The organism is Paenibacillus barcinonensis, assembly GCF_003217495.1.
In the GTDB taxonomy this organism is placed as follows: domain Bacteria; phylum Bacillota; class Bacilli; order Paenibacillales; family Paenibacillaceae; genus Paenibacillus; species Paenibacillus barcinonensis.
Window position 1 is genome coordinate 1 of the sequence record NZ_QJSW01000025.1, and the last position, 57,671, is coordinate 57,671.

Below are 57,671 nucleotides of genomic sequence, written 5' to 3' on the forward strand. Positions count from 1 at the left end.
TATCCTTTGGATACAGCCGATTCAATAGCCGATTTTGCCCAGTGATTCGCCTGCACGTCTTTAAAAGTTGTGGCTGCCGAAGCCTGCGAAGAAAGTAATACTGACATGCCTAACACTGCACTCATTATAGGTAACATGATTTTTTTCATTTGTCATATCCTCCGATAAATTGATTTTTGTTATTTTGAAATCCTTGGATTCACGCTCTCTACATATGTAAAAGCCTATATTAATTATTGGAGCCTTCCTCTGCTTGCAATACTTTCTTTAATTGTTGACTATACATAAAAGACTCTTTTTGATTGATCTCATAATTAATAGAAATACTAAATGTTTGTTCTTTGTGACCTTTTACGTAACCATACACAGTCACCCAACTCATTGCCATCTAGGCATCATCTCTTTTTCCATAATAGTTACATCCAATTTATAGATAATCAATTGCAATGGCTCCTGCTCTATCTAAAAATTTCTTGATCTTTGAAATGCCTCTCAGTTATTCCTGTGTAACCTCCTAAGACTTACAAAATCACAAGTATCACAGTAATATTCCTCAGACGAAGCATAGTCTTACCTCACTATTAATTTTATAATTTATATTTCGGAGAAATATTTTTTTCTCCCTTCTCTAACAGCCACTCTGGTCCACCCACATTTTCCACTTCATAAGTATTGTAGTTAATCCATATATTAATTGCTTCATTCTCATGACCCTTAATATGTCCGTATAAAATAACCTTCGAAGATACGTAACCAGCAAAAACCTGAGAGTCCGTGAACTCCACGTCAACGTTATACTCTTTTTTAAAATATTCTAATCCTATAGGCGTTGCTTTTTTTACGATATTACTATTTTTTACGTGATATGTAATTGCACAACCACCAATTAATAAAATACAAGATGCTAATACTATTAATAGCACTCTTAGTTTACGATTCATTTCTTATTCCCTCTCCTTGTGACAGATTTATTTCTAAGGTAATATAATCTATATTATAGTATATAAAAGGAAGAGAAGTAGATTTTGTTTATTTCTGATAAAACTTATCATCAGATTTCTGATGCCGCTTATGTTAGAGATATTACAGGAGAGAATGAAAAGGCCAAGATTGAGGGATCGGATCGCGCAGATCTACCTAACTCTACACTTAATGACACTAATGGCTCTGGATTTGATGCGGTCGTTTATTACAATAAGAAGGATAATAAAGTGGTGATTGGATTGAGGACTTCAAACAGCAGCAGATTGAACTTGTTAAATATACATATCGCATGGAGCGTGCCGATCGGGGAAATTAGGAATAGAGCTAACCGAACAGTAGGTTATTTGGAAAACAAGAACAGAGGCCCCTTCTCATAAACCATGAGAGGGGGCCTCTTCGCGTTAGAAGCCATTAAATTGATATCCTCTATTCAAACACAATCCGGTCTGACGGATGCTCTGGCAGAATGGAGGATACCAGCTGCTGCACAGCCGGGTGATCCGAATCCAAGACGGAAGCCGTGGCATCCCCGGTATAGACCAGCCTTCCCTGATCCATCACGGTGATGCTGTCGCAAATTGTGAGTGCGGCCCGGATGTCATGGGTGATAAACAGATAAGACAATCCATACGTTGCTCGCAGCTCTGCCAGCAGGGACAGAATTTGTGTCTGATGTACCATGTCCAGACTGCTGATTGACTCATCCAGCACAATTAACTTCGGCTTGAGTGCGATGGCTCTGGCAATGTTGACACGCTGGAGCTGACCGCCGCTGAATTGATGCGGAAGCTTGCCCGCATCCTGCGGTGTGAGGCCAACCTGAACGAGCAGCTGTTCAATGGTGCGCTGCTGCTCCTTCGCTGACAGACGCTCGTAATTATCCAGCGGCTCTCCAATGATCTGCGCTGCTGTCATCATCGGATTCACAGCCGAGTAGCAGTCCTGAAAGACAACCTGCAGATCACGACGCAATCGTAGGAGCACCTTTTTATCCGCTTGGTAGATGTCTTGTCCCTGGAATATAATCTGCCCCTCGCTTGGTCGCTCCAGTCCCAATATGATCTTGCCCAAGGTGCTTTTGCCTGCCCCACTCGTACCGAGCAATCCAAGGCATACGCCCTGCTCAATCGTAAGGGATACATCCGTCAGTACAGGGGGGCGCGCCCCCGAACGATCCAGCCAGCCTCGCTTGCCATAGCGGTGACTTACTTCATGTACTTGTAACATTCAGTTCTGCGCCCCCCTTCTTGTTTAACACTCATGCATTTGCTTTTGCATCTGCAGCAATCTATTACTCTTGTCCGAATATGGCTAAACAGCGTATTCATTGAACACAGGCCCTCAGACCTGCTGTATCAAGCCGTTGTACGCCAGGAAACCTTAGCATGATAACGTACAATACTGCTTAATGCCCCAAAGTCATACGGGGCCGAGCATTCAGCAGCATCCGGGTATACTCATGCCGGGGATGATCGAACAACTGATACACGTCTGCCTGCTCGATGATGCGTCCCTTCTGCATGACGGCTACTTCATCAGCCATCTGTGAGATGACCCCCAGATCATGTGAGATGAGTAGAATGGATGTGCCATGCTCCTTACGGAGCCGATCCAGTTCCCGCAGCACATTCAATTGATTCACGACATCCAGCGCTGTCGTGGGCTCGTCAGCAATCACCAAAGCGGGTCGCAGACACATGGATACAGCAATCATCACCCGCTGCAGCTGACCGCCGCTGAGCTGGAACGGATATCGTTTCATCAGCTTTGCCGGGTCAGGCAGGTTCATATCGGCCAGCGCGGCAATGGCCTGCTCCCTCGCCTCCGCTTTGGACATCTGTGTATGAGTTCGCAGCGTCTCAACAAATTGAGAGCCGATCGTATACACAGGGGTAAAAGCATTCATCGGATTCTGCATAATGAACCCGACATCCTTGCCACGGATGCGCCGCATCTGCTCATCGGGTAACGTGCTGAGCTCCAGTCCGTTCAGACAAACACTTCCTGATACTTCCATCCTGCGCGGATGGAGCAAGCGCAGCAGTGCGTTACATGTCACCGTTTTACCGCAGCCGCTCTCGCCAACCAGGCCGAAGACCTGACCCTTTTTCAAAGTCAACTGAACAGGGTCCAGTAACGGGGCCGATCCATTTGCTGTCTTGAGCTTCACTTGCAGATCACGAACTTCAAGTACATTCGCCGCATCGGCCATCGTCACATTCCCCCTTGTCCAGATTGTTCTCCACCTTTGACCATCATAAAAATTACTTTCTGGAAACGCCGTAACGGTCGGATAAGGCCTCTCCCAAAATGTTAAACGCCATCACAACCAGCAGTATGGCAGCACCCGGATAGATCATCAGTTCTGGATGACTGCGAATATAGCTTGTTCCTTCGTGTATCATGGCTCCCCACTCCGCATTCGGTGGCTGGATACCGAGTCCCAGGAAGGATAATGCAGAGATGTCCATAATCGCCCAGCCCATCTCCAGTGTACCCATGACTACGATGGGACGCTGGACATTCGGAATGATATGTTTGCGAATAATCGTCCAGGTAGAGGACCCGCTAATTCGAGCTGCCGCAATATAATTCCGTTCCTTCAAGCTAACCACCATGTTTCGGCATATGCGGGCATAGTGCACCCACTGCACCATCATGAGTGCCAGCAGAATCTGCATCAGACCCGGGCCGAAGATACCCACGATGCCAAGCACCAGAACCAGCTGCGGAAATGCCAGTATGCCTTCACACAGACGCATCAGCACGTTGTCGATCCAGCCGCCCAAGTAACCGGAGATCGACCCGACCAGAAGCCCGATCACCAAAGACGACAAAAAAATCAGCGTGGCAAATCCAATGGAAACCCGTGATCCATAGAGAAGTCTGGAAAGATTGTCCCTTCCCAGATGATCTGTGCCAAGCCAATGCTCTGCAGATGGAGCCTTCAGCTTCTGCAGCAGATTCACCTTCACAGGATCATGCGGTGCAATCCATGGAGCCAGTAATGCCAGGATGAAGAAAAGAAGGATAATCGCTGCGCAAATCCAGATCATTTGTTGCCCTCGAAACCTTGTACGCCATCGTTTCATCAATGCTCTGCCCGTCCTTTCGCTGAAATCCGCGGGTCCATATACAGCTGTATCAGATCAACGATCAGATTACATACGATGAACAGACATGCCGAAATAAAGACATAACACTGGATCACGGGAATATCGCGGTTAAAGATCGCTTCCACAAAATAACGTCCGAAGCCCGGCCACGAAAAAACCTGTTCGACAATAATCGTTCCGGTTAGCAGTCTGCCCATGGTCATGCCCATTCCTGTAATAAATGGAGTGATCGCAATTTTGAGCACATGCTTGAGCATGATGACCTGTTCACGTATACCGCGTGTTCTCGCATACTGCACGTATGCTTCCTGTAATTGCTCCAGGACACTGGTTCGCAGCATACGGGTGTACAGAGCAATCATGACCATGGAAAGCGTCAGCGTAGGTAGCACCAGATTCTCCCAAGAGCCGCGCCCCTCCACAGGCAGCCAGTCCAGTTTGACTGCAAAAAAGAAAATAAGCAGATATCCGAGCCAGAACTGCGGAATAGATGCTCCAACATAGGAGATGATGCGGCTGACCATGTCAATCCAGCTATTTTTGTATACCGCCGCCAGAATTCCCAATGGGATGCTCACCAGTGTAGAGAATAGAATGCTCCACAAGGCCAGCTCTGCCGTGGCTGGAAATTTATCCTTCACCTCATCCATCACCGGTTTGTTGGTGAGATACGAAGTACCAAAATCCAACTGAGCTATTCTCTGCAAGGTATGAAGGTATTGAGTAAATAAGGGCTGATCCAGACCAAATTCATGCCGCTTCTCTGCCAGCAGCTCTGGCGTCGGATAGATATGAGCTGCTGTAAGATACGCCTCGGCTGGATCAACCGGTGAAATATGAATAAGCCCAAAAGTGACAAGCGTAGCGATAAAAACGATAGGAATGATCGCGATCATTCGTTTACCAATATAGCCGATCACCAAACATTCCTCCCTTTTACCCTGCCACACAAGCCTTCCTGCCTGCATATATTATCTCTTTGTTCCGAGTGTACTTCGAATTTACGGATTGCTTAATTGCATGCCAACAAATGGATTCTCATCCCGATTCGCCGGGAACACAAATTTAGCAATTTTTTTCTGATATACGGCTGTTTTCTTGATATAAGAGATCGGCACAATCGCCGATTGCTCCTGCAATGTCGTCAGAATGGATGTATACAGTTCCTGACGCTTTTTCTCGTCTGTAGAGGACAATGCTGCATGCACCTCTTCGTCCAATTCCTTTTTCATAGGCAAAGCGCTAAGTGTCTCGGAAATTCCGAACCCAGAACTTGCTACGACATTAATAAAGGAATGCGGGTCGTACGGCGCTCCGTAATTGTACCAGAAATACAGGTCAAAATCATTGGCTTTCAAGCGTTTGATCTGTACCGTCAATTCAAGACCAGTGAGGTTTACTTTGACACCCAGCTCGCCCCATTCAGCCTGAATCGTTTCACCCATCGCTTTTTGAATCGGATCGGTTTTATCGAAAATCAGTTCGAACTCCAGCTTCTGGCCATCCTTCTCACGCACAGTTCCACCGGCCGGCAGCTTCCAGCCTGCTTCGTCCAGCAATGCTTTGGATTGCTCCACGTTATATTCAATGGGCTTCAGATCCACATTGGTATACGGATAGTTCTTGGATAATGCCGTATCGGCTGGTTCTTCCAGGCCTAGCGTGATGCCCTCAACCATCGCTTTCTTGTTGAAGCCTTGTTGAAGCGCCATGCGCACTCTTACATCAGACAGCTTCGGATTGGAAGAGTTGAGCAGCAGGTCACGCGTACCTACCGGATCAGACAGCTCACTTACATATTTATCGTTGTCACGAAGCTGCTGGAATGCATCCAGACTGATCACACCTTCACCGTAAATCAGATCCAGATCGCCTTTTTCAAAAGCAAGCACACGTGTCTCTGCATCAGGAATAATTTTCACGGTAATCTGATCAAGCGCTGGTGCAGTGCCCCAGTAATTCGGGTTACGCTTGAAGACAGCATATTCATCCTGCTTATATTCAGCCAGCATCCATGGCCCCGTACCAACGGGCTCCTTGATGCCTTTCGACGTATCACCATCATCCGGGAAGCCTGCCGCGCCCAGGAAACGGAACGGACGAACAACAGACAAGTCCTGAAGCACAGGGTAGTACGGCTCGGTAAGTGTCATGCGGAAGGTGTGGTCATCCACGACCTCTGTTTTGTCCAGCACACCGACGATTCCAAGCCAGCTGTGTGTTTTTTTATTTTTCATGATGGAGTCAAAATTCTTTTTCACAATTTCCGCATTAAACGGCGTGCCATCGGAGAATTTCACCCCTTGGCGCAGCTTGAATGTATACACTTTGCCATCATCAGAGATGGTCCATGACTCAGCCAGTGCGGGTTCCAGCTTACCATCCTTCTGGTAACTGACCAGCGGCTCGTAGATCATGGATTGAGCAAACAATTGGGACGGGTTATACGTATGTGGATTCATCGTACCGATATCTCGCGGCCACGACATCGTAATCGACTTCGCAGAAGCTGCCTGATCTCCAGCTGCGGAAGACGATGGCGAACCGCTCTCTTTATTACTACAGCCCACGATAAATAACAGTAACAACAGTGTTGTCACCATCATCAGGGTAGAACGTTTGCGTTGATCTACTAACATGAAATAAACCCCTTTTCTCTCTTCATCTCTGATCGTGATAATGATTCTCATATTCATTAAGAATATGAAGCTAATTGCCTTTTGTCAACAAAAATCGACATAGTATGTATGCCCACTAAATAGAAAAATAAGCCCTTTCCATATAAGAGAGGGCTCTTTTCAGTTGGATATAAAGATACTTTCACATAAAATTGAAAGCGAGTGATCCCACAACCAGGCTGCGGGGCCACTCGCTTTTCCGTTCATCTTGTCTTTGGTCGTGCTTTATTGCGTAATTTAGTAGCTCGTCTTCAGCCAGTTATCCTTGGACCAGTTCACTTTGCCTGCACCTGCACCGTTAGAGGCTGTCAGACGTGCATTCAGTGTAGACGGATCGTCTGCCTGATAGCTGTAAGGCAGGGATGAGAAGCCGTTCCACGAGAAAGGCTTGATTGCAGCCGGAACTGGAGCCAGCGGACTGCCCGCCGTATCACTGCTGCCACGGAAGGAGCTGCCATCCAGCGAGTAGATCGTATCTGCTACGCTAATTTTACCTGTGTACGTGGCATTGGTCGGGTCCGTCTGATTGTTGCGCACCGGGTATTGCACATCCTTGATCACTGATTTCTCAACCAGCACAGCCCCGTTTTCAGTGGAAATGGCTCCATTGCTGGTAATTCCGAATTTGTAACCTTTGGATGCAATAGCTGCTGCCATAGCATTGCTTATACGCGCCTGTGCTGCACGGGCATCGGTGGCATCCATGATGATGTTGTAGGCATGTGCGTTGCCGCCGCGCAGACGCGGCATACGATCCTGAATGTCTTTATAGACGTTATGGTGCAAGGTTATAGAGAGATTGGCGTTCGTCGATTCCAGACTGGTTGCACCCACGAGATGACCTTTTTTCTGCGAACCAGCGATGGCAATGATATCTTCCTTGCTTAGACCGACCGCGCTGCTACGCAGGTGGTTGTACATGGGATAGGAAGCTTTGTTGGCTTCCAGCTCGTTGATCTGGCGGGTAACCCAACTGTTCGAGCTGCCGTCATCCCCTTTGAAGGTAGACCAGGAGATGGTCACGCCACTGGTTCCTTTTTTCGAATCAACGAGTCCGTCATAGGCTTTATTGAAGGTGCAGTGGTCAATCCATATGCCGCTACTGTCCTCCAGTGTAATGTAATCCCAATCGTTTTTGTCATAGTCGCCTTTGGTGGATTCATCCCATTCCCACAGCTCATCGAACTCCAGGTTGCGGATGATGACGTTGGAGCTGCGTTTCACGGTAATAGAAGCATGTTTGATCTTGGACCCGTTTGCGGAGAAAATGGTCAGGCCATTGAAGCCGTCCACCGTAATTTTGCTGACACCCGTCTGCTTCAAGACTGGATGGGTCAGGGCATCGTTATGCTTGGCAAAAGGCGAAGCCTGCGCCGTGCTTGGGATCTCATTCCATCCTAGATCAAGGTCGTTCATAATTTCGACGACTTTGACACCGGAGTTCTTTTTCAAAGCGAGCGCCAGATCGGTGGCATTATACACTTTTTTGTACACAGCCGTGCTCGACTCGCTGATCATACCTCCACCCGTATTGCCTTGGGAGAAGCCTGTCAGATTATAATCCGCATTGCCCGCTGCCTGCACACTTGCAGGTCCCGATAATAAGGTGAGCCCCAGCGTAAGGGCCAGAGCCGTGCTGCATAAGCTTCGTACTGTTTTTCTCATCGAATCCATTCCTCCTGAAAGGTTAATGTTGAGTTTCCCTGCCTGTCCCTCTGCGGTACATCATGTCGCAAATGACATATTCACAATGTAAATCCTGGGAGCGATTACAACAATAATCCTGAACTCACATCTATGGATGCGTACTGAACAGGAGGGGATTTGTACCCGAAACAACCTGGCATCGTATGAAGTTAACTTGTGAAGCAGGGTTTGTCGGAGAAATATCAAAAAGGGATGGGACTGCCTGGCGCAAGAAAAAATGAAACAAAACAAGCAGGACTGCATCTACTGCAGACCTGCCCCATTTTACTTTTTGATCGAACGTGTCCAGAAGCCACCGTGGAACTGTTTGGGCTCGACAGTAATGACAAAGGCCTTTGCATCAAGCGCGAGAATGGTCTGGTAGAGCAGCTTCTGGTTTTTGCGCTTTGCCAGAATCTCCATGACCAGCCGATCCCCGTCCCGCCCGCTGCCTACCCATGCGGTAACGCCGTACCCTTTATCCCGGAGCGCGTTGGCGACATGACCGTCCAGCTGGTTGCAGATCACTTTCACGGTAACGTAACCGAGTGCAATCTTCTCCTCAATCCATGCACCGAGCAGAACGCCAAGTCCGTACCCTACTGCGTAGACGATCAGCGCAGAAGGCTGGGTCAGATAACTAAGTACGAGATTCAAACCCAGCACATAGATGACGATCTCACCCATGCTGATCAAGGCGGCGATGTATTTCTGTCCTTTGAGCGTCAAAATCATACGAAGGGTGTAGGCTGACACATATACAATTTGAATCAAAAAGATAAATAACAATATTTTAAGCAATGGTGATCCCTCTTTCCTGGCCTTTTACGGAAAACCTGGTCTCTGTTACATGCTGCATGGTGAGCTTTTATTTAGACCTGATATGGCCCGACGTTGTTGAATGGTCGTATCGCACATGCAATTTCCTTTATCACCATCATTGGACGTTATGCTGTCTTTTTAAACGGTCTCATGTCAATTTAGGATGTCCACCCGGACCCACGAGAGCCGGAAATGCCATTATAGAATTGTTTGTACTGATGTTCAACCCGGCGTAGGTCCCAGGGGCGCACAAGAAGCAGCATGAATATGCTGTATTTAACCACACTCGATATGCGGAAGACGATGACAATACAGTGCAGGCTGACCGAGTAAGGAGCCACGATGCTAAGGATGGGCATGCAGTGCGGAGTCTATTCTTAGCTGGGGATGAGAAAGCATTGGTACCCGTTATACGTTTCGGATCAGAGGTTCACATCAAGGAGGGAGTTACGATGCAGGTATGGCGGGAAATGGAGCGGGAAGGCATGGAGGAGCTTGTTTTTTGCTATGATCCCTCGAGCGGACTTAAAGCCATCATTGCCATTCATAACACGGCCCTGGGACCGGCTTTGGGGGGATGCCGCTGCTGGACCTATGTATCCGAAGAGGAAGCAATCCGTGACGCAGTGAAGCTGGCTAAAGGCATGACCTATAAAAATGCGATGGCAGGGCTGCCGTACGGTGGCGGCAAAGCTGTCATCTGGGATGTTGCTGGTGCTTGCGAGCAGATGAAGGCAGCAAGCGGGATGGATGAGCGAGGCGATGGGGTAATGGCGGGGACTGCGATGGATGATCTGGGGGACGCCATGCTCGCGGGGAGCAAGATGCGCGAGCAGACCGAAGAGACGAAAGCGAATACCCGGACGGACTCACAGAGCAGTGACACAGCTCAGGCACGAATTGTGATGAACGTTCAGGGGGACGCCATGCTCGCAGCAAGTACGCTAGATGTGCGGGCGCTGCGCTTCCGCGCACTGGGCCGCTGTCTGGAGCGGCTGAACGGGCGCTTCGTGACAGGTCTGGATCTGGGCACCACGGCGTCAGACATGGACCAGATCCGGGTGGAGACGACATATGTGACGGATACTACAGGCTCGCTTGGCGCAAAAGATGACTTCACTGCCGACATGACCGCCTATGGCGTGTACATCGGCATCGTCACTTCACTGCGCCATCAGGGCGTAGCCGCCCTTCAGGGCAATCCCGTTGCTGTCCAGGGACTGGGCAAGGTCGGGTATGCCCTGTGCCGTTACCTGCACGCAGCCGGGGCACGGCTGATCGTGGCAGACGTTGTACCGGAACGTGTACAACGTGCCCTTGTGCAGTTCAGCGGCGCCATTTCGGCCGATCCGGCCCGTATCCACGCCGCTGACTGCAGGGTGTTCGCCCCCTGTGCCCTGGGGGGCGTGATAACCCCGGCGACAGCGGAGGAGCTTCGCTGCTCCATTGTCGCCGGGGCGGCGAACAACCAGCTGCATGGTGGACAGCTGGTTGCTCGCCGCATGCAGGCGCGCGGCATCCTGTACGCGCCTGACTATGTGCTGAACGCAGGCGGCATCATCAGCACCGCCTGCGAACTGCAAGGCGCAGGGCCTGACCTGATCCGCCAGAAGGTGGCGGGGATTGCAGGCACGCTAAGCCAGGTCTACACAGAAGCTGTGCGTTCTGGTATCTCCACTTTAGAAGCAGCAGACCGTCTCGCTGAAGCCATTCTGAGAACAGGCCGGGCCGAATAATAAAGGCACAACGTTCGCATCCTCCAACCCAATCGCAACGTCGAGCATGCACACATTATATAGATGATGACCAAAGTGAACAGCATATGATTGCACCGTAGAATGAGAGAAGTGCTCGTCCACAACTTGTAACTGCATCGCATCGGATGCTTTAACGATCTCAGGAAACGCTATTTGGACATTTTCGCGCGTATCAGAAACCTAACGATCTCCAGAGACGCTATTATGCCAATTCCAGCCCTTTTCAAGGCTAAAATACGTTCCTTTTCAGAAATAAGGTTGCTGGAGATCGTTAAAGATTTTCCGGCCCATTTTATCGCATAATAAGCTCTCTCAGGATCGTTAGCGCATCGGATGACAGCCTACCAACCCTAGCCCACATTGGGGGTTGGTATTCTCTTCTCCAACAAGGAACCCATCCGGCGATAAAGGGGAAGCCTACGCTTCCGATGTAACTTCATTGCAGCAAATCCTTCAGGCGACCACTCCGCTTTTTCGGATTTATTCTATGCTCCGCGCTAAGTAAATTGAATAGCTCAACTTATATTGTTACTTTGAATTTGTGCTACTCTACTCACTCCACTTTACTTTTCACTACTTTGTGCTCCCCTGCTTCAATATGCTTTACGCTACTGCGTTCTGCTTCTCCCTACTCTTGCGTCACCTTACTCTTCACGCCTTTGCCTTCCTTTTCTTTTCTTCTTCATTCCGCCCCCTTATATCCCCACTATTCCGCTTCACTTCACTTCACTTCACTTCACTTCACTTTACTTTACTTTACTTATTTTACTTTGCTTGCATCTGCTTCCGATCTACTCTTTCCGGGCTGAGCTTGAGATTATACCACCGCTGACCCGGTAGACGTCGGTCATTCAACATGCCCCGGCTTCTTCACCTGATAGAGCAGCTTCCACAGCAGCACGTTGGCAACGATCAAGATCATACCGTATATCCAGCTCCCCCCTGGCAGCGTTTTAAACCACACATGAATTCCCCAGAGCATAAGTAACACCGGTATAACGATAAGCGCGTACCAGCCGCCTGATTTCTGTGCCATACTGAACGATTCGGAAAAAGGAGGCGTTCGTAACAGCAGCTTGCCAGATAACGGAACCAGTGCCGAGGAAGACAGCAGAATGATAACAAGGTCAGACAGAATTCTGAACCCGAATACCCATGTAAATACAACAGCATTGAGAAGAAACAGCGGCAAAAACAGGTTATAGAAAAATGCCTTTAAAGTTCCTTGGTACAATACGTTCTCATTGGCCATCGGCGCCGCGCGGAACACCCATGCAGCCTTGTATTGTCCCGAATATCTCAGGACGGTAACAGCAGTCACCACCAAAAACAGCATAATATACAACGTATATACAAACTCACTTTGGCGAAATTCAGCCCAGGTAGATGATTGCAGCGCAGTTAACCAGAACAAATAAGGAAGAGCCATTGCCAGAGCAAGCAAAGGATATACCTGTAGCTTGAACTCACGTTCATTGCGCATCAGACTGGCTGCCAGACGGAAACAGGCCTGCTCCTCCCTGGAGCGACTGACCAGCTTGGCAACAAAGCGATCCCATCCGCCCCGGCGGCGGCTTGAGGTCTGGCTGACGTGAGCCATTTTTTCCAGATACAATTCGAAGGACGGCATCAGCTTCACATAGATCAACAGGCTGATTACCGGAACGACAACAGCCAGCGCAGTGAACGTGTAGATCCACCCGCCGCCTCCACCCGCAAATAACCATTCATATGCAGATGCGTACCAGATCGGAGGTAAAAACAGCTGCCACCATTCAGGCGTAAACACTGCTTTGAAATCAATAATTTCGAATGAACGAATTACGAATTGATATCCGATCGCAATACTCACTGAAAGCAAAATCTGTATCATATTGATGGCATCCTTCAGCTTTTCCCCGTCCATGAACTTCATCATTAACAGGTAGATCAGGGAAGTGGAGAACAGAATCAGCATATTCGTCAGAATAAGTTCAATAAGAAAGATAAGGAAAAATCCAATTCCGTGTGCAACTAGACCTGCGACCAGCGGTGCAGCTGTAAGTGATCCGCTGAGCAGCAGAAGATATACTCCCGTATGTATAGCCCGTGCCATTCCCACGGTCCGTGCATTCACCGGCTTGGTCATTACGATATTACGATCCCGGATATCCAGCAGCACGGATGAGAAATCCGATATCATAGAGCTCATAATCATAAACATCAGGATGCCGTACACAAGCCCCATCTGCAGCATGAAATGACCTGTGTTCCAGACGACAAAAGGAACCATAATGATGCCCATAAGTGCATATATCCAGAGAGAGCGGATATAGTGATTGCTATCTGCATTATCCTTGCTCTTGGCCCTTGCCGACATGATGGTAGGCACCCTTCGCTGATCCATCTGGAACTTCACTCGCAGAATAAGGCGAAGCACATCATAATCTGCCCCTGTTCTGGCGATGATTGGCCGGAAGCGATCCAGTATTTTCAACGTACGGAAGTCGGAGGATTCAGCCATATCACTGCACCTCCTGTACGATGGACACAAAGCGCTCCGCAATCGCCCTATGCTCATTAAAACCTGTCAACTCGTTGAACACTTCCTCAAGCGAGCCTTCCATCGACTGCTCTTGAAGCTGCTTGAACGTACCATCTGCCACCACACGCCCCTCGGCAATGAGTACAATCCGGCTGCTGATCTTCTCCACAACATCCATAATGTGTGACGAGTAGAAGATGGTCGTGCCCTTCGCCGACAGCTGAGACAAAATCTCTTTGACCACCATCACACTATTCGCATCCAGGCCACTGAGCGGTTCATCCAGAAACAGCAGGTCAGGATCATGCAGCAGCGCCGAGATCAGCAGCACTTTCTGACGCATGCCTTTGGAGAAGCTGGCAATGCGGGAATGATATGATTTTTCCAGTCCAAAACAATCCATCAACCGCTTTGCTTTATAGTCCGCATCCTCATAAGACAAGCCATATAATTCACCGATAAACGTCAAATACTCCGCCGGCGTTAATTGTTCGTACAGCTCTGCCACCTCAGGCACATAACCGATTCTGCGCTTATATTCCACATCGCCATCCGCGATGTTTTGCCCAAAGATACGGACGTCACCGGTATACCCTTCGATCAGCCCAAGTAAAATTTTAACGGTGGTACTTTTGCCCGCACCATTCGGCCCAATATAACCAATCATTTCTCCACGTTTGACTTCCAGATCAATGCCATTCAGAACGTAACGCCCATTATATTTCATACGCAAGTCTTCAACAGACAACACATGTTGTTCATTCACTTCGTTATCCAGCCCCTTGCCCCATTGAATTTCTACAATTACACTAATATACCACAGTTTGGGTTATTAGGGTTGTGATGTTTGCATGACAGGAGACCCTATGCTGAACCGTGGCAGACAGCAAAAAGACGCTTTCAAATGAAGCGCCTTCTGGCTTAATCCTTTAACATAACACTATCAAGATTTAGCTATCTTGGGTATCTATCTTCGGCATATGTCATTAGCATCCATGGCAACAGAACGATCCCGGTTAATCCTCATCATCATAATCCTGATCCAGCGACAGCACTTTACCCGTGTTTGCGTCAATATCTACATCTGCCTCACCGTGAGCCGTTCTCATTTCGATCTCATACACATAACGTCCATGCTCCCGGTCCAGCTCAACCTTGGTCACTTTCCCGCCACTCACCTGTTTCAACGCAATGTTGGAAGCCTGAGCCGCTGTCAGCTTCACTGGATTGGAGACCGCAGTGCCGGACGAACTTCCTGCCGCTGCACGATCATCCTCATCGTTATCATCATGGTCGTCATTTACAATCGCCAGAATTTTGCCTGTATACGCATCCAGTCGAACATTCACATCAGGATTGCCCTTTCGGTCCATCTCAACTTCATAGAAGGTCTGCCCGTTTCTGCGCTCCAGATCGACATCGTCCACCTTGCCCTCCACCGCTTGCAGAGCGATTTCCTTCGCTTGTGCTATAGTGAGCAGTTTGCCTGTGTTGTTCTGATTCGAAGTAACCGGCGGTGTCGCTGATGCGGATACAGACTGCATAGTTTCAGACTGAACTTTTGGAGCAGGTTGTCCATTCACACTGCTGCTGGCTGCCACGGCCGATCCACCAAGCAGCACCGCTGCGGACAAGCTGCCGATCCATAGTTTATGTTTGTTTATCATCATCATTCATCTCCTCGGTTATGTTCTCGTTCTTGGCTACAGGTATATCGTACCCTGCCCAGATGAGAGCTTGGCGAGAGAAAGATTAGAATTGCATGAGAAAATACTGCCAAATCATTTTAATCATATCTGCTAATCCTGTTCATCATATCTATTAATCATCGTCCTTATCCCAGGTCACCGACCGGATCGCTCCCGAGATGGCATTGACCTGAACAGTGGCTTCTCGACCATCCTCCAGATCAATTTCGACCAGATAATAGGGATTACCGCTTTTCGTGCCGCGCAGCTCCACATCATCCACTTCACCGGGAACTCTGACCAGCGCCTTCTGCTGGGCCTGCTTCTCACTTAGAAACTTCGGCTCACTTGTCACGCCTCCCACTTCAGATGATGAAGGGACCGTCTTGATCGCTTTGGAGGCAAGAATCTCACCCGTATACGGATCAATTGTCAGCTCCTGACGGCTATTATCCTTCGCTTTGACCACGGCAGAATAGACAGGACTACCCTGCTGTTCTACCAGCTCCAGTGATACCAGCTGCTCGCTTGCTCTCTGCTTCAATAGCTCCGACTTCATCTGCTCACGACTCCACAACGTCTTCTCTTCAATTTGCGGACTTGTCTCCAGCCGCTGGATGGATTGGACTGCGGCAGTATAAGCATCAACCTGTACATCATATAACCCCGTCCTCGAACGAAGCTGCATCATATACGTGTCGTCCTTCAACGTGGAATGAAGAATCTCCCCCGGGTATTGAGCCAGCACAGCTTGAGCAGCCGTATCAGCGGACAACTGCTCACGACCGGGCTGCCACGGCTTCGACCACAGAACCGTTACCAGAAGCACCGCTGCAAATGCACCAGCCCCCCACCACAACAGCCTTCGTAAACCTGTTCCCATCGTACTGCTATGACGAAGTTCATCTCGATCCCCTTGCTCTGGTTTAGACTCACTTCGTGTCATCTCAGGCCGCTTTTCGTGCCCTCCCATACATACTCCTCCTCCCATTCTTCCGCTGCTCTCAAGTTATTGATATCGTTCCATCAAGTATAGAAGAGAAGAATTAGAATTTCATGAGAGCGGACGGTCAGGGCTGTTTGATACGGATCGTGGCAAAATAATACAGGCCTCCGTACCCACACCTTCGGTACTGGTTAGTTCAATCTGTGCTCCCACAGCGCCTGCCAGCTCTTTGGCAAGAGATAACCCAAGCCCGGACCCACTAGCACCTCGGCTACGTGTTCTGGACACATCCACCTGATAGAAACGATCAAATACTTTCGCCAGTTCTTCCTCACGAATACCAATACCTTTATCTACAATCCGTATCCGGCAGCTCTCCCCCCGAGTCTCCAGCCTCACTTCAATAGCATCCTCACTATACTTCCGCGCATTATCCAGCAAAATAAACATCATCTGCTTCAGCTTGCTCTCATCACTGATCGCCCAGATTGAACCCGAAGTATCAGAGTAACACCGTACTTCACGGTGGTACGCTTCACGGAATGCACGGGTGGACGCAGCAGCCAGCTCAGCAATATCCACGGGCTCCAGCTGCACGCTCCATTGCTCTGGCTGCTTGGCCAGCAGCAGCAGTTGCTCCGTCATCTCCCGCATGCGCACCGATTCGGAGAGAATGGCATCTACCGCCTCGTCGAATACTTCAGGCCGCTCCTTGCCCCGGCGCTTGAGCAAACTGGCGTAGCTCTCAATAATGGTCAGTGGTGTTTTCAGTTCATGCGAAGCATCCGATACGAAACGCTCCTGCCGTTCAAAGTTGGATTCCAGCAGTTCGATCATACGATTGAACTGCTGGCCCATCGTATGTAGTTCATCCTTTGACTTTTGCTCCAGCGGAAGCCGTTTGAATTGCCCACTGGCTTGAATATCACCCATCGTACGTGTCATCTGATGAATCGGTCTTGCCATCCGGTTCGCGAGAATTCGGCTGGACACCACAGCAGGAATTAACGCAACGATGGTCACGATAACCAGTACTGTACGCAAAGTAGCCAGTCCACCTTCTGTTTCAGCTACACTCTGCGTTACCTGCAAGTTGACCACATCTCCATCGGGCCAGATTAGCGGCATCGAAACCCGTACATAACCAACCCGATCAACCTGTATATACTCCGATTTCGTTTTGTTTTCATAGTGATAAGGCAGCTTGCTGAGTGGCTCCGATGTTCCGGTTGTTGTTACTGGCGAGCTGCTCCCATCTTCATGTACGATACGGAGCATGCCGTTGACAGGTGCGTAGGCTCGTAGCAGATCATCGGGCGGTATCGAGTCGGCAGATTGCCGCACCCCTGTCACGATGGAATCCGCCTCCGCTTCCACACGGCGAATCTCGTTATTTATGGATATCCGCTCAAATACGAGGTACACAGACAGATTCACTGCAATTAACAGCGCGGCAAATAAAACCGACGAATATCCGTAGATTTTACTGCGCAGGCTCATGATTGCTCCTTCAGGACGTATCCTACGCCCCTTACCGTATGTATCAAGGGTGGCGTAAATCCGTTATCCACCTTTTTGCGCACATAACGGATATACACGTCCACCACATTGGTGTCACCATAATAATCGTATCCCCATACCGATTGCACAATCTGTTCCCGGCTCAGCACCTGACGCTGATTGCGTAACAGATAGACCAGCAGATCAAACTCACGGGGCGTGAGCTCAATCGCTTGTGCATCCCGATAAACCTCGCGTGTGCCTTCATGCAGTCTCAAGTTCGCAGCTATTAACCACTCCCCCTGCACTTCATGCAGCTGACTCGGCAGTCCCTGCTCTGCTTCCTGCCCGGAAGCATTCGCCGTCAGCCTTGCAGATACTGCTGCAGCAAGGCGTAACGCTGCTCGTACTCTCGCCAGCACCTCTTCGATCTGAAACGGTTTGGTGATATAATCATTGGCCCCCAGATCGAGACCGGATACCTTGTCTTCGACGGAATCCTTGGCTGTCAGCATAATAATCGGGACTGCTGCATCTCTGGACCGAATCCGTCGCAGTACCTCAATGCCGCTCAGTCCAGGCAACATGATATCCAGCAGAATCAGATCCCACTGTCCTTCTGTGTACTTCTCCAGCCCTTCCGTGCCACTGCCTGCCTTTGTGACCTGATATCCTTCATACTGTAATTCCAGTTCAAGCAGCCTTGCAATTTTGGGTTCATCCTCAATGATCAGCACAGTTTCATTCATGCCGCTCCCCCTTTACCCGTCGTATCATTCTCCCGTTATCTTACAACATCCGATTACAGATTGCCCAAGGCATCCGATACGGATTGCTCTCCAGCTACAAGATCAAAGGCCATGCGATAGGTCTTCTCCTCCTGGAGGGAAGCTGCGATTACACGCGCCACATCTTCACGGGCAATGCTGCCCGGCTTCAGATCGACACCTGTCGCCACCTTGCCGGTTCCCGGTTCATTTTTCAAACCTCCGGGACGAATAATCGTATAGTTCAGGTCACTGGCTAACATCGCCCGGTCTGCAAAATGCTTCGCTACGTAATAGGGTTTAATCTCTTCCGGCCATTTGCTTCGCTGATCTGCGCCATAGGCACTGACCAGAATAAACCTGGAAACACCTTGTTTCTCTGCGGCCTCCATCGTTTTCACTGCACCGTCCAGGTCGATGAGCAAGGTTTTGTCCGCACCTGTCGAGCCCCCGGAGCCCGCTGTAAACACAATTGCATTCTGATCCTTCATCACTTCGGCAAGCTCATCAACTGTACCCTCCAGGTCGCCCATAACCACCTGTGCGCCCAGTTTCTCTAGTGCGTCTGCTTGCTGCGGCTTGCGAATCATGGCCGTGACCTGATGTTTGCCTTCCTGTGCCAGCTGCTCAATCAGATGTTTACCAATCTGTCCGTTTGCTCCAATCACCAGTACATTCATCCTTGATTCTCCTCTCAGATATGCGTAAGAGAACGACATATCGCTCTCTAGCCTGTTATTTTAAAGTTATTATTTTGACCTTCTACATGAAAGCCCTGTCCTATCTTTTAAACGAAAGCCGCCGCTTCTAAGCGCCAGAAGCTCCTGTCTCGTTTCTATTGCTCTGTTTAATATCTGTATGACTGCCTATGTTCATACGCTTATGTGCACAGCAAAAAGGACGCCCGACGGGCGTCCCTTGATGTTTGTGTTATAGATTAATAAGCCAGTGCGAACAAGCCATGAATGTGGGACAGATAACGGATGTTACTTGCTTCTTTCATCATGGTTGCAGGCAGACCTTTCAGGCGAGTCTGGTTGCCACCGATCATGCCGACAGCGTCCTTACGACCCAAGCTTCCCAGTGTACCGGAGAATACTGGTGTGAAGGATTCCATTGCTCCACCTTTGAACATTACGCCCAGGTTGTGACCAATGGTTTCACCCATTTGCCAAGCCAGTTGTGCTGTTGGAGGGTATGGACGAGCACCTTCGCTAGGGAAGACCACTGCGCTGTCACCAGCAACAAACACATCTTTGTGGGATGTGGATTGCAGTACTTCCGTTACTTTCGCACGGCCGCGATCCACTTCGATTCCGCTGTTTGCAACAACCGCATTACCTTGTACGCCACCTGTCCATACGAGTGTGTTCGTAGGGATTGAGCTGCCGTCTTTCAGCAATACTTCGTTTTCTTTCATCTCGGTAATCGCTACGCCAACGATGAAGTTAACGCCACGTTTTTCGAGACTGGATTTCGCACGATCAACCAGCTCTGGCGGGAAACCAGCCAGGATGGAAGGACCTGCCTCTACAGTGTAGAGGGAGATATCGTTGAAATCAATACCTTTCTGTTGGCATACGCCTGGCAGAAGGTCAGCGAATTCACCAACAAGCTCGATACCTGTCAAACCGCCGCCGCCAATAACAAACGTAGCGTCTGCTTTGTTGCCAGATTGCTTGTAAGCATCCAGACGTGCCTCAACGTGAGCACGAATGCGGTTTGCATCGTTCACTGATTTCAGGGTGAAGCTGTATTCTTGCAGACCCGGAATTCCGAAGAATGCTGTTTCGCTGCCCAGAGCAACGACGAGTGCATCGTAAGAGTATGTGGAGCCGCTAGTCATGAGAACTTTTTTCTCGTCAGGCTTGATTGTATCCACCGTATCGATTTTCAGGTTCACATCTTTACCGCGCAGCAATTTTTCCAGTGGAAGAGCAACTGCCTTCTCAGCAATGCTTCCTGCTGCAAGACGGTGCAGTTCCGTAATAATTTGGTGCGTAGGGTACCGGTTCACAACTGTAATTGTTGCTTCTTCCGCTGTCAGGTATTGACGTGCAGTCAGTGCAGTAAGAAGACCGCCGTAACCTCCGCCCAAGATCAAGATTTGCTTCGACATATCCATCCTCCGTTCTTCTAATCTTAACGTTGCTGTTGTCCGCGCTCGTTCAGAATGCTCAGGAACGATTGAGCAAAACGAAGCGTTTGTTGTACATTTGGATCTTTAAGCATTTTCAGCATAGCGAACAAGCCAACCGAAGCTTGCTCGGTTTGCGCACGGTCATTGGCCTCGATGGCAGCAGAAGCTACCCCTTTGGCTTTTTCTACAACCGGTTTAGCGAATTCACCCATTGCACTCATCGTGTCGCTGATCAGAACTTTGTCTGAAGCGATGCCTTGTGCAAAGTCATAAGCTTTTGTCATTACAGTAACCATTTCAGCCAATTTAGGCAGGTTCTCCACCAATACAGTTAAAGACTCCTGTACCTCAGGCTTCATCAGTTGATCCAGCACGTCCAGGGACTGGCGCTCGGATACGTTGGCGCCTTCTGTTACTGGCACCTCTTGTTGAGTAGGCGATTGTGACATAAGAGAAAGTCCTCCTTTACTTTGGGATAGAAGTCCGCGACTTTCATGATGCCTGTCAAGCTGAGCCGAACCACAAATACATCAATACACTAAATGTACCAAATTTCACACATTAGGATAAGCGTAGCCAGAGACCACCCTCACCGATGCATGGTATGTTGGGTCTGTTGCGCACAACACATGTTGACGCACAAAACGACAAGCAGGCCGAAACCGAACTCTATACCCTTATATTACACCTCTTACACATGAACATGAAAAAGAAATTTTTTACACTTGTGAAGATATTGTGAACATTGTAACAAAACCGATTTTTTTGTCAAGGTGTGTAGACATGTCTCCACCGGTCAGGCATCGTTTATTAGTTATCCGATCTACCACATATAGTGTTAAGACATGATCACAATAAACCATATGTACGAAAAGCACATATGAAAGGTGCATAATGAACGTTTTTTCAGAAAAATTTTCCGAAAACATACCGTCCGTGCAACGAATTTGGTCACTTTGGTTATTATGCGGCGACAGTCCCTGCCTTATACTTCAGGTGAGAACATCTTACTTGTTCAAGTATGAACCTCTTCCAGCCCGAATGCAAAAAAACACAAAGCAGCTTCGCGCCTTGTGTTTCTTCTTCAGGTTACTCATGCAGCTCTACGCTCTCCACCACAACAAGTATGGATTGCAAGATCGACATGACAGACCGTTCCAATTGCTCCACCTCCTGTAGCACAAGGACCGTTTGATCAATCACATCCTGTTTGTCAGGAGCTCCACCATCGGGGAAAGGAAAACATTCCACTAAAAAATGCAGCTTCTCGGCAATCAAACGGTATTTCTCCTCTGCCATCTGGCATAAATGAATGAGTTTCCCTGTATCCGGGCAGACGCTTGAATGGTTGTCATCTACATCCCCGATCGGTTCAACGGAGTGCTTGTCCGCCGACATCCTCCATAATTGACTTAATTCTGCAAAGAATGCACTGGCATAAGTCCGCGCATCCCAAAGAACAGCAATATTATATGCATGTCCATTGGGCTCAAGGTCACCTCTTCTCAGCGCCTCTCGCCACACACCATACGCAGCAAGACCACTTACCGTGTCGGGCAACATATATGTATCAAGGCCCTCATAGTGTACCAGAGCATCCTGCAGCACGGCTTTGAGGTTAATCTTGTCCCGCATACGGCTCGGTTCTACGGATAGCACAAAGATTTCCTCGTTTACCCCTCTCCCCAGATGGTCATAGGGAAGGATGGTCGATTGAATGAAATCGACACCGTACAGTGTACGACTCTGATCATCATATCCATAGACCAGTCCGAATTCGGGAATGTTCAAATCCCACACGACTGCTGGAATTCCCCGGGATACGGAATATCGGATCATGGATAGTGCCCGAATTAGTCTCGGGTGTAACATACGTTTGTTTTTGGCAGCATCCTGAAGCAAAGCAGGCTCCACCAGATTAGCATTCACTCCCGCCTCACTGGCCGTTGCCTCAACAGCTGAAGGGAGATAACCCATATGACGCAGCCCTCTCCCAAGCACTTCTTTGAAATTAAAAGCTGTGGGCCCTGCAATATGCAGATTCGCTGGATATACAGTGAGTCGAAAAGCAAGCCCGGTACAGCCCATAACGATGGGAAGCGAAGGGGAAACGCCCACATAACTTAACATCTCATATATAGCTGCCGCTGCAGAACTCCATGTCTGCGGAGCATCAAATGTTCGTGGTTCATGCAGCACCACACACTGTGGCAGAGAGGACACGTTGTCCCTGAGCAGCTCATTGATGCCATGCTGTATGTGATGCCTTGACAGTTTTTTTCGGCAACGGGATAGAATCTGATAAATATTAGCAATCGTTAAACCGGTTTGATCTGCAATGTCTCTAGGTGATAGCTGTTCGATCCAATGGCTCACGCAGATCAGACGCTCCTTCTCATGTAATCCTGTCAGCAGTTGATGGATGTAATGATGTGTTTCCGCTGTTGCAGCTGCGTAATATGGATCATGGCTTATTTCGCTTGTCTGCAGTGAAGTTACGCTAATCTGTTCATCCAGAAGATGGCTGGTTGGATGCTGCCAACTCCCTGCTTCATCTGTGGAACTGAGGTCTCCTTGATCTGGTAAAGATGAAAAAGTTTGCTCCTGCATACGCGTTCGCCGTTCTATATAAGTATAGGCCATATTCCTCACAATTCGTTGAAGCCAGGCGAGCAAGCGATTGGGATTCAGCAATTGATGCATATGATGGTAGGCACGGATAAATCCCTCTTGTACTACGTCTTCTGCAAGACTGTCATCTCGTGTAATGCCTCGTACATATCGGTGAAGTCTGGAACGATATCGGAGCACTAACTCGTCAAATGCCTGCTGGTCTCCCTGCTTGATATGCTGCACGATCTGTTCGTCTGGCATCCCGGAGTAACTGCACGAAGCGTACGGGGCATGGTCATGTTCTTGAGCCAAGGTTTCTGCTTGCTGTCTGTCATTTTTCTCTTTTGGCATACAATGCCCCCTCTCTACGCACTAAAACACGAAACAGCGCCATGCCCTCTGCCTAGTCAAATTTCATCTTCATGATCTCTGCCTCTAATCTCGCTTCGGTCTCTGCCAGCTCACTCATCCACCGTCCAGCCTCATCCCAGTTTCGGGACACCAGACGGCTCTGACACGCTCCCATCTGAAGAGACTGGGTATGCTTCAAGGCAGACAGAGCAGGATTTATCTTTTCAAAAAACAAACGATAATCCTCCGCCCGGCGCGCACCGACCGGCAGTGTAAAATAGACATAATGTGCCCATTCGTTATCACTCAGTTCGCCCGACCGGATCTGTTCAGCCTTCTGCATAATGGCAGTCATTCCCGTCCTTCCCCCATTCACCTTATCCTTATTCTGCTCGATCAAGCTGGAATAGAACCAGGCACAAGCCCGGTGATTGATCTCTGTTCTATCGGGATGCTCCACACGTTCAGGCTGATGCCAGCTGCGATATACCTGTGAACTCCAAGGAAACTCGGTTCTCCACGCTTCTTCAAGCTGCTCTAATCCTAAATAAACATTAGGGAAACCTGCCGGGTCATGCAATAATACTTCAGCCCCTTCAAGGGCCAGTAACAAGACATAATGATCAGAACCTTCAAGTGCTCTGTAATTCGGATTGTAATTGAGCTTGCCCATGTTCAGCGGTCCCACCATGACAGGCCCTTTGCTCAAAGATGCTTTGAGTGCATCTAACGGCATACGCGAGCCCCGGTCATAAGCCCGTTCCGTCACGGTAAATCCCATAATATGCAGCGCTTTGGTCACAGCGTAATCTGGACTCATGCTGCAATTATCAAAAAATAAAATATTATTGGGCGAAAGGAATGCCCCCAAAGAAAATCCGCCAACCACTTCAAGCAAGCCTGGTTCGACTTTTTCCTCGATGGAAGCCAGCAGCATCGCAGCTGAATTGGCATAACAGTAAGCCGCATTACCGATATAGTTGTTCATCATCATAACATCTCCTCTTGGATAGACGGAGCACCACATTTAACTACTCCTACTTAGATGACTCTGAAAAGAGATGAATTCTGACAGATTCGACGAAATGAATTTTAAATGATCTTTCCAAAGTCTCAGGCAATGCCTTTTGCAATCTTGGCGTTTAAATGATCGGCAGCCCGGTTAATAAGCACTACACCAGACAACGAAGGAGATGTTCGATATGAGTAATTCAACTAGCGATAAAATCAAAGCAGGCATTAACAAGGCCAAAGGCGAAGTGAAGGATCAGATCGGTAATGCAACAAACAACAAGTCCCTTCAGGCTGAGGGTAAGATGGATAAGGCCAAAGGGGCCGTTCAAGATAAAGTGGCCGATATGAAAAAACATCACGAATAATGTACAAGGTATACACAATCGGTACATCTGCACGCCTATGGCGATAACGATGACTGTAGCGTGTTTAAACTTGCCTGACCGTCCCAACTCTGTCGTTCGTACCCGTTCGAACTGTCATGCATCGTGACGGAGGCGCAAAAAAGCCAAGGAAGGTGTTGATCGAGCCACCCTTCCCTGGCTTTTTTTGTACTATACCGCTGGCACAGCATATCGGGCCATATCAATGATAAAACTTCTGCTTTCGCGGTTCGTGTGATACTCCCGGCTGAACAGCCTGACCCAATCGGCATGCTCCTGATACCACTGGAATGTTCTCTCCAGCCCCTGTTCCAATGTAGTCTGCGGGTACCAGCCAAATGCTGTGCGCAGCTTGCCGGAGTGAACCACCAAACTGGATCCTCTGGATTGCGTTGGCTCCTGCTGCCGAATTTCCATCGCTTCAGCGGAACGAGCCAGCGGCTCCAGCAGCATACCAATCTCCTGCATCGTTGTCCCGATACCGGTAGAGATATTGTACGTCTGTGCATATTGACCACTGAGCATAATCTGTTCAATTGCACGCAGTGCATCGTCAATATACAGAAAATCGCGTACGGCTGATCCCTGAATATCCAGCGGCAGTCCATCCAGCATACGTCCGAAATTTCGGGGAATAATGCGGTCAGGCAGCTGCCATGGCCCATATAGATTGGTGAGGCGGAATATGTTGACTGGAAGCTGATAACATTGAGCATAGGACCTGGCCAGCGTCTCACAGGCTACTTTGGAAGCAGAGTAAGGAGACACGGGGCAATAAGGGTCCGATTCATGGTACACTCTACCCCATTCACCACCATATACTTCAACGGATGAGGCTAGAAGCAGAGGGATCTGATGGTCCGCAGCATATTGCAGGATAGCCTGCGTGCTGAGGGTATTGTTACGGAATACCTCTGAGGGCTGATGATACGAATAATCGACGTGAGGCATGGCAGCAAGATGAATGATATAATCCGTGCCAGGTGGCAGATCAAGGCGATCCTCTGCAAGGTTGCACTTGATATAAGGAAGTTCATGCAATGAAGAACGGTGAACAAATCTCTGACAGTAGTCATCCTGATCCAGCAAGGTGACCTGATGCCCCTTTTGCATCAAATAGTGTGACAGATTAAATCCAACGAACCCAGAAGCTCCTGTAACTACAATGTTCACTCATGTTCCCCCTATCCAAAAAATGCTGCGAGTACAAGGAAGAAAGTCTATATAATAAGTATAACCTTAAAATGATACATTTTGTATCATTTTACAGCGATTTTATTTTTATAACATCAAACTGCTTTTTATACAGAAGGAGGCCATTGGAGAATGAGTGAAATGGATCAGGATAATCCAAAGTACAGCGGCATTCAAAAACTTTATTTTCAAGACGATGGCGTCATCCCAAATCACCCGCGCCTTCCCGTGCTATTGTACAGAGGTGTCTGGCTGGCTGAATCGGCCTTGGCCGAAGCACGTCTGAACCAAAATGGGTGGGGAAATAGCTGGGTTAACGGTGTGTTTGACTACCATCATTATCATAGCAACGCCCACGAGGCGCTTGCCGTAATTAGCGGGTTTGTCAAGTTAACTCTTGGCGGGGAAAAGGGACAGAAGGTATATCTGAAGAGCGGGGATGTCGTTGTACTTCCTGCGGGAACCGGCCATAAACGTCTGGAGGCCAGCTCCGATTTTCGAATCGCAGGTGCTTATCCGGGTGGGATGAGCTACAACACTCGAACGGGGGAACAGAGGGAGCGCCCGAAAGTGCTACAGGAGATTCAGGAGGTCCCTATACCGGACACAGACCCGGTGTATGGTATAGCCGGACCCTTAACCAAGCTGTGGTATAAGTCTTGATGCTCAGTAAAATACAGAAAAACAGCTGATCTGGAGATCTGGAATTTCAGCCCTCTCCCGTTAATCGAACGCGATAGAAACGCATAGCGCGATTGCTACCTTCCAGATCAAGCTATGAGGAAATTGAATTGCCAGAACTCTGATGTATTGATTGCATCTCTTCCTGATCGGGGCTAAAGCGGGTGAAATGACGCTCCAGCTTGCGACTTGCCCATAGGGAAACAGCAATGAACAGAATTACGCCGATCCAGCGTACCGGGTGTTCAAGGAACTGCTCTACGTTAGAGCCGATATAGGTGACAGAGAAGATCATGATGGCTTTGCCAAGACCCACCGCGAGCAGGAAAGATAACAAACGCATTCGGGCAATACCTGCTGCGATATTAATAATGACAAACGGCCCTACGGGGAATATGCTCAGCAGAAAAACATAACTGAATGCATTCCTGCGAATCCATACCATACTGCGCTGCACGCGCGGTTTGCGGGCCCATTTTTCCACAAAGGCCGATTTGCCGATCTCCCGCACAAGCAGAAAAGTCACGGTACATCCGAGAACCATACCGATCCAGGAGTATAAAAAGCCTGCCCATAAGCCGTATACGGCACCATTAACACCCACAATAAGCAGTGTCGGAAGCGGCGGAACAAAAGACTTCATAAACGTAAGCAAAATGCCCGGCAATGGACCGAGAGAACGGAATTTCTCCAGCCAGAACCGAATATTCTCTTCTGTAATATATGACATCACATCAAGTGCTGCCGTTGTCATCCGCATCCATCCAATCTATATCGATCTGTTCCATCTGTTTGATCTGTTTCAAGTATTCCATGTGTAAAATCTATATTTGCTGCCCTCCAAGTATAACGTACATTGGGCTGCCGTACCGTTGTCAATTTGAAGAAATATTGTATATCCGTTAACCCAAAGACATGTTCATACCAATAAACGATGGATTGGGCAACACCAAAAAGCACACCAAGAGCATAGACTCTCGGTGTGCTTTGCTTGTAAACGCCGCTAAGATGGCTGTTTCTCAGCAGCACTTTATCTGCTTCCTATTGCGTATCCTCCAACTCACTTTCCTGCATTTCAAGCTCCAGCAGCTCCGCCTGATGCGCAGCATTCCACTCAGGAATTCCCGAACGCATGAACTCGTCCGCATCCATTGCCGCTTTGGACTGATTGCACAGGTTGCAGGCACAGACACAATTAAGCGGTGTCGTATGTCCACCCTTCGCCCGCGGAAGGAGATGGTCAATGGTGTCACCATAGGAGCCGCAGAAATAACAGGTATAATTGTCCCGATTCAGAATAAAACGCTTGAAATCCTTGTTGCTGAACAGACGGCGAATGGTATACCGATTGACAACAACAGCGGCCTTTTCCTTCACCAGCGTGACTGCCAGCTCCATATCCACTTCCTGATGCCAGCGGCGGCCCTTGTCCGTTTTGCCGCGCATGCGCACCATGCCCTGCCGATTGGTACGAAGCGAAGCCGGATCCTCCGGGTCAATCGCTGCTGGAGGCGCATGATGACGCCGCGGCCTGCCATCCATTCCAGCCGCATGATTTCGGCTGGAATGAGGGGTGGACTCGCGCCCTGATGCAGCTGGTGGCGATGTCTTCGCTGCAACAGCAGGACGTGCAGCGCCCTTACCCGTGCCGGTTCCGCCACGGGTACTGCTGCGATTGCTACGAACACGATCTGGCTCCGGCGCAGGAGCATCAGCAGAAGCATGAATATTCACAGCCTCAGCAGGCTTCCGTTTCCGCCGTCTCCGTCTTTTCTTGCGCTGACTGCCGGTAGAGGACGTTGCTCCCACTTCATCCTTTAACAGCTGCAACGTCTGCTCAGCAAGCGTGGTCTTGACGTCCGAAGCTACTAATCTGGACAATGAGGAGGACTCCTGCTCGCTTTCCGTCCGCTCTCCCCGTTCGTTCCCTTCGGCAAGCTGCCGTGGCTCCATCACTTGTCCCTCGCGGTGCTCAAGCTTGGCGGCAGCCATGGCCTGTCCCGCTTGACCCTCTTCAGTATGCCGCTCCCGTACTCCGTGCTGACGACAACGACGACAGGCCCCGCGTCTGGCTCCGGGACCCGCCCTTTTCCCGGTCCTGCGCCGAAAGTCAGACGCAGGCCGTGACTCTCCGCAATACATACATGTCTTGGTTTGCTGCGTTTCTCCTGCTGCCATTCCTTCGCGGAAAGGGGCTGGTCCCGTCTCCATGTTGTCACCTCGGTTCCGAATGTATCCGGTTTCTTTCTATTGTATCACATCTGCTCGCGAACACCCTCATAGCTATAGGCTTTGTATTCCTTCGAGCTGTATTCGGGTGTCTGCTCTCTGCATTCATGAAGAATGTGCTCTACATATTCCAATATATCCTGCATCGGTTTCCCGCATTGTTCGCATCTTGTCATGTTGATCACCTTGATCCTGTCTTTTAGGTTTACCATATATTAATGCTCCACCTTATGATTACCCCTGGATTATGCCAAAGAAACATTCGTTCCCACCGGAATGACATGAATATCCAGCCATCTCACCAGCAGAGAATATATGAAAAGCCGTTCCCGGTCGCCTGCAGGCTGACCGAAAACGGCTGATCTTCACACACAATTTCTAACACTTAATGCATATCCACTTGTCCCGACTTCTGCTGAGGCACAAAACGCGGCTTCGGCTTGGGCAGATTGCCAAAAAGAATCCAGGCATAAGGCAGGAACCTAGCCGCAAGCCCCACCACAATCCATGAGGCGATCAGGGCAATACCGAATCCGCTGGCATACCATAGGTGAATGATGGAGGACACCCCGGTTTGTGGGGGATGCTCACGATAAAATAACAGAAAAAACGGATGAATCAGATAAATGCCGAAGGACAGTGTACCCAGACGGTTCAACGGTTTGACAATAAGCGCAGGACCATGATGATAGAGCCAATAGGCAATCTGGATAATGACCAGAGCACAAGCAAACGTATGAACATTCCAGAAGAGCTCATACCACAACGTGTTATATGTCGCGATCTTCAGCCGAAGTAGATAATAAATATAAACGTGCGCCAGCCCTGCCGTAATCCATACAGTCCATAGCACAATCCATGAAGCAACTCGACCCTTGGTGGCATTAGCCTTACTAATAACAAACCACTGCTTGATCTGTGGGAAATATGCCCCCATATATGCTCCTAACATAAAATAAGAGAAATAAGAGAGGGCCCAGCTGCCCTTGTTAGGAACTTGAAACCCGTACTTGTTGCTTACAATAAAGGCCCATTGAATGAAAAGCCCGATTGGGACAGACCATTTTACAACCGAAGGATATTTCTTCAGCAGCCACAGCACTAGCGGGAAAATGAGATAAAATTGCATATTAATAAACACAAAATACAGATGCGTGTACGCTTTTCCTGTAAACAGTTTCTCAATAAAAGTAATTAGCGATTCATCAAAGGGTCGCCCCTGATAGTACATGTTATGTAGTACAACAAAATAAAGAATAGAGAAGAGAAAATACGGCAGTAAAATATAAACAAAGCGCTTCTTGTAAAAATTGCTGACGAGCTTTTTGTCCAGCGGACGGGTGTAATAATTATAAAACAGCACAAAGCTGCTTAGAAAAATAAAAGTTGGCGTACCATATTTCATAAAAATGTTAATAAAGTTGTACAGCCAGTAGTACCTGGAATCTGTCATTTCCAGCGTAGCATTGGAGGTAGAATGCACAAATAGTACACCGATAATGGCTATCGCCCGCACGAGATTCAATTCCGGGATTCGTTCTCTTTTCAGTGTTTGATTCATGTTCAGAGGTTCTCCTTCATGTATTCGTCAATATGTTAAATATGACTTAGTCCATTTAGCTCTCTATCTATTAAAAGGCATATTGCTTAACATGTGTAGTCCAATTTATTAATATTTTTTTAATTTTCAAGTGAATTTCACAATATTTGCATTTCTGTACATGCTCAAAAGACCGCAGTAACGCGGCCTGACAGTAATGAAGTCATCTTCTGCAATCCGTTCGATTTTTTTTCGTTCATCGGCACCAGCAGGGTCAACTCCGGCTCAGGACCCGTTTGAGAATACATTCAATGCAAAAATCCCCCGCCAAAAGCAACGGGGGAAACGAAAGCATTGCAGGATTCATCTATGCTCATAGAACAATATCTTCTACCGACTCGTCAGAATTTGTTTGTAAACATCAATTGCCGCTTGTCTGGAGGTCTTCAGGTCGACGATCGCATCTTTCCTCGGCTGATGAATATCTTTGCTGTGCACATGCTTTAATTCAGGCAGCCACTTGCGAATGTAATCTCCTTGAGCATCATACTTCTCGGACTGTGTAACGGGATTGTTCACACGGAAATAGGGCGCAGCATTCTCGCCCAGCGAGGCACACCACAGCCAGTTCCCCCGATTCTGGATGTTATCATAATCCTTCAGCTTGCGTCTGAAATACGCTTCACCAAGCGTAAAGGGACATTGAAGATTTTTGGTTAGAAACATTGCAGTTAGAATACGAAGCCGATTAGGCATACGCCCGGTTTCATTCAGTTCTGTCATAGCCGCATCAATAATCGGGATGCCCGTCTCCGCTTTGCACCAGCGCTCAAAATGAGTATCGTGAAGAGCGGAGAGATCATATTTTTTTTCATACGTAAAATAATGCTCCTCATAGACCGCTCTGTACAAGTAATAATCGCGGAAGCACAGCTGCCTGATCCACTCTTCGGCTTCGCCTGCACGCTGCGCGGCGTCAAACATCTTGCGGATAGACACGGCTCCCACCGCAACATACGAGCTAAGATGACTCGGCTCATATGCCTCGAATTCATCCCGATGTTCCGCGTAATCTGTCACTCGCTGGGATATGAAACGATCCAGCAGCATATGCGGGTCTTCCTCTTGCTCTTCCTGTTTCCCGGAAACTGCCTGCAGCAAATTAGAGGGCACCTTCATTCCATCCGGCCATTCCAGCAGGTAGTCACTGACGTTTACATCCTGAATGGTTACGGATGACGGCGGATTCGGATATGCATGCATAAATTCCAGCCAACGCCTGTGAAACGCAGCAAATACTTTATAAGGCTCGGGCTTGCCTGTATATTCAGCAAAAGCTTTCAAATCCATTAACAGATGATCCGTCAGTTGCGTAAAAGGAATCTGAGAGGATTCGCATACTTTACGTAGCTCCCTGTCTCTGTCTATCGCATACGGCGTCATATCTCGATGAACCACTACCTCGCTGATTCTGCCCTTCAAATGGCGCAGCACCCACTCAAGCACCTCGGCCGGCTTGCCATAAGCCGTATGTAACCGTTGCCCTTTTTCTTGATACATTCTGTCCAATGCTGCTGCATGACGCAGGAAATTCATACCACTGTGTTCCTTCTCCCGGCCCTGCCGTAGCAGAAATGGATCATAGATCAACACATGCAGGCTCTCTTCCTCCTGTGCTCGCAAATAATCAAATGCGCTCAGATCATCTGTACGCAGGTCTTTACGGTGTATGAATAACTTCACGTGCCGCACCCCTCTTGCCTGAACATCTATTGATTCGTCAGACTTTGATATAATTTACTTGTTTCAAGCTCTGGCTGATGACCCAGGTCCTCCTTCAGAAGCAGCTTCAATGAGTGGTAGACCTTCTTTATGCCCTGCTGGTCATCCAACGAGGCGTAAATCTCCATCATCAATCGACATATTTCTTCTGAATAAGGCTCACGTTCCTGCAACGCCTGCAGCAGCTCAATCCCCTGCTTTCCTCGTCCATTAGCCATGTCCCATCTGGCAATATCTATGACAAGTCCCGTGTACTTGCTCCGGAGCTCCCTGCTTTTGGCTTTGGCCCAATCATAATCATGTTCCTCCAGATAATCTCCACGGTAGAGCAGAGCGACCTGTCTTAGCTCCTGCACATTAACCGAAGTGACGGCAGCATAAGACATCGCCTGTTCAAACTGTTCAACATCACTCACCAAATTACCAGTCAACAGACGATAACGGTTCATGTTGTACTCCAGCTTGCCCGTCATCCCCCATTCCTTCAATAATTTGCGGATCTGGTATACAGATGTATGCAGAAGTGTGAGCCCTTTGTCCTGAGATAAATCCGCCCAGAGCTTATCAAGCAGAATCTCCTTGCTTACCCACTCCCCGCGATGATGAAACAGAAAAGCGAACAGCTCTTGTGATTTGGTTGTACGCCACTTATGTTTCTTGGCACTTTGCTCAAGGCTTCTGAAGATGTCCAGATGCTTGAAGACCAGCAGTCCTGGTGCCTCCAGCTCCGGCTCCTCCGCTACAGGCTCCGATTCCTGTACTTCTGCCGTGGCGGCAGCTTGAGTGTTATAAGACATCATACCTTCAATGCGGTCTATCGTTTTGCTTAATCTGCCTGGACTAACCGGCTTTAATATGTAATCCAGAGCTTGCAGTTCAAATGCCTCCACGGCATGATGCGCATAAGCAGTTACAAATATAACCCGAATGCTCTGATCCAGTTGCTCGATGTATTCTGCTGCTTCCAGCCCATTCATCTCTGGCATGCCAATATCCAGAAACACCACATCCACACGATGATTGGTCAGAAACTCTAAAGCGTCACGGGCTGTTGAAAAGCATTGTATAGGATCAATTCTTCCATCCGACTGAAGCAGTCGCTGCAGGTGAAGCTGCGCCGGCTTCTCATCATCTACCACAATGGCTCTCACCGTTCCTCTAACCTCCTGCTATGAGCGATTCATTACAATATGAATACCGACTATATCGGTATCCGCTTATTCGTATGTTAATCATAATTACCGAGAGTCCGATCTTCGATGTCACGAAAAATGATGAACCTGCTTCAGTGGTAAACAGAACTGTATTTGTGTTCCGCTCCCTACATGACTCTGAATTTCCAATGCGGTACCATAGAGCGACATGAGACGACGATTAATATTGTACAGCCCTACACCTCCCGGACCTTCGATTCGGCCTGACCTGACCTGAGCCATGCGTTCTGGAGGAATGCCCACACCGTCATCCTGTACCCGAATAATGACGTGATCTGACTCCTCGTAAATGTGAAGCATTACCGTCCCCCCCGCCGCCCTCTCCATAACGCCATGGCGAATCGCATTCTCCATAAGCGGTTGAATGGTGAGTGGAGGAAGAAACAAGCGAATATCCGGCTGCACATCATATTTGACGATGAGCCTGTCCTCAAACCTTGCCTGCTCCAGATGTACATACGATTGAACCAGCTCCAGCTCCTTGTAGAGTGGAACAAGTTGCTCTCTGTTCTGAAAATCAAAGCTTCCCCGCAGATAGTTGCTCAATTCAATCAGCAAATCTGTTGCCTTATCCGGGTTGACGGCACAGGTGGCAATAATAACATTCAGTGCATTGTAGAGAAAATGAGGTTTGATCTGTGCCTGAAGAAAAGCCATCTCTGTTCGAATCACATCCTGCACCGAGCTACGCATTTGGATTAATGTACGAACCCGTGCCCTCAGTTCCCCAGCATCCACCGGCTTGCTCAAAAAGTCGTTGGCTCCCGCCTGAAAACCATGCCGGATATCTTCAGGTAATCCGCGTGCAGTGAGCATCAGAATAGGTAGCTCGGATAATGAACGGTGCTCGCGCAGCATGCGGCAGAGCTCCAGCCCGGACATTTTGGGCATCATCCAGTCCGTAATCACCAGATCAATGCATGGATAATGCTCAAACAGCTGTAGCGCCTTAAAGCCGCTGTCCGCCGCAAGCACACGGTAACTTTCCGTGGACAGCAGGCTTAGGAGCACATGCCGATTCACAGGATCATCATCTACAATGAGAATTGTATGTTCTCCCTCCTGCATCTGCTCCTGCGATGGATTCACATCGAACACACCCATCATCAAATCCTGACTCATCTCATGATTCAGCTTTTTCACCTGGGTTGGAACGTAACGTGCTGGTACAGGGCCGAACTCTTCCTGTAGTAACGACAGGTTCACGCTAGGTAACGTAAAATGAAATGTTGATCCCACGCCCGGCTCTGAATCGACCCAGATTTCCCCATCACTCAGTTCAACCAGCTTCTTGGTTATGCTAAGACCGAGCCCCGTTCCTTCATAAGCCCGTTCCATCGTGCCATTAGTCTGTTCATACGCCTGAAAGATATCCTCCAATCTGTCTGGTGCAATACCCACACCCGTATCCGCAACAGATACCCTGACCTTGTCACCTTCTACGGTGGCATACAGCCTAATCTCTCCTTGCTCGGTAAACTTGTATGCATTACCCAGCAGGTTATAGAGAATCTGACGCAGTCGATCCTCGTCTGCCTCTACCAACGGCAAAGCATCCGGCCAGTGCTGGTGCAGCACAACAGGTTTGTCACCAAAAGTAAACCCCGAAATCTCAACTACGGTTTGTGCGACAGATTCCAGATCAACAGGCATTCGCTTTAGTTCAATTTCGCTGTTTTTTAATTTCGAGAAATCCAGAATGTCATTCACCAGCAGTGACAGCCGTTTTCCAGTTGCCGTGATCACGGACAAATTTTTAGCCTGCTTTGGTGTGAGGGCACCAGCCGCTCCTTCCAGCATAGAATCAGCAATATTGATAATTCCATGAAGCGGTGTCCTTAGCTCATGAGATGTGTTCGCCATGAACTCATCCTTGAGGCTGTCAATCACAAGCAAACGCTCTGACAGAGCCTCCACATCACGAAGGGATTGTGCAAAACGGATCGCTGTAACGACCATCTGGATAAATACAAACAAAAGCAGCTCAAGCAATGCATGAAATACGGTGTCAACCGATGTCACCACCCCGATGGTATGAAGCACAACAACCATAATAATACTCATCATACCAATCAGTGCATAGACACTGTCATTGGTTCGTTTACGCGACCAATAAATCATAACCCTGACCCCATAGGCCATAACAGAAACAGAGATCAGTAGCATCGGTAGTTCCAAAGTAGAAAATAATTCCGGCGGAAGGGTGATAGCTATGAGGGAGCTTATAATAAACAGGTACTTACCCAGGCGTACAAACCATGAATGAACCGCTCCTGGAGCCAAGGTAGCCAGATAAAGAAGTAAAAAATAATAAGAGAACACTCCGCTGAGAAGCTGAAGACGCAGCATCTCATTATGTAACAACAGAGGGATGAACGTACATAACAGCTTTTCTCCATGAGTAAGGGCAAACAGCGCCCCGGACAGACTGAACATCCCCAGATAACTAAGCGCTTTCTCACTAGGTCTCAACCTGAACAGCATTAGCATAAAAATGGCTGGCAATATAAAGCCGAACAGTGTCATCAGATCTTTAAGCAAGCCCTCCTGCTGGTCATTAAAGATGCTGTTCTCGTCTCCAAACAAAACAGGCGCTACAATGCCTCCAGAGGAATAGCTGTAATTGGATACCTGAATGATAATGTCAGCCGTATGCCCTTGAACGGAAATAAACCCTGTATAGGGAATGTTTTTTTGAGTATCCGCTTCCTTTGTTCGCCCGGGCATGCCCTTACCACCGATCAAGTCATCGTTAATGAAAATGCGTTGGGACATCCGTATATTTTGCGTGCGAATCCCGTAACGATTGTCCAGTTTCCCGGATGGGAGCTGCAGCTGTACATGATATGTTCCGTATCCATGAGCCTTTCCCATCACAGTATTCCATCTGGACGGCACCTGAATATCTACTGAAGCAGGCAGCGGCCTGTTCCCCGTTGCGTCAGCTTCGAAATCCTTCGGTCCAAGCAGCTGATCCGGGTAGAACTTCCAGATTCCGTTAAGCGGAGCTGCCCCCCGCTGGCCGAAATCCCATTGACGCAGATCCATACGCCCACTGATCACCTGCGGATTGTCCCGCTGATCCACCCATGTCTTGGCGACCCAAGCCAGCGGAAGCAGCACGACGAATATGAAGCTTAATGTCAGCACGATCCATTTATTTTTCATCTATGTATTCCTTCCGTACTAAATCTGAAGAAAGAGTAATAACCCGAGAAAGAGTCACTTTTTGTCGACTTGCTCCTATGATCCATGTTACACGTTTCTGGGGCTCACGAAAATAGCTCATTGCGATTCATTTCACCCCATTTTTAGCAAAATAAGCGAATAAGCTCTACGCGCGGCGATACTACCAGCCAATAACGCCAAAAAGCCCCGAGCTCCTTCCGGTCAGATCCAACCGGGAGAATCCTGGGGCTTGGATGGACTGCCAAAACTCCGAATGCCATATGGCGTTACATTGGGATACATTCAGGGAGGCTGAGCCACTTTACGCCGCACTTCACTAATCTACCTTAACCGACGACTTCCTTGAGCTTCTGCACAAGACCCTTCCAGCCCTGTGCAATCCGTTTGCGAATTATGACATGGGCCTGTCCGAGCTCAATCAGTTTATCGGCATTCCAGCCGTTGTGAGTCAATGTAAAATGAGTGCCAGCACCAAGCTGCAGCAGCTTACATTAAGGTGATACGGACTAGAAGAGCTTCGTCTCGTTCCCGAAAAGACAGGTTTCGTCCATATTGAGGTCTACGCAGATTTTAATCCCGGCAAATTGCCCACACAAGCCGGTCAGAAGCTAGTATATGAGGCGACACGAAAAGCTTGAACTTCGATATAGCAATGTACAGCTTGCATAAGACATAAGGTGGATATTCCTCGTTGCTGCTCTAACGATCTCCACAAACCTTATTTGCCCCGGATGAAGGCTGTCCGAATTGTAACGATCACCAGAAAGCTTATTCCATCAAAAAAACCTCAAAAATGCCCTTCACTACTGCTAAATAAGCTGAATAACGTCTCTGTGGATCGTTAGAAATGTACAGGGATGAGATGCGCCTAAATAAGGCTTCTCCAGATCGTTAGCGCTCGCCGTGTCATATACATCAGCACATAACATTCGTAGCGCATTCAGCATTAACATTATATTCATCAGTCACATCATTCAAACTATGATGTGACACCCAAACATGTCCCTATCCTTGCGTGCATACATGTATCGCCGCTCTTTAACATAAGCAGCATACCAGGGCGTGTCTTGACAACTGCTATTGTGCACCTTTTACTCTTTTCGTCCCATTCCCTCAAGACTTCCCTTTGGAATTTAATATCCGCGGGAATACTGCTCGGCAATGGCTGCTTTCTCTTTGGTAACGCCCAGCTCAAGTGCAGCATGATTTGCCCAGTACGGGTCGCGCAGCATGCCACGGCCGATGGCAACCAGATCGGCATCCTCATTGCCAATAACGGCCTGAGCCAGCGCTGCATCCTCCAGCATGCCAACAGCGATGACAGGCACTTGTAACTCCTCGCGGAAACGCCGGGCAAACGGCACCTGATACCCCGGATAGTTTCCGGGTTTACGCTGGCCTGCTGGCCCTTCCCCGCCGGAACTGATGTGGAACATGTCCACGCCTGCTTCCTGATAGGCGCGAGCGATCTTCAGCGTATGATCAATGTCATATCCGCCATCCGCATATTCTACAGCGGAGATACGCAGGAGTAGCGGCATATCCGCGGGCATTTCTTTTTTCACCGCATGAATGACTTCCACACCAAAGCGCGACAGCTCCTGTCCATACACATCCTCGCGATGATTCATCAGCGGAGAATGAAATTGATGGATCAGATAACCGTGTGCCCCATGAAGCTCGATCGCATCTACACCAGCCTGAACAGCCCGGCGGACACCAGCAGCAAACTTCTGCACCATCGCCCCCACTTCTTCAGTTGTCAGCGCACGCGGTTCCTTATAAGCTTCTCCCGGAAACGTAACTACAGAAGACGCAACCGGCTGCACAGCATCCTGGGCTTTGCGGCCTGCATGAGCGATCTGAATCGCCACTTTGGAGCCATGTGCGTGCATTCCATCTACCAGCTTGGCGAACGCCGGAATGTGATCGTCTGACCATATACCCAGATCCTGATCTGTAATCCGTTCATCCGGTTCAACGTCGGTCATCTCGATGATAATCAGCCCTGTTCCACCCACTGCACGGCTCACATAGTGAACCTGATGCCAGTCATTCGGAATGCCATCCTTGGCCGTAACAGAATACTGACACATCGGTGCCATCACGACACGGTTATGCAATTGCAAACTTTTGAATTGATATGGTGAAAATAACGTCTCTGTCATCGTGGCTACAACTCCTGTCCATATTTTGAATTACCAGCTTCGCGATCATTTCACCAGCCTAATTTCTGCCGATTTCACTCCGTTTTGCTCGGCTTCGCCCGGTTTCTGCCCTAACGATCTCCACGAACCTTATTTGCCCCGGATGAGGGCGGTCCGAATTGTAACGATCACCAGAAAGCTTATTCCATCAAAAAACCTCAAAAATGCCCTTCACTGCTGTTAAATAAGCTGAATAACGTCTCTGTGGATCGTTAGAACCGGGAAAGACTTGAAAACGCCTAAATAAGACCTCTCCAGATCGTTAGCGCTCGCCGCCTCGCATCATTGACATCATTGGCATCATTCACACACTCATTTACTCATCCATCCACTATTTCACTATTCAATTAGTCCTCTTCATACGCACTCATACGTACTCGTACACATTCTTTCGCTCTACATCACTTTAAATTTATATTGCCTTACATCAATTTACTTTGCCTTACTTTCTGCTTTCCTTTTCACTCTGCACCACTTTAGCCATGCTTACTTGCCTTGGCTCAGTTTGTATCCAGATCAGAGAACATTTTGCCGTTCTTGCCATAGTTGTCCTTCTCCAGGTCCTCTATAAAGATAAAAACCTTGCTCGCTTCCACACCCAGCGTCTCACAAGCAACCTCGGTCATTCGTTCGATCAGCTGACGCTTCTGCTCTTTGGTTTTGCCTTCCAGCACCTTCACTGTAATAAATGGCATCAGATCAACACATCCTTTCTTCATAGCTATTATGAACCTGAGACGAGAAAATTCAAAGTACGCACTTTTTTGTGCCCTCCCGTCCACAACCTTGCCTTGCCTGACCTGAACTCGACAACAAAATCATGAATTTCACACCAATCGTCTCTTAACCGGGCAATTATGCACGAAAATAAGCACATCTGATTCGGTAGGCAGCATGCCATTTCTCGAAATCCGGCGCAAACATGATATGATATGGTTACAATAATGCTGTAGATATATTCCCCCCAGAGGAGCGATTACTCTTGAAAGACATATTAATTCAAAGACCTAGCACTTACGTACAGATGGATACCCAATCCGATGAAAATAGTGACACCTGCCCGTCCACACCTGGACAACTGGATCTGGGCCGTCTGCTTGTGGAGGAATGCATCTCCATCGGGCTTCAGGAAGTGACGATGGATGAGAACGGTTATGTCATGGCTACTCTTCCGGCCAATACAGATCAAGAGGTACCTGTCATCGGTTTTCTGGCCCATCTCGACACCGCCACCGATTTTACCGGTAAAAATGTGAAGCCGCAGGTTATCGAAAACTATAACGGTGAGGATATCGTACTGAACCGGGAACTGGATGTTATTTTGTCCACTAAAGACTTTCCTGAGCTGCGGGAGTACAAGGGCCATACCTTAATGACCACTGATGGTACAACGTTGCTGGGTGCTGATAACAAAGCAGGCATTGCCGAGATTATGACCGCCATGGCTTACCTGATCGAGCACCCGGAACTGAAGCATGGCAAGATTCGGGTTGCATTTACCCCGGATGAAGAGATTGGACGTGGGCCGCACAAATTTGATGTAGCCGCATTTGGCGCCAAATATGCCTACACGGTGGACGGTGGACCGCTCGGGGAACTGGAATACGAAAGCTTTAATGCCGCCGCAGCCAAAATTACGGTGCGTGGTACTAACGTACATCCCGGAACAGCCAAAGGCAAGATGGTGAACTCACTCAAAATCGCGATGGAGCTGAACGGGCGGCTGCCTATAGAAGAAGCCCCCGAATCCACAGACGGCTATGACGGCTTCTACCACTTGCTTGCCATGGAAGGTGAAGTCGAATTGACGAAGATGCAGTATATTATTCGTGATTTTGACCGTGAGAAGTTTGAAGCGCGTAAGGCCAACCTGTTAGACATTGTAGCTGAGCTAAAAGCCAAGTACGGAGAGAAAAGTGTGACCGTCGAACTACATGATCAGTATTACAACATGCGTGAGAAGATTGAACCCGTTCGCCAGATCGTGGACATTGCTCATGAGGCGATGACACGTCTGAATATCGAACCGATTATTCGCCCGATTCGGGGAGGAACCGATGGGTCCCAGCTTTCCTACATGGGTATGCCCACGCCGAATATCTTCACTGGTGGCGAAAATTACCATGGAAAATTCGAATATGTATCGGTCGATAATATGGTGAAAGCAACCCAGGTCATCGTTGAGATTGCTCAATTATTTGAGCAGCAGGGGAATGTTTGATTCGATTGTAGCTTCACCAGTCCAAAAAGAAGTTTTCATGATAAATGCCCCCTTCACAGCAAAGGGGGCATTTATGTATTCAGCCTATCGGATTCATTCAAGTGTTCGGTCGGTTCTTTCAGTTGTCCGTTGCTTCATTTATGTGTGTGATCCTTCATTTATTCGTAAATATTGCCGCCCGCTATATCGCGCAGCTCTTCTATGTTCTGAATAACGATCTTTCGTCTCACTTTGCGAATGATATCCCGTCCGCACAAGTCCTGTATCACCCGATTGAGATGTCTGTAGCTCGTACCCAGCAGATCGGCCAGCTCTGTTAGTTTGGAAGTCTGAATCTCTTCGGAGGCGGCTGCATCCTGCTCTGTGATCGACAACAGATAACTGGCGAACCTGCTCTCCACAGGATAAAGCATGTTCAGACTCGACAGATTCGAGAACGTGTGCAGCTTATGTGTCACCTGACTGAGCATAAAATGGAGGAATTTCGAGTTCTCCACATACGTGTTCTGAATAGCGCGATAGCTGATGGCAAGCAGCAGACTGCGATTCACAGATTGCACCGTATTGTTGGCATTTTTCCCGTTAACGAGTTCCAGATCACCAACAAGGGCAAGCGGCGTGCTGAATCGAAGAAGCAGCGATTTGCCGTTCGACAGCGTTGTGAAAATTTTGAGCTTGCCTTGAACGAGAAAGTACAAGCGCTCGGGGCGTTCCCCCTTTTCACATATCGTCTCGCCCTGATCTGCCTCCAGCAAACGCAATTCGGTCAGTGCGTGCTCATCCAGCACCCGATCCAATCCGAATTGTCTGGCAAGCTTGCACAGTAGCTCAAAGTCCAGAACTTCCTTCATTCACGCACACCTCCATCATGATCTCATTGAATGCAAAAATGGACATATGTCCTTTAAAATCACCAAACTTGAACCTGCGAATGGCACAAACAAAGTTACAATTAGAACTTATATCCAATAGAAAGATGCATTTGGAAAATATAATGAAAATGATTTTGAAAATATATCAAATTTAAAGCAATCAGGCATTCATGATCTCCGTTTATTGTCCGATGAACATTAGAGATTCCATTTAAATTTAATTATTTCACCATTTCAATATTGAAAGGATGGTTCTATTCCATGAGTTCTATAAACGTTGTTGATGCATTGTTGAAAGTCCTGCCTTATATTAGTCAAATCCTTCGGGAGCCGGCAAGCCTCTGCGTATATGATCACGAAAAAGTATTAGATGTTTTGACAACAGACAAATTCGACCTTGGCTTTGAAAAAGGAATGAAACTTATTGAATCGTATCAGAACTTTGCCGTTTTGAGAAATGGCAGAGAAGCTACGCTCTCCACACTGCCCAAAGAGGTGTTTGGTCTTGAGCTGGATACGCTGAACATTCCGATTTTTGATGATCAGCAGAACGTTGTTGCTGTATTCTGCGCATCCTATGACCAGTCCAATCAGAATCAGCTTGAGGAGATTATACAAGAGAATCAGCATATCAACGCTAATCTTGTTGATATGGTGCAGCACGTTGCCGCTCATGCAGAGGAGCTACAGGCAACCAGTGAGCAGATTCTGGAGAACACACGAGTTGCTGTACAGAACTCGTCCCAGATTAACAAGGTTGCCGGGTTTATCCGTGAAATCTCTGAACAAACCAACCTGCTTGGCCTGAATGCCGCAATTGAAGCAGCCCGTGTAGGAGAAGCCGGTGCCGGATTTGGTGTTGTTGCAGCCGAAGTTCGCAAGCTCTCTGTTGATGCAAGACAAGCAACGACCGATATTGATGCAAGTCTGAAGGATGTGCAGCAGGTCATTCAACAGATGTCCGTTGAAGTATCCCAGATTGCAGCTTCTTCGCAGGAGCAGGCTACACTCGTCGCATCGTTCACAGATGTAATTGAGAAGCTGACGGATACCGGTACACGAATGAAAGCTCTGTCCGAACAATTAATCAGCTATTCTGTACAAAAATAACTACCTCTGGAACGTTGTATAATGCCTGATTAAAAACAGGACTTGGGATACCATGTGTAATGGTACTCCAAGTCCTGTTTTATTGTTATATAATGGATAAATCTCGGGTCGCACTCATGGAGAGCGGTCAGATCATCCTTACTTTACCTTGTTGCATCAAGCTTTGAACCACCTATAACGGCTTCTTCCGACTCCCAGCATTCAATCTCGCCCGGAATATGAATGCGATCACGAGTGAAGACAGGATCGCGCCCCTCGGACTTCTGCCGCTTGTAATCCTTGAGCGCCTCAAACGTGACTTTGGAGAGCATCAGAATGGCAATCAGGTTTACCACAACCATCAGTCCCATGAACAGATCTGCCAGATCCCATACCAATTGCACCTTCGCAACCGCTCCGAACAACACCATGCTGATAACGGCAACCCGATACACCCATAACCAAACCTTGTTCGATTTAATAAATTCAATGTTCGTTTCACCGTAGTAATAATTCCCGATCAAGGTGCTGAAGGCGAACAGGAAGACCATCACAGCCAGAAACCCGGAAGCCCATGAACCGATATGAACACTGAGCGCCGCCTGAGTCAGCTCAATCCCACCCAGACTAGAGCCTTGGTATACCCCGGATAATAGAATAATCATGGCCGTACTTGTGCATATAACCAGCGTATCTGTCAGGACACCGAAAGCCTGAATCAGCCCTTGCTTGACCGGATGAGACGTATCGGCTGTCGCAGCAGCATTAGGTGCACTACCCATACCGGCCTCATTCGAGAAGAGGCCGCGTTTGACTCCGTTCATCAGCGCAGCACCCAGTGTGCCGCCAGCCATCTGCTCCATGCCGAAGGCATTTTTGACAATAAGCGCAAGGATAGCTGGAACCTCACTAATGTTGACCAGCACGATAAAGAGAGCAACGCCTATATACACTACAGCAAGCACAACCACGATATACTCCGAGGCTTTCGCGATTCGTTTGACTCCGCCCATAATAATGCCCGCAAAAACTACAGCCATAATAATGCCTACGGTTAGACGGTCTGTGCCAAACGAGTTTTGGAACGCTACTGTAATTGTGTTGGACTGCACAGCGTTAAAGACTAAACCGAATGAAAGGGTAATCAGAATGGCAAACAGCACTCCCATCCATCGTTTTCCAAGCCCACGTTCCATGTAATAAGCGGGTCCCCCGCGAAAACCGCCGTTATCCTTGATTTTGTAGATTTGAGCAAGCGTGCTCTCCACAAAGCTGGAGGCCGATCCAATCATGGCGATAATCCACATCCAGAACACCGCACCTGGCCCACCCAGTGCAATAGCCAATGCAATTCCGGTAATGTTTCCCGTACCTACGCGTGCGGCCATACTGATGCAGAAGGCTTGAAATGGTGAGATTTTGCCTGGTTCCTTATTCTTAGGCTCTTTGAGCACCTTGATCATATCGCCAATCATGCGAAATTGCATGAATCTCGTTTTGGTTGTGAAATACACACCGCAGACGACCAACAGAATAATTAACAGCTTGGACCAGAGAAAATCATTGAAAAAGACGACAACATCTTGTATTGTTTGCTCCATCGGTACGCCCCTTTATATCATGTATAATTAGAAAAACCGAACATTTGCAACACTTTGCACAATTTCGGAAACAGACTGATGCATGTTACTTATACTACAACTGCACCTACTGAAAACGACAAATACCTACATGATTTCTGCACATTTTTTTCAAAAACGCTCCTCTCTTATCCAGTCATTGTCATTTAAGCTAACATGTCAGCTTCTATGCATAAAAACGGGGAGGAAGTATGATATAAGTAGTGTTTCACGCGCTGGAGATAAGATAGAGGAACCGCAGAGCAACATAAAAGAGAGAACTCATGTTTACTGGAGCGGAATATGCCGCCTGACGATATAACATCTGATCACGGGTTCACCAAGACCAAATGGAAGGAAAGGACTTGAAGCTTATGCGTTATTTTATCGTGGACGATGATGCAGGCATACGCTCGATGCTGATGGACATCATCGAGGATGAGGGACTAGGTGATATTGCCGGGGAAGCTGAGGATGGAGCACATGTGCATGCCGAGTTACTGGAGCTGCACAAGGTGGATGTGCTGCTGATTGATCTGCTGATGCCACAGCAGGACGGTATTGAGACCGTGCGTGCGCTTGCAGGGAGGTTTACAGGCAAGATTGTGATGATCTCACAGATTGAGTCCAAACATATGATTGGCGAGGCTTACTCGCTTGGCATTGAGTATTACATTACGAAGCCGATTAATCGGCTGGAGATTCTATCGGTGTTGCGGCTGGTGGAGGAAAGATTGCGGATGCAGCAGTCCATCGCCGACATTCAGCGCACACTGCAAGGATTGTCCGGATTGCAGTCTGGCGAGCGCAAGCAGCCGCAGGCACCGGACAAAACGATTGCCACCTCAGGCCATTTCCTGTTGTCCGAGATGGGCATGATCGGTGAGGCCGGCAGCCGCGATCTGCTCGATATGCTGGAATATCTGGAGCTGCTGGAGACGGACGAGCATAAGCTTTCACCGTACACGTTCCCGTCGCTGAAAGATATTTTTCAAAACGTGGCCCAGCGCAAGCTGGGACAGGATGCAACCGCTGCCGATGTGACCAAAGAAGTGAAGGCCGCGGAGCAGCGGGTACGCAGGGCGATATTCCAAACACTCAGCCATGTCGTATCGCTCGGGTTGACGGACTACACTCACCCCAAATTCGAGAACTACGCCTCCAAATTTTTCGACTTTACCGAGATTCGCAAAAAGATGCTGGAGCTGCAAAACAACGTGGAGCCTTCCCTGTCCCAGACACGCATCAATACGAAGAAGTTCGTGCAGGTGTTATATCTGGAGGCCAAGCGCATGCTTCATTAATTATCAAAAGGGCATGACTGACCCCCGATAAGATTCACCTCGTTGGTGCTCTGAGGTTAACCCTTTCGGTGGTTGTCACGCCCTTCTGCTGATGTTATCATCCTGTACGACCCAAGCCATACATGTCGATTCGTGCTGAATTGCTATATTTATTTCCCATCATATTCGCTTTCACGTTCGCGTCTGATTCCGGGATATCCGATTATATTCATTAATTAATTCATCCAAGGCCATTGACTGTCGAATGACATCAGGATGTCCAAGCCCGCCCTTATTATGCTCTACTAGCTTATGAAGGTTATGCCTGGCTTTTTCTATTTTGTTTTTCAGATCCAAACTCATAACCATGGCCCCTGATACCTCCTTATTTGAGTTACATTGTAGTGTTTCCTGTCAATCTGCAGCTGGATTAACATATGGCATAGGAGACATGGATGTTTTGTATGCTTCTCCAAATTTTGAAAAGGGCTAGTTCCATTTTAATAGAGATTGGTGAAAAATACCAGATATAACGCGACACTGTCACATCTCACAGATCGTCTGTACGTTGCAAGTCCGCAGGGATATCGCTTAAGATCAATTTGTGTCGTAATTGTGTATTTTATGAAAATAAGCAAAAAGCACCCTTCCATATCAGGCGTCATAACTCCATCAGACGCTCTTGATATGAAACAGGCGCTCCTGCATTAACTCCATAGTATGGATGGGTTAAATTCAGCGGATTACGCTCACTCGCATCGTTTCACTTGTTGTTTTCCCACTTGCATTGCTCCATTCCACCACATATTCATATTCCCCGATTGAACGATCCTTGATTTCGACCTTGGCTGTCTGTGCATTCGGTGAAGAAGCCGTCAGAGACCGGCTATCTATTTCTGTACCATTCTCGTACAGTCGATACGATGTTGCATTTGTACCCCACCACAGAGTCATCGCAATCGTATAATTTCCATCTCCATCCCAATTGTCATGAGACAGTTCAGGCTTTGAAGGTGCAGCATCCCGAACGCTTATCGTGATCGGCTGACATGCCGTTGTGCCTTTAGCGTTCGTCAGCTCACACGTATACACATACGTGCCGTTGCTTCGCCCCTGAATCGAGGTGGAAACCTTCTGGGCATTGGGGGTCGAAGCTGGCAGCTTCTGCGTATCCAGCAGCTCCCCGTTCTCATACAGCTTATACCGGGTACCATTGTTGCCCCACCACATATTCATCGTAATGGTATAATTCCCATCACTCCGTCCGTTCCCGTGACCGTGATTGTCAGACAGGACAGGCGTTCCGGGCACACCCGTTGCCTGGTCACCTGCTATGACAGTCACCTCGACGGAGACCTCGGTGACAAGCCCTGCGCCGTTCACCGCACGAGCTGTGAACATATGCTTGCCTGCAAGCCCGGTCATGGCGATCTCGTCACCCTGCTTCACCGTCTCACCGTCCCAAGTCAGCTCCAGACGTGCGATGCCTGATTCAAGGTCTTCCGCCTTCACGTTGATCTGGAGCACCTCATCCTCACTCATCTGCTTCGCAGGCATGCCCGTGATGACCGGAGGTGTCGTGTCTTCCGGCTCCTGCGGGCCGCCAACATAATGAATGTTCGGCGCCTTCGGCTGCTCCATGCCCGCGCCGAGATAGAAGCTGGTATGCGGCGGCTGGTTGTAGGCCACATTTTGCCAGGCCACACCCAAACGATAGACCGGATCATGCATCAACGTGCGGAGACGTACATCCGTCTCATCGGTTGTGGTATAGATACGCAGCTCCGAGCTGTCCTGACTGCGCCAGATCACTTCCTCGCGCCAGTCGCCAAACAAATCGGCTTGCAGGCTTGGATTGGCCTTGGTGCCGTTGTTGGACGCAGCGCCCGTGGCCGTCAGCAGGTTAACCGTAGTCTGATTCTCGTAATCCCACTTGTCAATGCGAATGCCGTCCTGCAATTCGCGCAGCAGATCACCGTCCCACCAGATGCCAAAGTTCGTGGAGGAAGGAATTTTCGTCGTGATTAACTCTCCCTTGGCACTGTAAAGCCCGGTAATTGGAATGTGCTGTTCGTTGGTAATGGTCGCAGCCCACACCTCTGCCCCAGGGTAATTCGGATCAATATCTGCCGCCATGCCACGTCCGGTATCTATTCCCGTAAACACACCCCACAGCACCTCACCTGTGGCTGCATCACGCATCTCCATGCCGTACTTCGAGCTTTTGTCCTCGTGTACCCCGAATACTTCCATTCCCGGTCGGGTTGGATCAAGGTTGCTCAGATGCATCGCGTCTCCATGGCCCAGTCTTGTATTGTAGAGCGGTTTACCATCATCGTCGATGGCCATGGCTCCAAACGTAATCTCATCCTTGCCATCCCCGTCTACATCCGCTACAGACAAGTTGTGATTCCCTTGACCTGCGTATGAGCCGTATCCCTCATCATTGGAGTCAAATCGCCAGACCCGGCTGATCTTGCCATCCCGGAAATTGTAGGATGCAAGCACCGTGCGTGTATAATATCCACGGCTGAACATCGCACTCGGATGCTCTCCGTCCAGATACGCTACTGCGGCAAGGAAGCGGTCTACACGGTTGCCATATCCGTCTCCCCAGGCAGCGACATCACCACGCGGCGGATCATAGTTCACCGTATCCAGCGCCGCCCCGGTCTCACCGTCAAATACAGTCAGGAATTCGTCACCCAACAGCACATACCCTGAGCTGTTGCGATGATCTGCATTCGCATCTCCAATCACCTTCCCTTGTCCGTCGATCGTACCGTCCGCAGTACGCATCATCAGCTCAGCCCGACCGTCTCCGTCAAAGTCGTAGACCAGAAACGGTGAATAATGCGCTCCTGCACGAATGTTCGGGCCCATATTAATACGCCAGAGCCGAGTTCCGTCCAGCTTGTAGGCATCCATGTACACAATGCCCGTAATGCCGGCCTGCGAGTTATCCTTGCCGTTATTCGGTGACCACATCAGTACAATCTCATACTCACCGTCACCGTCCACATCACCTACACTGGCATCTCCTGCATAGTAGGAATACGGCTGCCCATCTTTGGTGTAGGCATCAGCAGGCTTCTGCAGCGGAACGGACAGATATTGCTCCTGCCACACGCCGAACGCCTTTGTCGCTGGTTTTTCAATACCATTTTCCACCGTCATCACACGGTATTTCGAGGTTTCTGTACCCTCTGCATCCGTATAGTTTGTGCTGCCCGTCAGCGGTTCAGCGTTAAGCTTCATCCCATCACGATACAAGTTAAAAGCAATTGAATCTGCATCCAGGCCAAGCATACGCCAGCCGATGTAGTTGCCCTGCTCCGTTTGCACCGCAACCGGGGCCCGATCCAAATATTCCATCGCCCGGTTCAGCGTTGTCGCTGCCGGAGTTTCAAGCACACTGGACCGCTCGGATACACCGCCCGCGTTCACCGAGGCAACCTTATAGTAATAAGGAATTGTGCTGAGAATAGAAGCATCCTTATATAACGTTTCCTTGGTGCGACCAATCATCTCATAAGACCCATCCCGCTGCTTGGAGCGGTAAATCTGGTAAAAACGTGCTCCCGCAGCTTCACTCCAGGTGAAGGTCACATCATTTTTGTTGATTTCCTGCATGGTCAGGCCAGAAGGCACTTCCGCCTTCGCTATGCTTGGATCAATCGTAGACACGTTCAGCGTATTGGATGCCAACGATTCTGTACCTGTCTGATCCACAGCCGTTACTGTGTAGACATAACTCATACCCAGTTCAATCTGGTGATCCGTGTAGGCTGGTGCATCTACGGTAGAGAGCAGCTCCGCTTTGGCTGCTCCGGCAGATTGACGATAGACCTTATACTGCACGTCCCCGGCAGCCGCATCCCAGGATAACACCGCACGAATCGGGTCGCTGTTCAGATCAAGGTCATCAAGCTTCAGCCGCGAAGGTGCCATAAACGTTGGTGTAATCTCCAGACCGTTGAGATGTGCAGTCTGCCCGCTGAACACCAGATTCATCTGACCATCCTGAACCTGAACCTGATTGATGACTTTTTCAGCTATATTTTTGGCACCTGAGGATACGGTCCCGTAATCCTTGCCCTCAATGTTGATATTGGTACGAGCGGAGCCAATCCAGTCGCCAATGTACGCTTTAACCGAATAGCTGCCATTCGGCAGATCAACCTTGAACTCATAACTTCCGCCAAAATAAATAACGAAATCGCGACGTAGCGCATCCGTAGCATTACCACGGTCCCGATCTGCCATGTTCGCCGAAGAGGTCAGGCCGTATCCACGCTCTGGGGTGTATAACGTGTTCCGATTCACTTCGTTATATCCCTCTGCTATAGGAGAACCGACAGGACCGAAATCATATCGGTACGCGGCTGACTTCGTTGTAAAGTCCACCTCATCCGACGGCTCGGATTCGCCTCGTCCATTCACCGCTGTCACACGCACCGTATAAGTCTCACCTTCCGCAAGACCAGACAGAGTCATCGTTGGCACGGTTGCTGTTCCGGCAAGTTGATACGCAGACTCCGGCTCGGCAGACAGCTTACGATAGATTTTGTAGATATCCGCCGCATCATCTGCCGTCCACTTCAACACAGCGCCCGCATTGCTAATACTCCCCGCCTTCAGACCACTCGGCTTCGCCGGGACCTCAGCTGGCACATCTGCATCCTTCACCGCTTCTGCCAGCGGAATATCCAGCTCACGCACCGCACCCGCAACCAGTCTGGCGATCTGAATGGCACCGTACTCTTGAAAATGCGTATTGTCTGTAGCCCCACTAGGGAAAGCCTGGTAGATGCCCGGCGCCACATGCAGGAATACGGATAAGGTAGCCTCCGGCCCGATCGAATCATAATATTCAATGCTGAGCCTGCTCAGATCAATCAGAAGCACGTTATTTTCAGCTGCCACTTCCTTTGCCGCCTGCACATATTCAGGGAAGGAAACGTTGAATTTGCCTGTACTTGCGTTAAAATCCCTGCGTCCCATCGGCGTCACCAGAATTGGCGTAGCTCCCCGCTGCCGCACACCGTCGATATAGGTTTTCAGGTATATTTTATAATCGGCTGGTGAAGCGTATCGTTCAGGCACACTGATCGTGGCATCATTATGTCCGAATTGTACGAACAAATAATCTCCCGGACGGATCATTCTCAGAATTTCATCCAGGCGTCCTTGGAAAATAAACGATTTGGAGCTTCGTCCGCCAATGGAATGATTTTTGATCTCCACGCTATCGTCGAAAAAGGAAGGCAACATCTGGCCCCAGCCCGCTTGTGGCTCCCAGTAAGGGTTATAGGTCTGCATCGTGGAATCCCCCGCCAGATAAAGCACAGGTTTACTTCCGGCCTGACGCCCGGCCTGCTTCGTAATCACAAGTGCGTTCAAATTCGCTGCCGCCCCCGAGAAGACAAGGTTCATCTGTCCATCGACGAGAGCGATGTCAAAGCTCATCTCCAGATATTCACCTGCGGCCTTGCTGTTCAGCTGCACCTTGTTCATGCTCTCCACATCAATGGCAATCTCTGTCGCTCCGGCAGCATCTCCTGCAATCAGCGATACCGTGTAATCCCCGTTCGGCAGATCCACATTGAACTGTCCTCCTGCAGCAATCGTGGCAAAATCCGACTTGATCGGATCACTAGTGCCGCGATCCTGCACCGTCACTTTGGAGACATCTGTGAAGCCGTATCCCCGTTCCGATGTATACGCTCCGTCTGCATTCACACCCGTATACCCCTCCGCTGTCGAGCCTGATCCAAAATCATAGCGATACACAGCCTCCCCGGTAGCAGAAGAATCCAGCTCTGCCGCACGCGCTGCTGTCACACCGAATACAGAACCCCACCCGAGACTGGACAAGGTAAACACGAATACAAGCAAAATCAAGCCGAGCCGACGCGTCTGTTTGGCGATCATCAACACCCATCCCTTCGCTTCTTCATCATGGAATACATACCGACCTTCCCAAGACACCCTCTTAAAGTAAGCGCTTGCAAAATAATTTGGAATTTGGTTGCTCTAGTGGCGTCAATCTCTGGTAAACTGCGCCCCCTTCCTCTACCCGGCCCGAAATGTCGTATGTCAGATCATCAGGATTCGGGCTGCAGATGTGATTTCCACTCGATACTAACGTTTATGCTCTGGGAATAACATGTAATTTTCCGTCTTTTTTCACCACAAACCCGATCTCTTGGCCCCCGGTTCAGCTGGCTGTGACAGAAGTAACCGTTTTCGCGTGTTTCAGGTAATAAAATCCCCCTTTTCATAACCAGGGCATTCGGTTACAATAGGGCGATATGTGTGTCCGGGTCCGGCGGATGCCAACATGCATTTCGAGGATAACCTATGCAGGTCTATCATCCAGATTAGATATTATTGGAGGCTTATCAACACCATGCAAACCGAGTCACAGACTAAAGTCAAAATCATAAACGCCGATCCCAGCGCGATGGGACTATTTGGGCTGGCGATTGTAACCCTCGTCGCTTCGTCCCAGAAGCTTGGCATTACGGAAGGGCTGAGCTACGCTATCCCTTGGGCGATCTTCCTGGGCGCATTCGCTCAGTTATTCGCATGTATTCAGGATTCCAAGCGCAACAACACATTCGGCACCACCGCTTTTGGCGCGTATGCCTTCTTCTGGTTCGCCATGGGTGCCAACTGGATGATCAAAATGGGAGTGTTCGGCTCTACGCTGGCTGAGCAAACCGATGGCAAGCAGCTTGGATTTGCTTTTGCCGGATACCTGATCTTCACCCTGTTCATGACCATCGGGGCTGTTGAAGCAAATAAAGTATTGCTCATTATTTTTATTCTGATCGACTTCCTGTTCCTGGGTCTGACCTTTGACGCGTTCGGCGTAGCACCACACATCTTCCATACCATTGCAGCATACGCCGAGATGGCGATTGGCATTGTGTCCCTGTATGGTACAGGTGCTTCCGTTCTGAATGCTCACTTTGGTTACACATTCCTGCCGATTGGCAAACCGTCCGGCATCTTCAGACCTAAGGCTTAATATACAGATTCAGCAACAACCGCCTGCGCGCCGGTCCGCGCCCGGCGGTTTTTTCTTATAACGGAGCTCTTGAACACTTCATTTGAATATTGATCCAACCGAAACCTATACTTAGGGAGAGGTGCTTTTCATTCTGGCCGTTCCCGCAGTAAGCAAGGCTTCATGATATGCATCGCAGCAGCGACCATACTGCAAGGAGGAAGAACAATGAGAGAGATACCGAAACCTACGGAGATGGATCAAGTGGAGAGAAAGTATGTACGTGAGACACGCTGCTTCAAAACCGCACGGGTATTCCCGACGGATGTCAACAACCATAACACCTTGTTCGGCGGCAAGCTGATGTCCTACATTGATGATATCGCTTCGATTGCCGCATCCAAGCTGTGCCGGGTTAATACGGTTACCGCTTCAACCGACTCCGTCGATTTTCTGTACCCGATTAATCCGACCGATTCCGTAACACTGGAGTCGTTCGCCACATGGACAGGACGTAGCTCCATGGAGATTTTTGTGAAGGTTATTCGTGAGGATCTGATGACGGGGGAGAAAAAGATTGCAGCAACTGCTTTTCTGACCTTTGTGGCCCTGGACGAAAATAACCGCAAACTGATCGTGCCCCGGATTATCCCGGAGACCGAGGAAGAGAGAAAGCTGTATGAGACCGCTCCAGACCGGGCGGCCATGCGGAAAAAACGGCGGGAAGAGAGCAAAAAATTCGCTGACTTCCTGACCGTCTCGTATCCTTGGGAATAAACGTCACACCCTGAACCGCAAGATCATCTGGATGCTGCCGGATAGATAGGTATCGCTCTGCTGTCCGGCAGCTCTCCACCCAAGGGCACACACCACCGTTGATCGACGGACTGATTGGAGGAGATTCTATAAACAGCCCCATATCTGACCTCTTCTTTTCCATACTCCCAGCCTGTCCCCTGAGCAGAAATTAATCCGAAAGCATTCGTTCATGCATAGTCCGGCCCTTCTGACCCGGTTTAATCAGCAGACGGGTTGGTTTGATGTTGATCAAAGCCGTCAGCTGCTCCCCCATATAATGAGCTGCATATTTGAAGCCTACCTCTGCCCAATGCATAATAACTCCCACCGTTGCGGATACCAGATAACTTAACATAATGTCGTAATTAATCACTTGCTCACTATCCTCGGTTACGAGGATGAATTCCTGGGTCAGATAATTTCGGAACACATTGTTGATTCGCAAAGCCATGTCCCCATGCATCGTCATCAAAGCCTGGAATTGATCCTGGTGTGCTTCAATATATTCAAACACCGGCATCGTTGATGGTAACAGTCCACTCATGTCGACTTCCGTGAGATGAGAATAAGGCTCCGCATACGCCTGTCCCAACCCGTGCAGGAAATCGTCCAGAAGAAATTGCAGCAGCTCAGGTTTGCCGGGGAAATGCAAATAAAAGGTGCCCCGATTATAATCCGCCCGTTCCGTGATATCCCGGATCGTCATGGCGTCGGCTCCCTTTTCCAATATCAATGAAACTGCCGCAGCGATGATCGCATCCTGTGTTCTTCGTGCTCTCCGATCCTGAGGATGTTCAATTATCAACATTTACGCCCCCTTTGTCTATTATTGTAACCTAAATGAACAACGCTTACATCTATGTTCAATAGCTGACATTTACGCTGTCAATGATGATTGTCACATGTTTATGTATATCTTAACATTAAGACAGGAACGATAGACGACAGGTTTTCAACCTTTAGAGGTTGCCTGCCCATTATATATGATAAGGAGACGATCTAATCATGAGTACATCCTATACACAAACTGCTGTTATTACAGGCGCTGCCGGAGGTATTGGGAAAGAGCTGGCTCGCCGTCTGGCTGAACGTCAGATTAATCTGGTGCTCGTAGACTTGAACGAAGAGGCCGTTGAGAAAACCATTGCGGAGCTGAACCTCGATAAAGAGCATGTCATTGCGGTAAAGGCTAACGTATCGGACGAAGCAGACGTCAAAAATTATGTACAAAAAGCGCTGGATGCGTTTGGACGTATTGATTATTTTGCTAACAATGCCGGCATTGAAGGACCAACGGGGCTGATCGAGGACCTCAGCGTTGAAGCACTGGACACCGTATATAATGTTAACATTCGCGGGGTATTCCTCGGTCTGCAAAACGTAATTCCTGTAATGAAAAAACAAAAATCCGGCGCGATTCTGAATACCTCTTCTCTCGCAGGTCTAATGGGTGCTCCAGCTGTCTCCCCATATATTATGTCCAAACATGCCGTTGTCGGACTCACTCGTACAGCTGCCAATGAGCTGGCCCCTTTCAATATTCGCGTGAACGCGGTATTGCCAGGTACGATTAACACCCGCATGATGCGCCAGATTGAAGCCAATTCCGGCAACGTGGAAGACTATCAATCTGCTACGGTAGCTGCGATCCCGATGGGCCGTTATGGTGAGCCGGAGGAAGTGGCAGCCGTAATGAACTTCCTGCTGTCCGAGGACGCATCATATGTGACCGCATCGCTCTACACTGTAGACGGCGGTATGATGGGTCAATAATAGGCTGTAGGTAAAGGTACGTTTAGCTTTTAGCATTAGCATTTAGCAAAAATATACAGGCGCAAAGCAAATGAGCAAGAAACGCTCGTCCGCTGGCATGGTTGATGCAAAAAGACCTCGATATCACGATCAAGGGGCTTCCCTTGTGTGATATTGAGGTCTTTTCCTTAGTCCACGTATCCTGCGTGGCCCTTGTCCATCAGATAGTCCATTTCTGCATCCAAAATACTTTCAACGGTCAGCTCGTCGAGCTTCACATCCTTGCGGCTCAAAATGTAATCCGCCAGATCATCGCCGTCGATATCAACATCTTTGCCTTTCGCATTCTCATGCGCCTTGTTAATGTATGCTTGCTCATGCTTCAGGACAAGCTCGATGTGGGCCTTGCTCGCCTTTGTTTTATCCGCGATATATTGCAGCATTTCCTGTTCATTAATGGCTTGGTTGTCTGTCACGTCATTTCATCTCCTTGGTTATACATCCTGGTGCCATTGTAGCATAGGTTAACCCATTACGTGCAGAAGTTATGCTGGTACACAGCATACACTTACCCAACCTATAGCTCACAGTCCATCACTTACAACCCGCAGCCTGCCCCTATCCACTTGCAATCCACCACCCACAATTCTCAGCCGATCCCCATCATATGTCCAGCTCTACGATAACCGCACGTGAAACGAAGCGCCCTCGCCTACCACACTTTTGGCATAAATCTCTCCCTTATGCTGCTCAACGATGGAACGGGCAATCGCCAGCCCCAGACCGTGGCCACCATGCTTGCGTGCCCTGGAGGAATCCGTGCGATAGAATCGGTCGAAGATACGGTCCAGATGTTCCGGGGCGATGCCCTCTCCCGTATTGGCGACAGTCAGCAGCACATCGTAATTCTGCTTCTGAAGTGTCACATTCACAGAACCTTTGGGCCCGGAATATTTCACCGCATTATCGAGCAGAATCAGAATAACCTGTTTAATCTGCTCCCCATTACCATGAACGTTCAGATTGGGCTCAATATTATAATCGAGAGAAATGTTTTTTTCGAAAATAACAGCCTCCATCGGCAAAATAATGCTTTCCACTGCATCGCTCATATTAAACGTGGTATGAATCAAGCTGGAACGTGCTTCCTCCATCTGTGTCAGATACAGCAGATCACTCGTCAGCCCGGACATACGCTCAGTTTCAGCCTTGATATAATGCAGCCATTTGGCTTGATTTACGATTGTATCCTCCTGATTGGCCAGCAGTACATCCGTATTGGTATTAATAATGGCTAGTGGCGTTTTCAGCTCATGAGACGCATCGGCAATAAATTGCTTTTGTTTCTCAAACGCTTCACGAACAGGTGCAATCGAACGATTGGCAAAATAACGGCTCAGGAAATAAATCACGATGAGCATGACCAGCCCAACCACAGCAAAGGTGTAGATCAGATTAGTGAGAATCCCTTGCTGCGCAGTCACATCCATAAATACAATCATATATCCCTCACCGCTTGGATCCACGACATAGGCCCAATCCGCGCCATCCAGGGCAAACTGACCCGTTTGCCGCTCTCCTTGCGTAAGACTGCCACGATCTACCTTCTGTATCGCTTCCTTATAAAAGGATTCCTCCATATCAAACCGCGAGTGAGTCCCCGTAATATTCCAATAGGCATCGGTTTGAATCATAAATGAGACCGAACGGGCCGGAGGTGCATTCGGGTCGCCACCTGGGCCTCGATTCATACCGAATTTGCCGCCAGCCATGCCCCCACTTCCACCTCTGCCCGCAAAAGATGGCATAGCGCTCGATATGGAACCAGCACTGGACCTGGAGCTCTCATCCGACCCTGATGCTGACCCAGAAGCTCCAGTACCTGTATCATCATTAGAACCCGCAGCCGAACCTGTACCCGAGTCCGATCCGCCACCTTGCCCCTCTCCACGCGGTATTTGGGAACCACTCGGACTGTATGGACTATGATAGAAATCCGACACCTTATAAAGCTCCA

50 protein-coding genes and 1 pseudogene (1 of these 51 running past the window's edge) are annotated in these 57,671 nt (G+C 48.8%); 11 read left to right on the top strand and 40 right to left on the bottom strand.

The features are described 5' to 3' along the window. Nucleotides 1-229 precede the first annotated feature (229 nt). Together DFQ00_RS30000 and DFQ00_RS24395 are read right to left on the bottom strand one after the other, a co-directional pair. The gene (locus tag DFQ00_RS30000; protein WP_244213991.1) at nt 230-388 is read right to left on the bottom strand and encodes a hypothetical protein; all 159 of its coding nucleotides are present in this window, start codon (nt 386-388) and stop codon (nt 230-232) included. Between the two features lie 199 nt (nt 389-587). Then, nucleotides 588-941 (bottom strand): hypothetical protein, encoded by a 354-nt coding sequence (locus tag DFQ00_RS24395; protein ID WP_110899073.1) that lies wholly within the window; start codon nt 939-941, stop codon nt 588-590. Between the two features lie 84 nt (nt 942-1,025). On the opposite strand from DFQ00_RS24395, the gene DFQ00_RS24400 reads away from it, so the two are divergent. Continuing rightward, nucleotides 1,026-1,361 carry a hypothetical protein gene (locus DFQ00_RS24400; RefSeq protein WP_110899074.1) on the top strand — a complete coding sequence of 112 codons (336 nt, stop codon included), beginning with the start codon at nt 1,026-1,028 and terminating at the stop codon, nt 1,359-1,361. A 49-nt stretch (nt 1,362-1,410) separates the two neighbouring features. On the opposite strand, the gene nikE is transcribed toward DFQ00_RS24400, so the two are convergent. The 7 genes from nikE to DFQ00_RS24435 all read right to left on the bottom strand — a co-directional run bounded on the left by nikE (nt 1,411) and on the right by DFQ00_RS24435 (nt 9,265). Next, entirely contained in the window at nt 1,411-2,211 is an 801-nt protein-coding gene (gene nikE / locus DFQ00_RS24405; protein WP_110899075.1) for a nickel import ATP-binding protein NikE, read from the bottom strand. A 178-nt stretch (nt 2,212-2,389) separates the two neighbouring features. Next, nucleotides 2,390-3,196, bottom strand: a complete 807-nt coding sequence (locus DFQ00_RS24410) for an ABC transporter ATP-binding protein (RefSeq protein ID WP_110899076.1) — start codon at nt 3,194-3,196, stop codon at nt 2,390-2,392. A gap of 52 nt (nt 3,197-3,248) precedes the next feature. Next, nucleotides 3,249-4,076, bottom strand: coding sequence for a nickel ABC transporter permease subunit NikC (nikC, locus tag DFQ00_RS24415; RefSeq protein ID WP_110899077.1), 828 nt, complete (start codon nt 4,074-4,076; stop codon nt 3,249-3,251). After that, nucleotides 4,076-5,020 carry a nickel ABC transporter permease subunit NikB gene (gene nikB, locus DFQ00_RS24420; protein ID WP_110899128.1) on the bottom strand — a complete coding sequence of 315 codons (945 nt, stop codon included), beginning with the start codon at nt 5,018-5,020 and terminating at the stop codon, nt 4,076-4,078. Before nikB ends, nikC begins: the two co-directional genes overlap by 1 nt. Nucleotides 5,021-5,101: 81 nt before the next feature. Continuing rightward, a complete protein-coding gene (gene nikA, locus DFQ00_RS24425) occupies nt 5,102-6,739 on the bottom strand; it encodes a nickel ABC transporter substrate-binding protein (RefSeq protein WP_110899078.1) in 1,638 nt (545 codons plus the stop codon). Nucleotides 6,740-7,015: 276 nt separating this feature from the next. Then, the gene (locus DFQ00_RS24430; RefSeq protein ID WP_110899079.1) at nt 7,016-8,443 is read right to left on the bottom strand and encodes a pectate lyase family protein; all 1,428 of its coding nucleotides are present in this window, start codon (nt 8,441-8,443) and stop codon (nt 7,016-7,018) included. 306 nt (nt 8,444-8,749) lie between these two features. Beyond that, on the bottom strand, nt 8,750-9,265 hold the full coding sequence (locus DFQ00_RS24435; protein WP_110899080.1) for a DUF2179 domain-containing protein: 516 nt from the start codon (nt 9,263-9,265) through the stop codon (nt 8,750-8,752). Nucleotides 9,266-9,738: 473 nt separating this feature from the next. Between DFQ00_RS24435 and DFQ00_RS30390 the strand changes: the two are divergent. Both DFQ00_RS30390 and DFQ00_RS30395 read left to right on the top strand, forming a co-directional pair. Next, nucleotides 9,739-9,987 (top strand): annotated as a pseudogene (locus DFQ00_RS30390) (Glu/Leu/Phe/Val dehydrogenase dimerization domain-containing protein); the annotation flags it as partial. A 204-nt stretch (nt 9,988-10,191) separates the two neighbouring features. Beyond that, a complete protein-coding gene (locus DFQ00_RS30395) occupies nt 10,192-11,022 on the top strand; it encodes a Glu/Leu/Phe/Val dehydrogenase family protein (protein ID WP_425271057.1) in 831 nt (276 codons plus the stop codon). Nucleotides 11,023-11,890: 868 nt separating this feature from the next. On the opposite strand, the gene DFQ00_RS24445 is transcribed toward DFQ00_RS30395, so the two are convergent. The 11 genes from DFQ00_RS24445 to DFQ00_RS24495 form a co-directional block, all read right to left on the bottom strand. Then, nucleotides 11,891-13,546 (bottom strand): hypothetical protein, encoded by a 1,656-nt coding sequence (locus DFQ00_RS24445; RefSeq protein ID WP_110899081.1) that lies wholly within the window; start codon nt 13,544-13,546, stop codon nt 11,891-11,893. Nucleotide 13,547: 1 nt separating this feature from the next. Then, nucleotides 13,548-14,333, bottom strand: a complete 786-nt coding sequence (locus DFQ00_RS24450; RefSeq protein WP_110899082.1) for an ABC transporter ATP-binding protein — start codon at nt 14,331-14,333, stop codon at nt 13,548-13,550. A 250-nt stretch (nt 14,334-14,583) separates the two neighbouring features. Beyond that, entirely contained in the window at nt 14,584-15,234 is a 651-nt protein-coding gene (locus DFQ00_RS24455; RefSeq protein ID WP_167433829.1) for a PepSY domain-containing protein, read from the bottom strand. A gap of 154 nt (nt 15,235-15,388) precedes the next feature. Next, the gene (locus DFQ00_RS24460) at nt 15,389-16,228 is read right to left on the bottom strand and encodes a PepSY domain-containing protein (protein WP_167433830.1); all 840 of its coding nucleotides are present in this window, start codon (nt 16,226-16,228) and stop codon (nt 15,389-15,391) included. 81 nt (nt 16,229-16,309) lie between these two features. Further along, nucleotides 16,310-17,701, bottom strand: coding sequence for a sensor histidine kinase (locus DFQ00_RS24465; RefSeq protein ID WP_110899085.1), 1,392 nt, complete (start codon nt 17,699-17,701; stop codon nt 16,310-16,312). Continuing rightward, nucleotides 17,698-18,450, bottom strand: a complete 753-nt coding sequence (locus tag DFQ00_RS24470; protein ID WP_110899086.1) for a response regulator transcription factor — start codon at nt 18,448-18,450, stop codon at nt 17,698-17,700. Before DFQ00_RS24470 ends, DFQ00_RS24465 begins: the two co-directional genes overlap by 4 nt. 53 nt (nt 18,451-18,503) lie before the next feature. After that, nucleotides 18,504-19,148, bottom strand: a complete 645-nt coding sequence (locus DFQ00_RS24475; RefSeq protein WP_110899087.1) for an SDR family oxidoreductase — start codon at nt 19,146-19,148, stop codon at nt 18,504-18,506. Nucleotides 19,149-19,405: 257 nt separating this feature from the next. Then, on the bottom strand, nt 19,406-20,587 hold the full coding sequence (locus tag DFQ00_RS24480) for an NAD(P)/FAD-dependent oxidoreductase (protein ID WP_110899088.1): 1,182 nt from the start codon (nt 20,585-20,587) through the stop codon (nt 19,406-19,408). 23 nt (nt 20,588-20,610) lie between these two features. Beyond that, nucleotides 20,611-21,057, bottom strand: a complete 447-nt coding sequence (locus DFQ00_RS24485) for a DUF1641 domain-containing protein (protein ID WP_110899089.1) — start codon at nt 21,055-21,057, stop codon at nt 20,611-20,613. Nucleotides 21,058-21,697: 640 nt separating this feature from the next. Next, nucleotides 21,698-23,572, bottom strand: a complete 1,875-nt coding sequence (locus DFQ00_RS24490; RefSeq protein WP_110899090.1) for an RNA polymerase sigma factor — start codon at nt 23,570-23,572, stop codon at nt 21,698-21,700. 52 nt (nt 23,573-23,624) lie between these two features. Continuing rightward, nucleotides 23,625-24,563, bottom strand: a complete 939-nt coding sequence (locus tag DFQ00_RS24495; RefSeq protein WP_110899091.1) for a hypothetical protein — start codon at nt 24,561-24,563, stop codon at nt 23,625-23,627. Between the two features lie 211 nt (nt 24,564-24,774). Here DFQ00_RS24495 and DFQ00_RS24500 point away from each other — a divergent pair, with 211 nt between their 5' ends. Continuing rightward, nucleotides 24,775-24,951: a CsbD family protein gene (locus tag DFQ00_RS24500; protein WP_110899092.1), complete on the top strand. Its 177-nt coding sequence runs from the start codon at nt 24,775-24,777 to the stop codon at nt 24,949-24,951. A gap of 189 nt (nt 24,952-25,140) precedes the next feature. Here the strand turns inward: DFQ00_RS24500 and DFQ00_RS24505 are convergent, their stop codons facing one another. Continuing rightward, complete coding sequence (locus tag DFQ00_RS24505) at nt 25,141-26,142, bottom strand: NAD-dependent epimerase/dehydratase family protein (protein WP_110899093.1); 1,002 nt, start codon at nt 26,140-26,142, stop codon at nt 25,141-25,143. Between the two features lie 153 nt (nt 26,143-26,295). On the opposite strand from DFQ00_RS24505, the gene DFQ00_RS24510 reads away from it, so the two are divergent. Next, nucleotides 26,296-26,826 carry a cupin domain-containing protein gene (locus DFQ00_RS24510; protein ID WP_244213992.1) on the top strand — a complete coding sequence of 177 codons (531 nt, stop codon included), beginning with the start codon at nt 26,296-26,298 and terminating at the stop codon, nt 26,824-26,826. Nucleotides 26,827-26,938: 112 nt separating this feature from the next. On the opposite strand, the gene DFQ00_RS24515 is transcribed toward DFQ00_RS24510, so the two are convergent. The 12 genes from DFQ00_RS24515 to DFQ00_RS24560 all read right to left on the bottom strand — a co-directional run bounded on the left by DFQ00_RS24515 (nt 26,939) and on the right by DFQ00_RS24560 (nt 39,700). After that, nucleotides 26,939-27,598: a TVP38/TMEM64 family protein gene (locus DFQ00_RS24515; RefSeq protein ID WP_110899094.1), complete on the bottom strand. Its 660-nt coding sequence runs from the start codon at nt 27,596-27,598 to the stop codon at nt 26,939-26,941. A gap of 287 nt (nt 27,599-27,885) precedes the next feature. Next, nucleotides 27,886-28,836 (bottom strand): HNH endonuclease, encoded by a 951-nt coding sequence (locus DFQ00_RS30015; RefSeq protein ID WP_244213994.1) that lies wholly within the window; start codon nt 28,834-28,836, stop codon nt 27,886-27,888. Next, nucleotides 28,797-29,063 carry a hypothetical protein gene (locus DFQ00_RS29670; RefSeq protein WP_174812186.1) on the bottom strand — a complete coding sequence of 89 codons (267 nt, stop codon included), beginning with the start codon at nt 29,061-29,063 and terminating at the stop codon, nt 28,797-28,799. Before DFQ00_RS29670 ends, DFQ00_RS30015 begins: the two co-directional genes overlap by 40 nt. A 36-nt stretch (nt 29,064-29,099) precedes the next feature. Beyond that, the gene (locus DFQ00_RS24530) at nt 29,100-29,285 is read right to left on the bottom strand and encodes a hypothetical protein (RefSeq protein ID WP_110899096.1); all 186 of its coding nucleotides are present in this window, start codon (nt 29,283-29,285) and stop codon (nt 29,100-29,102) included. Nucleotides 29,286-29,458: 173 nt separating this feature from the next. Beyond that, complete coding sequence (locus DFQ00_RS24535) at nt 29,459-30,634, bottom strand: acyltransferase (protein WP_110899097.1); 1,176 nt, start codon at nt 30,632-30,634, stop codon at nt 29,459-29,461. Between the two features lie 164 nt (nt 30,635-30,798). Next, nucleotides 30,799-30,921 carry a hypothetical protein gene (locus DFQ00_RS30215; protein WP_279630433.1) on the bottom strand — a complete coding sequence of 41 codons (123 nt, stop codon included), beginning with the start codon at nt 30,919-30,921 and terminating at the stop codon, nt 30,799-30,801. An 82-nt stretch (nt 30,922-31,003) separates the two neighbouring features. Next, nucleotides 31,004-32,356: a cryptochrome/photolyase family protein gene (locus tag DFQ00_RS24540; protein ID WP_110899098.1), complete on the bottom strand. Its 1,353-nt coding sequence runs from the start codon at nt 32,354-32,356 to the stop codon at nt 31,004-31,006. Nucleotides 32,357-32,382: 26 nt separating this feature from the next. Then, nucleotides 32,383-33,546, bottom strand: a complete 1,164-nt coding sequence (locus DFQ00_RS24545; protein ID WP_110899099.1) for a response regulator — start codon at nt 33,544-33,546, stop codon at nt 32,383-32,385. A gap of 111 nt (nt 33,547-33,657) precedes the next feature. Then, a complete protein-coding gene (locus DFQ00_RS24550) occupies nt 33,658-36,777 on the bottom strand; it encodes an ATP-binding protein (RefSeq protein ID WP_110899100.1) in 3,120 nt (1,039 codons plus the stop codon). Between the two features lie 347 nt (nt 36,778-37,124). Continuing rightward, a complete protein-coding gene (locus tag DFQ00_RS30220; RefSeq protein ID WP_279630434.1) occupies nt 37,125-37,250 on the bottom strand; it encodes a hypothetical protein in 126 nt (41 codons plus the stop codon). Between the two features lie 681 nt (nt 37,251-37,931). Next, complete coding sequence (locus DFQ00_RS24555; protein WP_110899101.1) at nt 37,932-38,966, bottom strand: NADH:flavin oxidoreductase/NADH oxidase; 1,035 nt, start codon at nt 38,964-38,966, stop codon at nt 37,932-37,934. Nucleotides 38,967-39,505: 539 nt separating this feature from the next. Then, nucleotides 39,506-39,700, bottom strand: a complete 195-nt coding sequence (locus tag DFQ00_RS24560; RefSeq protein ID WP_110899102.1) for a 2-hydroxymuconate tautomerase — start codon at nt 39,698-39,700, stop codon at nt 39,506-39,508. Between the two features lie 287 nt (nt 39,701-39,987). On the opposite strand from DFQ00_RS24560, the gene pepT reads away from it, so the two are divergent. Continuing rightward, on the top strand, nt 39,988-41,226 hold the full coding sequence (gene pepT / locus DFQ00_RS24565) for a peptidase T (RefSeq protein ID WP_110899103.1): 1,239 nt from the start codon (nt 39,988-39,990) through the stop codon (nt 41,224-41,226). Between the two features lie 158 nt (nt 41,227-41,384). Here pepT and DFQ00_RS24570 read toward each other — a convergent pair whose 3' ends face one another. Beyond that, nucleotides 41,385-42,077, bottom strand: a complete 693-nt coding sequence (locus DFQ00_RS24570) for a Crp/Fnr family transcriptional regulator (protein WP_110899104.1) — start codon at nt 42,075-42,077, stop codon at nt 41,385-41,387. A gap of 291 nt (nt 42,078-42,368) precedes the next feature. Between DFQ00_RS24570 and DFQ00_RS24575 the strand changes: the two genes are divergently transcribed. Then, the gene (locus DFQ00_RS24575; RefSeq protein WP_110899131.1) at nt 42,369-43,208 is read left to right on the top strand and encodes a methyl-accepting chemotaxis protein; all 840 of its coding nucleotides are present in this window, start codon (nt 42,369-42,371) and stop codon (nt 43,206-43,208) included. Nucleotides 43,209-43,351: 143 nt separating this feature from the next. On the opposite strand, the gene DFQ00_RS24580 is transcribed toward DFQ00_RS24575, so the two are convergent. Beyond that, complete coding sequence (locus tag DFQ00_RS24580) at nt 43,352-44,788, bottom strand: alanine/glycine:cation symporter family protein (protein WP_110899105.1); 1,437 nt, start codon at nt 44,786-44,788, stop codon at nt 43,352-43,354. Nucleotides 44,789-45,180: 392 nt separating this feature from the next. Here DFQ00_RS24580 and DFQ00_RS24585 point away from each other — a divergent pair, with 392 nt between their 5' ends. Then, nucleotides 45,181-46,110 carry a response regulator gene (locus tag DFQ00_RS24585; RefSeq protein WP_110899132.1) on the top strand — a complete coding sequence of 310 codons (930 nt, stop codon included), beginning with the start codon at nt 45,181-45,183 and terminating at the stop codon, nt 46,108-46,110. 171 nt (nt 46,111-46,281) lie between these two features. Here DFQ00_RS24585 and DFQ00_RS24590 read toward each other — a convergent pair whose 3' ends face one another. Both DFQ00_RS24590 and DFQ00_RS24595 read right to left on the bottom strand, forming a co-directional pair. Next, entirely contained in the window at nt 46,282-46,458 is a 177-nt protein-coding gene (locus DFQ00_RS24590) for an aspartyl-phosphate phosphatase Spo0E family protein (protein ID WP_110899106.1), read from the bottom strand. Nucleotides 46,459-46,824: 366 nt separating this feature from the next. Then, nucleotides 46,825-52,023 (bottom strand): rhamnogalacturonan lyase family protein, encoded by a 5,199-nt coding sequence (locus tag DFQ00_RS24595; RefSeq protein ID WP_110899133.1) that lies wholly within the window; start codon nt 52,021-52,023, stop codon nt 46,825-46,827. Between the two features lie 478 nt (nt 52,024-52,501). Here DFQ00_RS24595 and DFQ00_RS24600 point away from each other — a divergent pair, with 478 nt between their 5' ends. After that, the gene (locus DFQ00_RS24600) at nt 52,502-53,125 is read left to right on the top strand and encodes an acetate uptake transporter (protein ID WP_110899107.1); all 624 of its coding nucleotides are present in this window, start codon (nt 52,502-52,504) and stop codon (nt 53,123-53,125) included. 243 nt (nt 53,126-53,368) lie between these two features. Further along, a complete protein-coding gene (locus DFQ00_RS24605; protein WP_110899134.1) occupies nt 53,369-53,881 on the top strand; it encodes an acyl-CoA thioesterase in 513 nt (170 codons plus the stop codon). A 190-nt stretch (nt 53,882-54,071) separates the two neighbouring features. Here the strand turns inward: DFQ00_RS24605 and DFQ00_RS24610 are convergent, their stop codons facing one another. After that, nucleotides 54,072-54,707 (bottom strand): TetR/AcrR family transcriptional regulator, encoded by a 636-nt coding sequence (locus DFQ00_RS24610; protein WP_208643822.1) that lies wholly within the window; start codon nt 54,705-54,707, stop codon nt 54,072-54,074. Nucleotides 54,708-54,907: 200 nt separating this feature from the next. Here DFQ00_RS24610 and DFQ00_RS24615 point away from each other — a divergent pair, with 200 nt between their 5' ends. Then, nucleotides 54,908-55,675, top strand: coding sequence for an SDR family NAD(P)-dependent oxidoreductase (locus DFQ00_RS24615; RefSeq protein ID WP_110899109.1), 768 nt, complete (start codon nt 54,908-54,910; stop codon nt 55,673-55,675). Nucleotides 55,676-55,842: 167 nt separating this feature from the next. Here the strand turns inward: DFQ00_RS24615 and DFQ00_RS24620 are convergent, their stop codons facing one another. Next, nucleotides 55,843-56,097, bottom strand: coding sequence for a hypothetical protein (locus tag DFQ00_RS24620; protein WP_110899135.1), 255 nt, complete (start codon nt 56,095-56,097; stop codon nt 55,843-55,845). 234 nt (nt 56,098-56,331) lie between these two features. Beyond that, a protein-coding gene (locus DFQ00_RS24625) for a sensor histidine kinase (protein WP_110899110.1) crosses the window boundary here: on the bottom strand, nt 56,332-57,671 show its 3' portion. Its footprint extends 124 nt past the window's final position; 1,340 of the gene's 1,464 nt are visible here — the last part of the coding sequence; its start codon lies beyond the right edge, outside the window — the gene reads right to left on this strand; it ends in the stop codon at nt 56,332-56,334.

Coding starts and splice junctions, on each gene's coding strand:
- nikE (WP_110899075.1), bottom strand. CDS start 2,211: ATGTTACAAGTACATGAAGTAAGTCACCGCTATGGCAAGCGAGGCTGG.
- DFQ00_RS24490 (WP_110899090.1), bottom strand. CDS start 23,572: ATGCCAAAAGAGAAAAATGACAGACAGCAAGCAGAAACCTTGGCTCAA.
- DFQ00_RS30015 (WP_244213994.1), bottom strand. CDS start 28,836: ATGGCTGCCGCCAAGCTTGAGCACCGCGAGGGACAAGTGATGGAGCCA.
- DFQ00_RS24510 (WP_244213992.1), top strand. CDS start 26,296: ATGAGTGAAATGGATCAGGATAATCCAAAGTACAGCGGCATTCAAAAA.
- DFQ00_RS24485 (WP_110899089.1), bottom strand. CDS start 21,057: ATGTCACAATCGCCTACTCAACAAGAGGTGCCAGTAACAGAAGGCGCC.
- DFQ00_RS24465 (WP_110899085.1), bottom strand. CDS start 17,701: ATGAGCCTGCGCAGTAAAATCTACGGATATTCGTCGGTTTTATTTGCC.
- DFQ00_RS24445 (WP_110899081.1), bottom strand. CDS start 13,546: ATGGCTGAATCCTCCGACTTCCGTACGTTGAAAATACTGGATCGCTTC.
- DFQ00_RS24495 (WP_110899091.1), bottom strand. CDS start 24,563: ATGATGAACAACTATATCGGTAATGCGGCTTACTGTTATGCCAATTCA.
- DFQ00_RS24530 (WP_110899096.1), bottom strand. CDS start 29,285: ATGGTAAACCTAAAAGACAGGATCAAGGTGATCAACATGACAAGATGC.
- DFQ00_RS24620 (WP_110899135.1), bottom strand. CDS start 56,097: ATGCTGCAATATATCGCGGATAAAACAAAGGCGAGCAAGGCCCACATC.
- DFQ00_RS24595 (WP_110899133.1), bottom strand. CDS start 52,023: ATGATCGCCAAACAGACGCGTCGGCTCGGCTTGATTTTGCTTGTATTC.
- DFQ00_RS24410 (WP_110899076.1), bottom strand. CDS start 3,196: ATGGCCGATGCGGCGAATGTACTTGAAGTTCGTGATCTGCAAGTGAAG.
- DFQ00_RS30000 (WP_244213991.1), bottom strand. CDS start 388: ATGGCAATGAGTTGGGTGACTGTGTATGGTTACGTAAAAGGTCACAAA.
- DFQ00_RS24395 (WP_110899073.1), bottom strand. CDS start 941: ATGAATCGTAAACTAAGAGTGCTATTAATAGTATTAGCATCTTGTATT.
- DFQ00_RS30395 (WP_425271057.1), top strand. CDS start 10,192: ATGAACGTTCAGGGGGACGCCATGCTCGCAGCAAGTACGCTAGATGTG.
- DFQ00_RS24460 (WP_167433830.1), bottom strand. CDS start 16,228: ATGGGAGGGCACGAAAAGCGGCCTGAGATGACACGAAGTGAGTCTAAA.
- DFQ00_RS24455 (WP_167433829.1), bottom strand. CDS start 15,234: ATGATAAACAAACATAAACTATGGATCGGCAGCTTGTCCGCAGCGGTG.
- DFQ00_RS24515 (WP_110899094.1), bottom strand. CDS start 27,598: ATGACAACGGCAGCACTTGATGTGATGTCATATATTACAGAAGAGAAT.
- DFQ00_RS24600 (WP_110899107.1), top strand. CDS start 52,502: ATGCAAACCGAGTCACAGACTAAAGTCAAAATCATAAACGCCGATCCC.
- DFQ00_RS24535 (WP_110899097.1), bottom strand. CDS start 30,634: ATGAATCAAACACTGAAAAGAGAACGAATCCCGGAATTGAATCTCGTG.
- DFQ00_RS24555 (WP_110899101.1), bottom strand. CDS start 38,966: ATGACAGAGACGTTATTTTCACCATATCAATTCAAAAGTTTGCAATTG.
- DFQ00_RS24500 (WP_110899092.1), top strand. CDS start 24,775: ATGAGTAATTCAACTAGCGATAAAATCAAAGCAGGCATTAACAAGGCC.
- DFQ00_RS24570 (WP_110899104.1), bottom strand. CDS start 42,077: ATGAAGGAAGTTCTGGACTTTGAGCTACTGTGCAAGCTTGCCAGACAA.
- DFQ00_RS24430 (WP_110899079.1), bottom strand. CDS start 8,443: ATGAGAAAAACAGTACGAAGCTTATGCAGCACGGCTCTGGCCCTTACG.
- DFQ00_RS24560 (WP_110899102.1), bottom strand. CDS start 39,700: ATGCCATTTATTACAGTGAAGGTGCTGGAAGGCAAAACCAAAGAGCAG.
- DFQ00_RS24550 (WP_110899100.1), bottom strand. CDS start 36,777: ATGAAAAATAAATGGATCGTGCTGACATTAAGCTTCATATTCGTCGTG.
- DFQ00_RS24470 (WP_110899086.1), bottom strand. CDS start 18,450: ATGAATGAAACTGTGCTGATCATTGAGGATGAACCCAAAATTGCAAGG.
- DFQ00_RS24580 (WP_110899105.1), bottom strand. CDS start 44,788: ATGGAGCAAACAATACAAGATGTTGTCGTCTTTTTCAATGATTTTCTC.
- DFQ00_RS24590 (WP_110899106.1), bottom strand. CDS start 46,458: ATGGTTATGAGTTTGGATCTGAAAAACAAAATAGAAAAAGCCAGGCAT.
- DFQ00_RS24475 (WP_110899087.1), bottom strand. CDS start 19,148: ATGAATGTACTGGTGATTGGAGCAAACGGACAGATTGGTAAACATCTG.
- nikA (WP_110899078.1), bottom strand. CDS start 6,739: ATGTTAGTAGATCAACGCAAACGTTCTACCCTGATGATGGTGACAACA.
- DFQ00_RS24585 (WP_110899132.1), top strand. CDS start 45,181: ATGCGTTATTTTATCGTGGACGATGATGCAGGCATACGCTCGATGCTG.
- DFQ00_RS30215 (WP_279630433.1), bottom strand. CDS start 30,921: ATGTATTCTCAAACGGGTCCTGAGCCGGAGTTGACCCTGCTGGTGCCG.
- DFQ00_RS24480 (WP_110899088.1), bottom strand. CDS start 20,587: ATGTCGAAGCAAATCTTGATCTTGGGCGGAGGTTACGGCGGTCTTCTT.
- DFQ00_RS24615 (WP_110899109.1), top strand. CDS start 54,908: ATGAGTACATCCTATACACAAACTGCTGTTATTACAGGCGCTGCCGGA.
- nikC (WP_110899077.1), bottom strand. CDS start 4,076: ATGAAACGATGGCGTACAAGGTTTCGAGGGCAACAAATGATCTGGATT.